Below are 55,255 nucleotides of genomic sequence, written 5' to 3' on the forward strand. Positions count from 1 at the left end.
GGGAGAGGGGAGAACACCGTCGGTGTTTGAAGGTCTGCAAGCACTAAATCACTGCTGCGGCTTCCACGACGGCGCCCGCTTCTCCAAAAACGACCGCACACCTTCGCGCCCCTCGTCCGATGAGCGGATTGCCGCGATCCGGTTGGCGGTGTCGGCCAGCAGGTCGTTGTCGATGCTCCGCCCCGCCACTTCCTGCACCAGCCGCTTGCTTTCGCGCACCGCGTTCGGGCTGTTGGCCGCCAGCGTTGCCGCCAGTTCGGCCACCTTCGCGTCAAGCCCCGCCGCCGGGACCACCGCATGGACAAAGCCGATACGCAGCGCTTCCGCGGCGTCGAACCGCTCGGCGGTGATGAAGTAGCGGCGCGCGGCCTGTTCGCCCATTGCACGGATCACATAGGGGCTGATCGTCGCCGGCAGCAGCCCCAGACGCGCTTCGGACAGGCAGAAGTTCACGCCCCCCGCCGCCACGGCGATGTCGCATGCGGCCACCAGGCCCATGCCGCCCGCATAGGTATCGCCGTGCACGCGCGCAATCACGGGCTTCGGGCAGATCCAGATCGTGTGCAGCATCTGCGCCAGCGTCAGCGCGTCGGCGCGGTTCTCGTCGTTCGAGTAACCGGCCATCTTCTTCATCCAGTTCAGGTCCGCCCCCGCGCAGAAGGCCGGGCCATTGCCCGCCAGCACGATCGCGCGCACATCGGGCGTATCGCCAAGCGCGCGGAACGCGCCAGTCAGTTCGGCGATGACGGTCTCATTGAACGCATTGCGCACGTCGGGCCGATTGAGCGTAACCGTTGCAACGTGGCGTTCGGCCGTAACCGTAAGCGTGGTGAATTGCATGTCTCCTCCGAAAAACGGTTTGTATTGGATTGAGCGGATTCAGGATCTTCTGTGCCTGACGGCGCTGGCCGTGCCTCGCGTGGCCGGCTCGTCCTCTGGCGGCTCCACGTCGAACGGCAGCCCGAGTTCGCGGAAGAACGCCTCCACTTCGGGCAGCCACACGCCGATGCCCGCGAGTTCGCTGAACAGCCGATGCGAGTCGCCGTCGAACTCGCCGATGTCGACGAAGCGCGTGTCGGTTGCCGCACCCGTCACATTGGCCTTGTAGCTGTTGAACATGCGCTCTGGCAGCGGCCATGGCCAGAAACTGTCGTTGTCGCCATAGACCCAGAGCGACGGATAGCGCGCTGCGCGGCCGTAGTCCCCGAATGCATCGACGAGCTTGTTTTCCCAGCCGGCGCAGCTCTCGTTGCGCAGCCCGCCCGCGAAGTTGACGACGCCGACCACGCCCGGATATCCGATCGTCGACAGCGCCATGGTCGACAAGCCACCATGCGACTGGCCGATGACGATGATCCGTGTCGGGTCGACGTAGGGCTGCTGGACGAGGTAGTCGAGCGCGGCGATCACGTCCTCGGCCTGCGCCATGCCGTTCGCGCCCACGTCGCAGCTTCCGCCCACATACTTGCCGCCCGATTTCGAGAAGCCCTGCCGCATCGGCAGCGCCACGACATAGCCGCGCCGCACGAACTCCGCTGTCTGCGCGGCAAAGCGTGCGCGCCGCTGGAACGCGGGCTTGCCGGGCGACTTGCCATGGTTGATCACCACCAGCGGCCTGCGCCCTTCCCCGGGCGGCCGGAAGATCGTCGTCTCGATGTCCACCGTGTCCTCGGGCCCAACCTTCGGCGCCATCACAACCTGCTCGATCGTGCGCGCGGGCAGCGCCACCTGTGCGATGGCCGTAGCGCCCCCTGCCAGGCACACAAGCGCGACAGCGATGACACAGACGGAGGAAACGACGCGAGACTTCACAACCAACCTTCTTCAAAAATCGTTACGGGCGAAATGCGCTCAAATGCGGGCGCCTCCGCTTAATTTTGTTCGCGCAGATCGCCGTCCACGTAGAGCCACCGCGCCGCTTCTCCTGCCGTGCGCGGCTCGAACACAAAGCGGCTCAGCTCGTGCATGCGGTGCGCGCGGCCGCCCAGCTTGTAGCGCGCGACGAACTCCACCGTCGCGTGCAAATCGTCCTGCTGCGCGTGGGACTTCACTGTCAGCCCGAGCCAGTGCGTGTCGCGATCGACCGAAAGGTCGCCCGGGCACGTGGAGGCATGCCACGTCTGACGCAGCCAGTCCTCGTTGCCGAGCACATAGGCGCTGTAGCGTGACCGCATCAGCGCCTCGGCCGTGGGCGGCAGCGCCTCGCCGCGGTGGAAGCGGCCGCAGCACGCGTCGAAGTCACCGTTGCCGCACGGGCACGGTACCGGGCCCGTGCCGGACTGACGCTTCTTCGTCATCCGATCAGCTCCGGCAACTGGCGCATGTCGGTGAAGATCGTCGCGGCACCGGCCTCGCGCAGCGCGTCGGCATCGTTGCGTGCGGCATAGCCGAACACGGTCATGCCGGCCGCCACGCCAGCCGTGGTACCGGTGGGGCTATCCTCGATCACTGCGCAGCGCGACGGCTCGACACCCATCGTGCGCGCGGCCAGCAGGTACACGTCCGGTGCGGGCTTGCTGTGTTCAACCTCGGTCGCCGAGAAAATGTGCTCGCGCGCCGCGTCGTCGGTGAACAGCTCCACCAGGTTCGTATGGTTCAACTGCAGCTTGACCTTGATACGGTCGGCGCCGGACGCCACGCATACCGGCAGGCCACGCGCCTTGATCGCCTCGATTGCCTGCCGCACATGCGGCACGGCTTCGAGTTCTTCGATGAGAGCGGCGTCGCGGCGTACAAACCACTCCGACAGGAAGTTCCTGGGCAGCGGCTTGCCCAGGCGCGCCTCGATATTTTCGAGTTCGTCGCGCACTGCACGGCCGAGGAACCACTGCGTGGATTCCTCGAGCGTGATGTCGATGCCAACCTCGTTCAACACGCGATTGAGCACACGGTGGACGATCGGCTCGCTATCGACGAGTACGCCGTCGCAATCGAAGATCACGCAGTCGAAGCGTGCGGCCTGGTTTGCTGCGGTCATGCGGGTTTCTTTTCCTTGTTGATGCTGTTGATGTCGTTGCCGCCGACGGCGCGCAGTTCGGTCTGCCGCCGGCTCTTCAGAAGGGCCTCCACCTGATCGAAGCGGTCAAAACCCCAGAACGGTTCGCCGTCGACGATCACGAATGGCGAGCCGAACACGCCCTTGGCCATCGCCACGTCGATCTCGGCCTTGAGCTGGTCCTTGATCTGGTAGTTCGTCGCGCCCTCGTTCATGGCGATCGGGTCAACGCCGAGCGTTTCGGCGATCTTCGCCAGTTCGGCCGGCTCGGCGATATTGAGGTCGTCCACAAACAGCGCACGATAGACGGCCTTGGCGAACGCGGCTGCAAGGTCGGCACCGTGGTGGTTCTGCAGCCACAGCATCGCGCGCGCGGCGTGTTGCGTGGGCAGCGGGAAATGCGTGGGGCGCTTGTATTCAATACCGTGGAACTGCGCGGTGCGCTCGAAATCGCGCCAGGAGTACTCGCCCTTCATCGGAATGCTGGGCAGCGGCGAAGAGCCTGTGGTCTTGAACACCACGCCCAGCAGGATCGGATGCCACATCACGCCACGTCCGTACTTCTGCGCGATATCGTCGATGCGGGTGCTGGCGAAGTAGCCGTAAGGCGAGGAGAAATCGAAGTAGAAGTCGATGGGGGCGGTCACAAGCAAATGCTCCGGTTCACGGACAACGGTTGGGGGAAACTGCGAGATACGGCATATTAGCCAAGCGCGCGGGCAATCAAGATCTTTTGGATATCGCTTGTACCCTCGTAGATCTGGCATACGCGCACATCACGATAGATCCGCTCGACAGGGAAATCGTTCACATAGCCGTAGCCGCCGAACACCTGGATCGCATCCGAGCACACGCGCTCGGCCATTTCGCTGGCGAACAGCTTGGCCATTGCGGCTTCCTTCAGGCACGGGCGGCCGGCATCCTTGAGCGATGCGGCGTGCCAGACCATCTGGCGTGCCACGTCGATCTGCGTGGCCATGTCGGCCAGCCGGAACTGCACGGCCTGATGCTGGAACAGCGGCTGGCCGAAACTCTCACGTTCCTTGGCATAGGCCAGCGCCGCCTCGAACGCAGCACGCGCCATGCCGATGCTTTGCGAAGCAATGCCGATGCGGCCGCCTTCAAGCCCCGACAGCGCCATCTTGTAGCCGGCGCCTTCTTCGCCAAGCAGGTTCGCGGCCGGAATCCGGCAATCCTCGAACACGATCTGCGCGGTATCGGACGAATGCTGGCCGAGCTTGTCTTCCAGGCGCGCGACGATGTAGCCCGGCGCAGAAGTCGGCACCAGGAACGCACTGATGCCGCGCTTGCCCGCGGCCTTGTCGGTCACGGCCATGACAATCGCCACGTCGGCATGCTTGCCGCTGGTGATGAACTGCTTCACGCCGTTGAGCACGTAGTGATCGCCATCACGGGTGGCCGTGGTGCGCAGTGCCGCCGCATCCGAGCCGACGTGCGGTTCGGTCAGGCAGAACGCGCCGAGCATCTCGCCGCGCGCCAGCGGCACCAGCCACTGCTGCTTCTGCGCATCGTTGGCAAAGGCCATCAGCATGCTGCACACGGGGCAGTTGTTGACGCTGATGACGGTGGAGGTGCCGCCGTCGCCAGCCGCGATCTCTTCCAGGATCAGTGCCAGCGACAGATAGTCGAGCCCGGCACCGCCGAGTTCTTCGGGCACGGCCACGCCATAGGCACCAAGCCGCGCCAGTTCCTTGTGCACGTCCTTCGGGAACGTCTTGTCACGATCCCACTGCGCGGCCTGCGGCGCGATGACATCCTGTGCGAACTGCCGCACGGCGTCGCGGATCATTTCCTGTTCAGAAGTTAGCAGCATATGTTTGCAAGACCGGGGTTCTCAGGCCAGGCGCGCGACCGAAGGCAGTACAAGCAGTACGGCAAGGTCGCGCAACGACGCCAGAATCGTTTTCAATCGGCTTCTTACCAGGGAATCGGTGTGCCGTCGTAGTTGTGGAAGCTGCCGTTGTCGTGGCGCGTGACGCCGGCCAGCACGCGGCGCATGCCGGCCACGCTCTGGTGCGGCGTGATGTCGGCCTTCGGGCCGCCCATGTCGGTCTGCACCCAGCCCGGATGCAAGGCCACGCAGATCGCATGGCGTGCCTCGAGCGACACAGCCTTCAACGCCGCATTGACCGACGCCTTGCTGACGCGATAGAGCCAACTGCGGTTGCTGTCCATCGTGCCGATGCTGCCCATGCGCGACGACAGCACCGCCAGCACGCCGCCGCGTCCGTGATTGCCGTTCTCGACGAACGGCAGCAGCAGCGGAAACGCCATCATCGGCCCGAGCACGTTCGTGTGCATCACGGCATCGAAGTCCTCGCGCGTTACCGGCTGCGCGGTTTCCGTGCGCGGGCCAATCACACCGGCGTTGTAGATCGCCACGTCGATCGTCTCGCCATCGAGTTTCCAGCCCAGCCCCGCCAGGGCAGCCGCATCGGTCACGTCAAGTTTGTGCGCCTCCGCGCCCAGGGCCTTGAGCGCGGCCACGCCTTCATCGCTGCGCGCGGCGGCGATGACGCGCCAGCCATCGGCGCGATACTGCCTGACAAATTCGAGACCAAGGCCGCGTGAGGCGCCAAGGACGAGGGCGGTGGGCATGGGAAGCCTCCTGTCGATGTTCAGGTGCGAATCAGTAGATTTCGATGCCGACCGCGGTGGCTTCGCCGCCGCCGATGCACAGGCTGGCCACGCCGCGCTTGCCACCAGTCTTGCGCAGCGCGCCGATCAGCGTGGTCATGATGCGCGCGCCGGACGCGCCGATCGGGTGGCCAAGCGCACAGGCGCCGCCGTGGATATTGACCTTGCCGTGCGGGATGTCGAGATCGTGCATCGCGGCCATCGGCACCACGGCAAAGGCCTCGTTGATCTCGAACAGGTCGACGCTGGCGCTGTTCCAGCCGAGCTTGCGGTAAAGCTTGGCGATGGCCTCCACCGGGGCCGTGGTGAACCAGCCCGGCGCCTGCGCGTGCGAGGTATGGCCCAACATCCGCGCAAGCGGCTGCAGGCCAAGCGACTTCGCCGTGGACTCGCGCATCATCACCAGCGCGGCGGCGCCGTCATTGATCGACGACGACGAAGCGGCGGTGATCGTGCCGTCCTTGGCGAAGGCCGGCTTCAGCGACGGGATCTTGTCGACCTTGATGCGGCGCGGGCCTTCGTCGGTATCGACAACCGTATCGCCGCCCTTGCCCGACACCGTCACCGGCGCGATCTCCCAGCGGAAGTCGCCCAGTTCGGTGGCGCGCTGCGCACGGCGCACCGATTCCATCGCAAAGGCATCCTGCTGCTCGCGCGTGAACTGGTACTTGGCGGCGCATTCCTCGCCGAACGTGCCCATCGCGCGGCCCCCGCCTTTTTCGTCACGAATGTAGGCGTCTTCCAGGCCATCGAGCATCATGTGGTCATAGATCATGCCGTGGCCGATGCGATAACCGCCGCGCGCCTTCGGAATCAGGTACGGCGCGTTGGTCATGCTTTCCATGCCGCCGGCCACGGCGATCTCGAACGATCCGGCCAGCAGGCCGTCGTAGACGCTCATCGCCGCGCGCATGCCAGATCCGCACATCTTGTTGACCGTGGTGCATGCCACGTCGAGCGGCAGGCCCGCGCCCAGCGCGGCCTGCCGCGCGGGAGCCTGACCCTGCCCGGCCGGCAGCACGCAACCGAACACCACCTCCTGCACCTGATCCGGCCTGATCCCGGCACGCTCGACAGCGGCGCGGATTGCCGTGGCGCCAAGCTGCGGTGCCGTCACACTGCTCAGCTCACTCTGGAACGCACCCATCGGGGTACGCACTGCAGAAACGATAACGACTGGATCTTGATGCATGTCTGACTCCTGAAGCAGGGGGTAGGCTTCGGTGGTGGGATTCAGCGAATCGACGCTTGTGGCGGATCGCCGTACTGGCGCAGCGCAGCGGCAATCTGCGTCTGCAATTCCTCGTTGCTGCTGGCTGCCATGCCGAGGTCGCGCAGCAGGCCGTCGGACACGCCGTAGACCCAGCCGTGCACGGTCACGGCCTGGCCGCGCGACCATGCGTCCTGGAGCACGGTGGTCTGGCAGACGTTATTGACCTGCTCGATCACGTTCAGCTCGCACAGGCGGGTGTGCGCGTCGTCCTCACGCAGCACGGTACCCAGGTAGCCCGCGTGCTTGTCGGCCACATCCTGCACGTGGCGCAGCCAGTTGTCGGCCAGGCCGACGCGCTCGCGCTTGAGCGCCACCTTCACACCGCCGCAGCCATAGTGGCCCACCACGGTGACGTGGCGCACCTTGAGCACCTCTACGGCAAACTGCAGCACCGACAGCGCGTTCAGGTCGCTGTGCGAGATGACGTTGGCAATATTGCGGTGGACGAAAACCTCGCCCGGGGCCAGGCCCAGGATCTGGTTGGCGGGCACGCGCGAGTCCGAGCAGCCGATCCACAGGTACTCGGGCGCCTGCTGGTTGGCCAGGCGCGTGAAGAATGCCGGGTCTTCCGCGTTGACGCGGTCCACCCATTCGCGGTTGTTTCGAAACAGTTGGGCGATAGCGTCACTCATGCTGCCCTCCTTGGCGCTTCAGTTGCATGGCCGGCTTCGCCGGAACCATAGCGGTGGATGAATCGGTCTTGCACGTGGTAGGCAAAGAAGTCATGTACATGGCCGGCCAGTAGCCGGTCTTTGTGGTGCTGCCACATCGCAGCGTCAAAGAAATCAGGGTGATGCCGCAAGAAGGCGGCGCGCACGCGCGGATCGCCAAGCAGGAAAGTGCCGTAGGTCTCCGGAAAGATGTCGTGCGGATGTACGGTGTACCACACCTCGCCAGACATTTCCTCTTCTTCGTTACGCGGCGTGGGCACGCGGCGGATATTGCAGTCGGTCAGGTACTCGATCTCGTCATAGTCGTAAAAGACCACCCGGCCATGGCGGGTAACGCCGAAGTTCTTGTAGAGCATGTCGCCGGGGAAGATGTTCGCGGCAATCAGCTCCTTGACGGCATTGCCGTATTCGAGGATGCCGTGGTCCACCTGCTCGTCCGTCCCCTCGTGGAGCCAGATGTTCAGCGGCGTCATGCGGCGCTCGATGTAGACATGGCGCACGACGATCTCGTCCTCGCCGTCCTTGCTGCGCTGGTACTCCAGCATCGACGGGGCATGCTGCTCCAGTTCCCGCACCAGCGCCTCGTCGAAGCGCGACAGCGGGAAGGCCACGTCCGAGTATTCAAGCGTGTCGGCCATCCGGCCGACGCGGTCGTGCTGCTTGACGAGCCGGTACTTCGATTCCACCAGCTCGCGCGTGGTTTCCTTGGGCGCCGGGAAGAAATCGCGGATCACCTTGAACACGTACGGGAACGACGGCAGTGTGAACACCAGCATCACCAGGCCCTTGATGCCGGGCGCGCTGATGAACTTGTCCGACGAATGCTGCAGGTGATGCAGGAAGTCGCGATAGAACAGGTTCTTGCCCTGCTTCTGCAAACCCAGCGACGTATAGATCTCCGCGCGCGACTTGCGCGGCAGCAGGTCACGCAGGAATGTCACGTAGGCCGACGGGATCTCCATGTCGACCATGAAATACGCATGCGCAAACGAAAACAGGATCAGCAACTGCTCCTGGCGCAGCAGCACCGTGTCCAGCACGAGCTTGCCGGACGACCCGTGGATGATCGGCACGGCCAGCGGATAGGTCTGGTCGCCGTTGATCACACGGCCGATGATGAAGGCCGTCTTGTTGCGGAAGAACAGCGACGACAGCGTATGCACCTGGAAATTCGGCGCGATGCGGAATTCGCCGAAGTGCTCGGTGATCGCGCGGACCACGTAGCCGATGTCGCGCTTGAGGTCTTCGAACGGATGCTCAAGCTGGAAGTTGTACACGACGCGCTCGAAGCAGGCCGCCATGCCTTCGCGGCTGCCCGGGTAGTAGGCGCGGTAGGTCGGCTTGGTGGGCGATTCCTCGTTCTCGATGTATTCGGTCGAGAGCGCCGGACGCACGAAGATGAAATCGTTGTTGAAGTACGAGCGGTGCTGGATGCGCGTGAACACCGAATTGAAGAACGTCTCGGCCAGTTCAGGCTGGTGGTGATTCGTCAGCAGGCCGATGTAGTGCAGCTTGATCTGCTGCCAGATCTCGTCCTCGATCCGTTCCGCATCGTATTCGTCCTGCAGCGTGACGATCGTTTCATGCACACGTTCGTTGTAGAACGCGATGCGGTCGCGCTGCAACTGCTGCAGGCCATGCCAGTCCCCGGCCTCGAAGCGCGCCTTGGCCTCGATGCTGACTTCGCGGAACAGCCGGTAATGCTTGTCGAAGCCGTCCAGCATGGTCCGCGCCACATCGTAGGCAATCTGCGACGACAGCAGCTTGGGGAAATGGGACATGGCTCGGAGGCTCGGGCGGCGGGCGGAGGCCTAGATTGTAAGGGCGTTCGGCACTTGCCTTGGCGGCACACCGAACGCCTTTTGCATCACTTTTCAGCCTACATGGTTTCGGCGAACAGTTCGCGGCCAATCAGCATGCGGCGGATTTCCGAAGTACCGGCGCCGATTTCATACAGCTTGGCATCGCGCCACAGGCGGCCTACCGGGTATTCGTTGATATATCCGTTGCCGCCAAGGATCTGCACCGACTCGCCGGCCATCCAGGTTGCCTTTTCGGCCGTATAGAGGATGACGGCGGCACAGTCCTTGCGCACCTGACGCACGTGGTCCGTGCCGAGCGAATCCAGGTTCTTGCCCACGGTGTACAGGTAGCTGCGCGCGGCCTGCAGCGTGGTGTACATGTCCGCCACCTTGCCCTGGATAAGCTGGAATTCGCCAATGCTCTGGCCGAACTGCTTGCGATCGTGGATATACGGCGTCACCACGTCCATGCAGGCCTGCATGATGCCGACCGGGCCGCCAGACAGCACGGCGCGCTCGTAGTCCAGGCCGCTCATCAGCACCTTGGCGCCGCCGTTCTCCGCGCCGAGGATGTTCTCCACCGGCACTTCCACATCCTGGAACACCAGTTCGCCGGTGTGCGATCCGCGCATGCCGAGCTTGTCCAGCTTCTGGGCCACAGAGAAGCCCTTCATGCCCTTCTCGACGATGAAGGCGGTCATGCCGCGTGCGCCGAGGTCCGGCTCGGTCTTGGCGTAGACCACCAGCACGTCGCAGTCCGGGCCGTTGGTGATCCACATCTTGGTGCCGTTGAGCACGTAGCGGTCACCCTTGAAGTCCGCGCGCAGCTTCATGCTGACCACGTCGGAGCCGGCGTTCGGCTCGCTCATTGCCAGCGCGCCGATCCACTCGCCGGAAACCAGCTTCGGCAGGTACTTCGCCTTCTGTGCGGCGGTGCCGTTGCGGTGGATCTGGTTCACGCACAGGTTCGAATGAGCGCCGTACGACAGGCCAACCGATGCCGACGCGCGGCTGATTTCCTCCATCGCGATCATGTGGGCCAGGTAGCCCATGTTGGCGCCGCCGTATTCCTCTGCCACCGTGATACCGAGCACGCCGAGGTCGCCCATCTTCTTCCAGGCGTCCATCGGGAACTGGTCGGTCCGGTCGATCTCGCCCGCGCGCGGCGCGAGTTCGGCCTGCGCCCAGCTACGCACGGATTCGCGCAGCATCTCGATGTCTTCGCCAAGGTCGAATTTCAGGCCGGGGAGTTCGGTCATGGTGGTGTCTCCTGTTGTATCGCAATTGGGATTGGGATCGGTGTCAGGTATTGTATTGACGTTTACGTAAACGTCAATCAGAAGTCGTACGGTGTGCCGCCGGGACGGCAATATCAGGCTGCAGGGGTCTTGTCGCCAACATGATGGGCAGCCAGCAGCGCCTTGCACTGACGCTCGTGCTGGTCGATTTCGGCCAACTGGGCCTGCAGGTCTTCAAGCTGGCGCTCAAGCGTGGCGCGATGTCCGCCCAGCAAGTGCAGGAAGCGTTCAAGCTGTGGCGCGGTATCGCGCGGGGACTCATACAAATCCAGAATTTCGCGGATTTCGTTGAGAGTGAGCCCTAACCGCTTGCCTCGCAGCGTAAGCTTCAGGCGGGTGCGCTCGCGGCCGTTGTAGACGCGCTTGCGGCCACCCGGGCCTTCGCGGTCAGGCGCCAGCAGGCCCTGGTCCTCATAGAACCGGATCGCTCTCGGTGTAATGTCGAATTCGCGCGCGAGATCGGTAATCGTGTAGGTGGCGGAGGTTGGCAGTGCCGACATGTTGGCGTCCGGTAAAAGTGAACGGTCGTTCGTTGCGCAATCAACTTTTCGTCTAAGATGACTAGCACGAAACGCGCATTGACGTTAACGTTAGCGTCAAGTCTAGCGCCTGACAACGACCAGAGACAGCCCCATGAACGCACTCGAACACCAGCTCCAATACCCGTTTGGCGAAACCATGCCCGAACCGGGCGCCCGGCAGGAAGTGGCGCCCGGCGTGTACTGGCTGCGCATGCCGCTGCCGTTCGCGCTGGACCACATCAATCTCTGGCTGCTGCGTGACCGCATCGACGGGCGCGATGGCTGGACGATCGTCGATTGCGGCATTACCAACGACACCATCAAGGCCCACTGGGAAACCATCTTCGCCAATGAGCTTGAAGGCCTGCCCGTGCTGCGCGTGCTGGTCACGCACTGCCACCCGGACCACGTAGGCCTGGCGCACTGGCTTTGCAAGCATTGGGATGTGCGGCTCTGGATGAGCCTGGGCGACTACATGTCCGCACGCGTGATGGCTGGCGGCTCCGGCGTCGGGTCCAATGCGGGGGGCGACTTCGCGGCCAGCCACTTTGCGCGCCACGGCCTCACCGACCCCGACAACCTCGAGAAGCTGCGCGCCCGCAAGAGCTACTACCCGTCGCTGGTGCCGGACCTGCCCACGCAGTACCGCCGCCTGATGGACGGCGACACGGTGTCTATCGGCGCCGATCCGGCCACGGCGTCGTGGCGCGTGATCACCGGCTATGGCCACGCACCGGAACACGTGGCCCTGTACAACCCTGCCACCAATGCGCTGATTTCCGGCGACATGGTGCTGCCGCGCATTTCGACCAACGTCAGCGTGTTCGACATGGAGCCGGAAGCCAATCCGCTGCAACTCTACCTGGACTCGCTTGGCAAGTACGAGGGCCTGCCCAAGGACGTGCTGATCCTGCCGTCGCACGGCCGCCCGTTCCGCAACCTTCATACGCGCATTCAGCAACTGCGCGAGCATCACGTCGATCGCCTGGCCGAAACGCTGGCCGCCTGCGCGGAACAGCCATGCAACGCGCACGACATCGTCGGCGTGATCTTCCGCCGTCAGTTCGATATCCACCAGCTCACGTTCGCAATGGGCGAAGCGCTGGCCCACCTGCATCTGCTCTGGCATCGTGGCGAACTAGTACGCGAGTGCGGTGACGACGGGGTGATCCGGTTTAGCAAGGCGGGCTAATGATCTGGCGTTGTTGATTCTGACGCGCCGGCCCTCTCCCCCGCCCCTCTCCCGCATGCGGGAGAGGGGTCGGGGGAGAGGGCGCGGTATATCAAATCCCCGCCGCCGCCAATCCATTCAGATACCGAACTCCAGCCACGGCGCGGCTGCCATACCACGACAGCATTTCCCCATCGACCAGCAGCACCGGCTTGCCGATCTGCCGCTCCAGCGCGTCGGCGTGGTCCTCGGTGAAGCGATACGGTTCGGTCGACAGCAGCACGGCGTCCAGATCACGGACCAGCCCGTCGCTCCAGCGGAAGGTTGGATAGCGCTCGCCCGGCGCGTTCGGGCGGCTGCAGTCGCCATTGACGCAGGCCGCCGGTGCATCGCCTTCATCGGGCCAGGTCGCCCAGTTCACCAGCGCCAGCATGCGGCTGATATAGGTCGCACGCGACACCGTCATCCATGGGTCCTGCCAGATTGCGTAGAGCACCCGCCGCGCGGGCCAGGCCCTGTCCTTGATGTCGTCCAGCGCGATGCGCAACTGACCGGCCAGCGCTTCCGCCTGCGCCTGCCTGTCGAAGATGCCACCGAGCAGGCGATAAAGCGCGAAGTTGTCCTCCGGCGCGCACGGATGAGTCACGATGACATGCGGCACGAACCCCCGGATCTCGTCGACAGTCTCGCGGCGGTTCTCGTCGACGTTGACCACCACATGCGTCGGCGCCAGCGCGCGCAGGCGGTCGAGCTTCACGTCCTTGGTGCCGCCCACCTTCGCCACCGCGCGCACCTCGGGCTCGGGGTGGATGCAGAAGCCGGTGCGCGCCACAAGGCGATCGGCAAGCCCGAGATCGAACAGTAGTTCGGTGATCGACGGCACGAGCGACGCGATGCGTACGTCGCCGCTCGCCGTCTCGTGTACCTGGCCGATCGCATCGGTCCACATCACGCGCTCCGGGGCCGGCGCGGCTTGCGCGGCGCGCGTGCGAACAGCGCATCGTAGAGCCAGCGCGGCATCAGGTGCAGCATCGAAGCCACCACGCCCATCTGCCAGGGAATCACAACAAAGCGCGTGCCTGCGGCAATTCGCCGCAGGGCCTTTTGCGCGAATACGTCGGCATCCATCAGGAATGGCATGCGGTACGGATTGTGCTCGGTCATCGGCGTGCGGATATATCCCGGCGCGATCGTCACCACGCGAATCCGCTCGCGCGCCAGTTCAAGCCGCAGGCTTTCCAGCAGCTTGATCACGGCCGACTTCGACGAACTGTAGGCCCCGCCGCCGGGCAGCCCCCGCACACCTGCCACGCTGGCAATGCCGACCAGCGTGCCACGCCACCCGCTCACGCCGAGCGCCTGCTGGCCCATCGGCGCGAGAAACGGCTGGAACGTCGTCAGCGTGCCGAACCAGTTGGTATCCATGACCGTGCGGAAGGCCTCCAGGTCCTCGCGTTCGCTGGCCACGGTGCCCACCGAGACGCCTGCGTTGGCGATCACGACATCAGGACAACCGAAGTGCGTAAGAAAGTCCTCGGCGGCTGCACGCATCGCATCGGCATCGCGCACGTCAACGGCGTAGACGCGCACGGCGTCGGGATTGGGCAGGGTATTCGCGAAGGTGCGCAGCGCGTCCTCGCGCCGGCCAACGAGCCCGAGCAAGGCGCCCTGCTGCGCGTACGCGCGTGCCAGCGCCTGGCCTATGCCGCTAGAGGCCCCGGTCAGGAAGATTTTCTGTGGTTGCATCGCGCCAATATAGCGAAGTCGGAGGCCCAAGACACCAAACTGCGGCACAAATCCGCGGCGCAAAACAAAAACGGCCCGGTGCACCGCCAAGTGCACCGGGCCGTCGGCAGTCCGCGGACCGCGATCAGAAGCGATCAGAGCTTCTTGTCGCGCACGCCCGTGACCAGGAAGTCCATCGCCTGGACGGCGCCCGGAATGGTCCCGGCGATAGAAGGCGAGGTTTCATACTTGCCCTGCACCACCACGGTCGGCACGCCATCGATCTTGTAGGCGTCGGCGATCTTGTTGGCGCGCTGGGCGTTCGTGGTCACCGAGAACGAGTTGTAGGTATCCAGCCACTGCTTCTTGTCGATGCCGTTCTGCGCCATGAAATCGGCAATCTCGTCGGTGCTCAGCATGCGCTTGCGTTGCTTGTGGATGGCGTCGAACACCTTGCCATGCATGGCATCGAGCTTGCCCAGCGCTTCCAGCGTGTAGAAGATCTTCGTGTGCGGCAGCAGGTCGTCGCGGAACGCCACCGGCACGCGCTTGAACACCACATCCTTGCCCTGCTTCTTGACCCACGCCTCCAGCTCCGGTTCGAAGTCATAGCAGTGCGGGCAGCCGTACCAGAAGAACTCGGTGACTTCGATCTTGCCTGCCGGCACGGGCTGCGGCGCTTTCAGAACCGTGTATTCCTTGCCCTCCGTCGGTGCGGCGGTGGCGGCGGGCGCGGTCATCAGCAGGCCGCTCACGGCGGCTACAGTGGCAAACAGTGCGGCGATTTTCTTCATGTTCGAAGGGCCTTCCGGTTAAACGAGGATGTGCAAGGGTATAGCAAGGCAGTAGAAAAACGACGGTCGGCGTGTTGCCCGACCATCGGCTTCAGGCTATGACCGCGGCGGCGGCGTGCGGTTCACCGCCTGCCGCCACCAGAAGCCGCCATCAGCCATCAAGACGAGACGATTGGCGGCCCTGGCCTTGTTACTGCTTGGAAAAGCGGATCACCGAGGCGTCAAAACCGGCCGATTGCAGGCGGTCTCGCGCCCGGTTCATGTCGTCGATGCGAGCGAACGGCCCCAGACGAACGCGGTACATCTTCACGCCGTTGACATCGCGGTCGGTCACCTTGGCCTCGAAACCCTGCATGGCCAGGTTCGCCTTCTGCCGATCGGCATCATCCTGCGACCGGAACGCCCCCACCTGCAACAGGTATCCGACCTTGTTGGCATCGGCCTGGGCAATTTCTGCGATCGGGTCGGCCACGGGCTTTTCGGCCGGACGGGCGGCAGGCTTCTCGGGCGGCTTGTTGGCGATGGTGGTACTGCCGGCGCTTGCGCCTGTGCCAATGTCGGCCGGGCGGCTGGTCGCCACCGGGGGTTGCTGCGGCGCGGCAGCCTGCTGGCCGGGCTGGGCCTGCTCGGGCTGGCCCACCGGCTTGGCCGGCGTCTTGCTCCACAGCGGCTTGTTCGGATCCGACGGCGGCTCCGCCTCCTGCGCCTGTTGCGCCGGGTTCGGCAGGGTGCTGACCACGTTGCCGGGCTCGCTTGGGCGCGGGGCCGGAGCGCCGTTGCCGCTCTTCTGCTGGAACGGCGCTGGCGACTTGGTGATGTAAAGGGCAACGACCACGGCGATGGCCAGGCCGACAATCAACCCGAGCACGAGGCCCAGGAACGTGCCGCCACGCTGCTTCCTGGTGTGGCGGACGGTGCGCGGGGCGCGCTTGTCAATCTGTTGCATGAAGTCCTCATCAGTGATGCCGGGGATTATAGAGCCAGTCCCGTGACGCACAGCTTCAGATTCGTCGCATATTGATGCATGCAGAACGTCGATGCTGCGCCGAAGGCGGGGTGGCGCGCCCTGGCACGCCACCGGGACGGCCGGTCAGGCCGCGGGCGCTTCGCGGTCCATGCGCTGGGGAGCCGACACGCCAATCACGGCCAGGCCGTTCTTGAGCACCTGGCGCGTGGCGGCCAGCAGCGCAAGGCGGGCGCGCTTGATCGTCTCGTCGTCCACCAGGACGCGGTCGGCGTTGTAGAACGCGTGGAAGTCGCCGGCCAGGTCGCGCAGGTAGAACGCCACCGCGTGCGGGGCCAGTTCACCGGCCGCAGCGGCCAGCATGTCGGGGAACTCGGCTAGGCGGCGGCCCAGCGCGATCGCCTGCGGGCTCACGTCGGCCGCGGTCACCGCGGCAAGGTCGGCGCCAGCCAGATCGCCCAGGCGAGCTTCCCATCCGGCGCCGCCCCATGCCTCGAAGATCGAGCAAATGCGCGCGTGGGCGTACTGCACGTAGTACACCGGGTTCTCGTCGTTCTGCTTCAGCGCCAGGTCCACGTCGAACACGAATTCCGTGTCGGCCTTGCGCGACAGCAGGAAGAAGCGCACCGCGTCGCGGCCGCGCGTGAAGTGCGCGGGCCAGTCGGCGACTCCGGTGTCCAGGCAGCTGCGGATCGTTTCGTCGCCGCCGTTGCTCCATTCGATCAGGTCGCGCACGGTCACGTACGAACCGGCGCGCTTGGAGATCTTCACCTCCTCGCCGTTTTTCATCACGGTGACCATCTTGTGCAGCACGTAGTCGGGATAGCCCTGCGGAATGCCGATGTCCAGGCCCTGCAGGCCAGCGCGCACGCGTGCAATGGTGCCGTGGTGATCGCTGCCCTGGACGTTGATGACCTTGGCGAAGCCGCGCTCCCACTTGGTGGTGTGGTAGGCCACGTCCGGCACGAAGTACGTGTACGTGCCGTCGCTCTTCTTCATGACGCGGTCCTTGTCATCGCCGTCGTCAGTGGTGCGCAGCCACAGCGCGCCCTCGTTCTCGTACGTCTTGCCCTTGGCAATCAGCGACTGCACGGCCGATTCCACGCGGCCGTCGCTGTACAGCGACGACTCCAGGTAGTAGCGGTCGAACTTGACGCCAAACGCCTGCAGGTCGATGTCCTGCTCGTTGCGCAGATAGGTGACGGCGAACTTGCGGATCGACTCCAGGTCCTCGATGTTGCCCGAGGCGGTCACCGGCTCGCCGTCCGAGGCGGAAACGGTCTTGCCAGCCAGGAAGTCGGCGGCGATGTCGGCGATGTAGTCACCGTTGTAGGCGGACTCCGGCCAGCCGGCGTCGCCCGGCTTCAGGCCGCGAGCACGCGCTTGCACGGAGATCGCCAGCGTGTGGATCTGCACGCCGGCGTCGTTGTAGTAGAACTCGCGGTGAACCGCCCAGCCCTGCCAGGCCAGGAGGTTAGCCAGCGCGTCCCCCAGGGCAGCCTGGCGGCCATGGCCCACGTGCAGCGGCCCGGTCGGGTTGGCGGAAACGAATTCCACCAGCACCTGGCCGTGTTCGCCGGCCGGGCGCGCGCCGAAGCGGTCGCCATCGGCCAGCACGGCGCGCAGGACTTCCGCACGCGCTTCGGGGGAGAGGCGCAGGTTGATGAAGCCGGGACCGGCGATCTCCAGCGCGGCCACGAGCGCCGAGGCACGCGGATCGGCCTTGACCGCGTCGACGACCTTCTGCGCCAGTTCGCGCGGGTTGGTCTTGAGAGCCTTGGCCACCTGCATGGCGATGTTGCAGGCCAGGTCGCCGTGGGCGGCCGCCTTGGGGCGCTCGAACGTTACCGCGGGCAGGTTGGCATCAGCGGGAGCGATCGCGCGCACGGCATCAGTGAACGCGGCGGCAAGTTGGGAGGTCTGAACAGGCAGCATGGATATCTGGGCCCTGGGGCAGGAATGCTTCGGCCGTGCGGTGGCGATGTGAACGCCGCGCCGCGTGACCGGCTATGGAAATCGGGAAACGCGGAATTTTATCAGGTGCTATGCTGACATCATGCGCTCCGCCTGTGCGCCCGACGCCAGGCGCCGCAACTCGTGAAAGGAACCATCATGCTGATCACCTTCAAATCCCACGCCTCGCAAGACCTGATCATGATGAAGGATCTTGCCATCACGCTGCTAGGCATCATCGGCAAGCACATGGGCGAACGCGGGGTGATCAAGGCCGAGGAAATGCCCGCGGCAATCCGCAAGCTCGAGGCTGCCGTGCAGGATGCCAAGAAGGTGCACCCGGCCGAAACCACCGTGCACCCTGGCAAGGACGACGAACGCGAAGAGGAACCCCTGCATCTGGGCCAGCGCGCCTATCCGTTCCTCGACATGCTGCGCGCCTCTGTCAAGGAAGGCTCTGATGTGATGTGGGGCGTCTGACGCGCTGACCTAGCCGTCGGGTGCCACTTGCTTCGGCGCCCTGCTTCACTCTCGCCTTTGGTGGCGACGGGCCACAGGCGTCGGTGTGCGCTCCCGCAGAAAGGCTTTTGAAAGGTTTGCCCCATCCACCATCGATCCCACCATCGATCCCACCATCGATCGCGGCGCGCAAAAAAAAGCACCCGGTCACAGTGAAGTGATCGGGTGACCCGGATCAGGGATATATATCCGGAAAAGGGGGGGTTGGTGCGAGACGCGCGCGGCTGTATTGCGCCGCAAGTCGCCTCCCTGTGTTCCGTCCCGCAATCAGTCCCGTTCCTTCAGCCCCCGGTTTCTGCTCGCGAGTTTCTGTCGCGCTATTCGCTGCGCCGGCCGGCCAGCAGCAGGCCGATGAACGCACCGCACAGCGCGGCAATCCCCACAGCCATGAGCGGGGATTCCACCACGCGCTGACGGCCCTGGTCGACGGCCACGTCCATCTGGTCGCGCGCCCAGTCCATACGGTCCCGGCCGCGTGCGCGCCACTGCTGCGTCAGCTCGTGCGCATGTTCGCGCAGGCGGCGGCCGGCGGCCATGCTTTCGACCGAGCCTTCACGCGTCAGCACGTCGATGGTTTGCTGGAGCTGCTCGATCAACGCCTTGACGTCGTCCGATACCGGACCTGCGGCGTCGCGCGCCGTATCGCGGGTATCGCGCGCGGCATGTCGGATCTGCCGCACCGCCGCATTGGCGGTGTCGTGCAGATGGTTGATTTCCTTGCGGATCTTGGGGTTTTGCGTAAGCATGGGATCTCCTGTTTTCGGATCGGCTGAGATCTACCGTCGGCGCACCAGGCCCAGCACGAACGTCACGAGGGCCACTACCAGGAAGATGAAGAACAGGATCTTGGCGATTTCCACGGCGCCGGCAGCAATGCCGCCGAACCCGAAGACCGCCGCGATCAGTGCGACGATAAAGAAGACAAGTGCATATTGCAGCATGGCCAGTCTCCCAAAACTGCACGCACCGGACCCGGTGCGCCCCGCTTGCGCCACAGTGCGCAAGCTCGTAGCCTCATCGTAGGGTTCGCGCTGCGGGCCAGGCACTGAGTCCGGGCCGATTCCGTTGTCAGTGGAGTCCTACAGCGCACTACGTACCGCACCGGATGCGCCGTGGCCTGGCCGCCGATACGATTGACCTGCGCATCCAATGTGATTCCGTAGCCGCCCGCGCGTCCGGCGGCTGCCGTGTATCTAACCGGTAGTTTCAGATGGCCAAGCATTCCCTACTCGTGCGAAATACCCTCCTGCTTGCCAGCGGCATCTTGCTGACGCTGGCCGTGCTCATTGCATCGGAGGCCGGCAACACGCGCCTGCGCGAGGGCTACACCCAGGCAATCCGCGCACAGCAGCTTCAGAACGACCTGGGCGACCTGATTACGGAACTCGTCAACGCCGAGGGCGGCCAGCGCGGTTTCCTGCTGACCGGCAAGGACAGCTACCTCGACCCCTATTACAAGGCGCTGCCACGTATCACCGAACTGATGTCGCGTATCCGCCAGCGCTACGCGGACGATCCCGAAGGGCTGCGCCAGTTCGGCGAGGCGTCGCAGTTCGTCACGCGCAAGCTCAACGAAATGGCGCTGACGCTGGTCTACGGCAAGCGCGACGTCGACGTGGCGCTCGACATGGTCCGCACCGACTTCGGCAAGCAGACGATGGAAAGCGCGCGACGCGGACTGGAGCATCTGCAGGTGCGCGAATCGGGCACGGTCACGCACAACCTCGAAGCGGCCGAGCATGACCTGCAGGTTTCGCGCTATGGCATCGGGATGCTCACCGCGATCAACATCGTGCTGCTGGTGACGCTGGGCATGGGACACGCACGCCGTATGGCGGTGGCCGAAGCCACGCAGGCCGAGCTTGAAGAGGAAAGCGCCCGGCTCGACCGCAAGGTGCGTGCGCGCACACGCCAGTTGTCAGCCCTCGCCGGGCACCTGCAGCGCGTGACCGAAGACGAGAAGACGCGCCTGGCACGCGAGCTGCACGACGAACTTGGCGCCATTCTCACGGCCATCAAGCTCGATCTGCACTGGGTGCGGATGCGCGTGCAGAACACCCATCCGGAAGCGCGCGACAAGCTGACGCGCGTGATGCAGCACGCGGACCAGGCCATCCAGATCAAGCGGCAACTGATCGAGGACCTGCGCCCGACCGTGCTGCTGAACCTGGGCCTGCGCGAAGCCATCGTGCAGCTTGTGGAGGACGTTGGCGCGCGCAACCAGTGGGACACCGCGCTGGACCTGCCGGAGACGCTGCCACGGCTCAACGACGCCGCTGCCATCGCGCTATACCGGATCGTGCAGGAGTCGCTGAACAATGCCAGCAAGTACGCCGGCGCGAAGCAGGTGTCCGTAACCCTGGCGTGCACAACCGAGCAGTTGTCGTTGACGGTGTGTGACGATGGCCGCGGGCTGCCGCCCGATTTCGATGCTGGCAGCATTGCCGGCCATCACGGCCTGTTGGGCATGGAGCAGCGCGTGCTGGCGCTGGGTGGCACGATGCATGTGGATTCCTCGCCGGGGCACGGCGTGGGGATTCGCATCGAAGTGCCGATGACGTCGGCGGTGCTGGCGCAGGAGGAATCGCCCCAGGAGGCCGTTCAAGGCGCAGGCGCAGACGTCGCGTAGTCCTCGATCACGCGGAACACCTGCTCCATTTCTAGCGACTTGTCGAAGAAGTAGTCGGCGCCGGCCTCCGCGCATTGGCGCCGGTACATCGGCACCTGCGCGTGGTTCGTGTAGACGATGCGAATGCCGGAAAGCCTCGACTTCTGCATTTCGCGCAGCACGTTGATGCCATTGCCCTGCCGCAGCTGCAGATCGACGATCACCACGTGATAGTGCCCGGCCCCGGCCAGACTCACCGCCATCCTTTCGGTATCGGCCCAGTCCACGGCCTCTATGAACGGAAACGCGCTCAGGTACTCCATCAGCATGCTCCGAATCACCGCCGAGTCCTCGATCAGGAGGATTCGCAACGGTCGAGTCGGGGAGGCTGTGGGCTGCTCCGGCATGGTGTGATAGTCGATCAGGTCGATGGCAGAGCGATGGACATGTGCTTACTCCACCAATCCATTCTTGATGGCGTAGTAGGTCAGGTCCGCATTGGTCTTCATACCCATTTTCTCGAGAATGCGGGACCGGTATGTACTGACCGTCTTCACGCTCAGGTACAACTCGTCGGCGATCACCGATACCGACTGGCCGCGCGACAGCTTGCAGAAGATCTGGAACTCGCGCTCGGACAGCATCTGGTGCACGGGCTGCTCGGTGGGCTTGTCCAGGCCGCCGATCAGCAGGTCGGCGACGGTCGCGCTCACGTAGCGGCGACCCTGCGCCACGGTGCGGATCGCCTTGACGAGATCATCCGGCGCGGATTCCTTGGTCAGGTAGCCGGACGCCCCCGCGCGGATCAGGTTGATGGCGTATTGGTCTTCGGGATAGGTTGACAGGATCAGCACCGGCAAGCTGGGCAGCCGCTGCCGGATCAGCTTCAGCACGTCTATGCCGTTGCGGTCCGGCATGGAAATATCGAGCACGAGGACTTCGAACTCGCTGTCGCGCAACTGCGCCATCACTTCATCGCCGCTCCCTGCTTCGCCCGTCACCTCGATGTCGGGTTCCTCGGCAATGAACTGGCGCAGACCGGCACGCACGATCTCGTGATCGTCGGCGATCAGGACGCGAATCATCAGTGTCTCCACGGTGGGGGGACGGCCCGTTTCCCGAAGTGGAGAGCCGGACCGGCTGCTTGAATTGTAGTGCCGGCCAACGCGCAAATATGTCGGTGTAAGACTGACATACGCAACCAGAGGCAACCAGAGGCAACCAGAGCCCATTCATCTGAGGCGTCAGGAAAGCAGAACGGGCGCCGAAGCGCCCGTTCTGCCATTCTGTCGAGTTCCGGGGCCGGCGGCGGCCTGGAGGTGTCCGCGCCGGCCCGGGTCAGGTTACTGCATCCTGGTACCGGCGTCGGTGCCGGCGCTGGCGCCAACATCGCCGGTTTCGCCCTTCTTCGACTTGGCCTTGGCATGCGTGCCATGGTGGCTCTTCGACGAATCTGCCTTCGCACCGGCACCAGCATCGGCTGCAGCGCCCGGGGTCACGGCACCACCCGATGCGTTCACGCTGGCACCCGCGCCGGACTGCACGGCAGGTGCGGTAGCGGCGGCGCCGACGCCGCCTTGCGCACCGCCTTGTGCGCCGGTGGTGGCGCCCGGGGCGGTGGTCGCGCCAGTACCTTGCGCCATCGCCAGCGACGAAGCGGCGGCAATCGACAGGGCGGACAGGGAGATCAGCAGCTTGTTCATGGAAGAGACTCCTTTTCTGGAATGCCCCGCAGCGAAACATTCGCCGCGGCATTCACGCGGTGTCACGTGAACTGAGGCTCAGTCTATGGAGTCGCCCGATGCACTTCTGTGAGCACTTGTAATGCCCTGTAAGCAGAGGTGAAGACATTACCGGCAGGAAGCGGCGAGCCCGCGCGCCACCCACGCCACGTCACCAGCACCGGAATCCCCTTGGGCTTCAACGGCCTGCGCCAGAAACGACAAGGCCGGGAAACCGCACGGAGGCGGCGTCCCGGCCAGCATCCAGGCCATTGCACCTGGTTACACGTGCGAGCCGCTTACAGGTTCGGTGCCAGTGCGCGCTCCAGCGTCGCGCGTTCCTCGCCGCGGCGCGCCACCATGTCGTCCAACTGGTCCTGCCCGATCTTGCCGACGCTGAAGTACGTCGAGTCCGGATGCGACAGGTAGAAGCCGCTCACCGATGCGGCCGGCGTCATCGCCAGCCCCTCGGTGATGCCCATGCCAATCTCGGTGGCATCGAGGAATTCGAACATCGGCGCCTTGACCGTGTGCTCGGGGCAGGCCGGATAGCCGGGTGCCGGGCGGATACCACGGTACGCCTCGTCGATCAGCTGGTCATTGTTCAGCGACTCGGCCGCGTCGTAGCCCCACAGGTCGGTACGCACGCGCTGGTGCAGGCATTCGGCAAACGCCTCGGCCAGGCGGTCCGCCAGCGCCTTGAGCATGATCGCGCTGTAGTCGTCGTGGTCGGCCTCGAACTGTGCTTCCTTCTTGTCCACGCCGATACCGGCCGTGACCGCGAACAGGCCGACGTAGTCAGCCACGCCGCTTGACTTCGGTGCAACGAAATCGGCCAGGCAGCGGTTCGGGCGGCGCACGCCATCCACCACCGGACGCTCGCTCTGCTGGCGCAGGTTGTGCCAGGTCAGCGCGACCTTGCTGCGCGACTCGTCGGTGTAGATCTCGATGTCGTCGTCATTGACCGTATTGGCCGGCAGCAGTGCCATCACGCCATTGGCCGTGAGCCAGCGGCCCTGGATCAGCCGCGCCAGCATGCTCTTGCCATCCGAATAGACGCGGCGTGCCGATTCGCCAACGATCGCATCGTTGAGGATGTCCGGGAATTTGCCGGCCAGGTCCCAGGTCTGGAAGAACGGGCCCCAGTCGATGAAGTTGGCCAGTTCGGACAGGTCGTAGTTGCGGAACACGCGGCGCCCGATGAACTTCGGCTTCGGCGGCACGTAGCTGCTCCAGTCGAACGGCGTCTTGTTGGCGCGTGCATCAGCCAGCGACACCATCGGCGTGGCCTTCTTGTTGGCGTGCTGGGCGCGGATGCGGTCGTAGTCGGTCTTGAGGTCGTCCAGGTACTTCGTGGCGCCCTCGTCGGACAGCAGGCTCGACGCCACGCTGACCGAGCGCGAGGCATCGGGCACGTAGACCACGGGGCCTTCGTAGTTCGGCGCGATCTTGACCGCGGTGTGCACGCGCGACGTGGTGGCACCGCCGATCAGCAGCGGGATCTTCTTCACGCGGAAGTAGTCGTCACGCTGCATTTCCGAAGCGACGTAGGCCATCTCCTCGAGCGACGGCGTGATCAGGCCTGACAGGCCGACGATGTCCGCACCCTCGACCTTGGCGCGCGCCAGGATCTCGTTGCACGGGACCATCACGCCCATGTTGACCACTTCGAAGTTGTTGCACTGGAGCACCACCGACACGATGTTCTTGCCGATGTCGTGCACATCGCCCTTCACGGTGGCGATCACGATCTTGCCGCGCGCACGCACGTCACCGCCGGCCTCGGCCAGCAGGCGCTTTTCTTCCTCGATGAACGGCAGCAGATGCGCCACGGCCTGCTTCATCACGCGCGCGCTCTTCACCACCTGCGGCAGGAACATCTTGCCCGCGCCAAACAGGTCGCCGACGATGTTCATGCCATCCATCAGCGGGCCTTCGATCACCTCGATCGGGCGCCCGCCGCGTGCGGCGATCTGCTGGCGCACTTCCTCGGTGTCCTCGACGATGAACGTGGTGATGCCATGCACCAGCGCGTGCGACAGGCGCTCGCCTACCGGCACAGGCTGCTCTGGCGTGCCGCGCCAGGCCAGGTTCTCTTCCTTCTTCTGGCCGCCGCCCTTGAAGCGGTCGGCAATTTCCAGCAGGCGGTCGGTGGCGTCATCGCGGCGGTTCAGCACCACGTCTTCCACGCGTTCGCGCAGTTCGGGGTCAAGCTGGTCGTACACGCCGAGCTGGCCGGCGTTGACGATACCCATGTCCATGCCCGCTTCGATCGCGTGGTACAGGAATACCGTGTGGATCGCCTCGCGCACCACGTCATTGCCGCGGAACGAGAACGATACGTTCGACACACCGCCGCTGACCTTCGCATACGGCAGGTTCTGCTTGATCCAGCGCGTGGCCTCGATGAAGTCCACGGCGTAGTTGTTGTGTTCCTCGATACCGGTGGCCACCGCGAAGATGTTCGGATCGAAGATGATGTCCTCGGGCGGGAAGCCAACCTCGTTCACGAGGAAGTCGTAGCTGCGCTTGCAGATCTCCGTCTTGCGCGCGAACGTGTCGGCCTGGCCCTTTTCATCGAACGCCATCACCACGCTCGCGGCGCCGTAGCGGCGGATCAGCGTGGCATGGTGGCGGAACTGTTCCTCGCCCTCCTTGAGCGAGATCGAGTTGACCACCGGCTTGCCCTGCACGCACTGCAGGCCGGCCTCGATCACGTCCCACTTCGACGAGTCGATCATGATCGGCACGCGCGCGATGTCAGGCTCGGACGCGATCAGATTCAGAAAGCGCACCATCGCGGCCTTCGAATCGAGCATCGCCTCGTCCATGTTGATGTCGATGATCTGCGCGCCGTTCTCCACCTGCTGGCGGGCCACCGCCAGCGCTTCGTCGAACTGGCCGTTCAGGATCATGCGGGCGAACGCCTTGGAACCGGTGACGTTGGTACGCTCGCCAACGTTGACGAACAGCGTGTCGTCATCGATCGTGAACGGCTCCAGGCCGGACAGGCGCATCGGACGCGGGGGCAGGTTTTGCTGGCTCATGATTTCTGTTCTGTTGCGTACGATGATTTCAGGCGGCGGCTTGCGCAGCGTCTTCGCGATACTGGCCCGGCCACGTGCGCGGCGTCTTGCCGGCCACGCGCTTCGCAATGGCGGCGATATGGTCTGGCGTGGTGCCGCAGCATCCGCCCACCAGGTTCACCAGCCCCGACGCCGCGAATTCCTCCACCAGTGCGGACGTGACCTCGGGCGTCTCGTCGAAGCCCGTGTCGCTCATCGGATTCGGCAGGCCCGCATTCGGGTAGCAGGACACGGCGGCATCGCACACCTTGGCCAGTTCGGCCACGTACGGGCGCATCAGCGTCGCGCCAAGCGCGCAGTTCAGGCCGAACGTGATGGGCCTGGCGTGACGCAGGCTGTTCCAGAACGCTTCCACGGTCTGGCCCGACAGGATTCGGCCCGAAGCGTCGGTCACGGTGCCCGAGATCATCACGGGCACGCGCTCGCCGGTGTCTTCAAACAGCTGTTCGATCGCGAACAGCGCGGCCTTGGCGTTGAGCGTGTCGAAGATCGTTTCGACCAGGAACACATCGGCGCCGCCCTCCAGCAGGCCGCGTCCCTGCTCGTAGTAGGACTCGCGCAGTTCCTCGAACGTGACGTTGCGCGCGCCCGGGTCATTGACGTCCGGGCTGATGCTGGCGGTCTTCGGCGTCGGGCCGAACGCGCCGGCCACGAAGCGCGGCTTGTCGGGCGTGCTGTACTTGTCGCACGCGGCGCGCGCCAGGCGGGCGGCCTCGACGTTCATCTCGTACGCAAGGTCGGCCATCTTGTAGTCTTCCTGCGCCACGCGCGTCGCGCCGAACGTGTTCGTTTCGATCAGATCGGCGCCGGCGGCCAGGTACTGCTCGTGGATCTCGGAGATGACCTGCGGGCGCGTCAGCAGCAGCAGTTCATTGTTGCCCTTCACGTCGATGCGATGGTCCGCGAAGCGGGTGCCGCGATAGTCGGCCTCCGTGAGCTTGTAGCGCTGGATCATCGTGCCCATCGCGCCGTCAAGAATCAGGATGCGGTCGCGCAGCAGCTTTGGCAGGCTGGCGGCCCGGGTGTAGGGGCGTGGGGCGAACTGGACGGCGCTCATGGTGGGGCTCGATCTTTATTGCGGCGGCAGCGGCCGCGCAAATTCTGGCAAATGGGAGAACGCGATTTTATCAGGTAGATCAAGGCATTGCGGGCAGCAAGGGCATGTCCGCCCGGGTGCCGGTCCGGGTGGTGGTCCGGGTGGTGGTCCGGTTGTCAGCGGGCAGCGCCGCGCCTACACTGAGAGACGTATTCGCCACGAATCCAACTCCCATGCAACACCTGAGCCCCAATGACGCCCACACGCTGCTCGACGGCGAGCCCGACGCGCTGTTCATCGACTGCCGCAGCGAGATGGAATACCTCTTTGTCGGCCATCCGCGCGGTGCGCACAACGTCCCCTGGAACGACGGCCCCGACTGGGAGGTCAATCCGCACTTCGTGCAGGCAGTGAAGAAGCTGGCCGGCCATGTCTCGGCGCGTCCGGTGGTGCTGATCTGCCGCAGCGGCAACCGGTCGTCCGCGGCAGCGCGTGCGCTGGAGGGCGCGGGCTTCACCACCGTCTACTACATACAGCACGGCTTCGAAGGGGATCTCGACGCACAGCGGCACCGGAACACGATCAATGGCTGGCGCCACGAAGGGCTGCCATGGGAACAATACTGAATTCGAAGTTTCTGAAAAAACAGAAACGCCCGCGTCAGCGGGCGTTTCCGTGTCCAGGTGATCTTGCGCGCCGCAGGTTCAATGCATGACCAGCGGGTTGTTCATCACCGTATCGAATTTGCCGAGAAACTCATCGACTTCTTCCACCGAGGGTTCGCTCTCGATCAGACGCGTCACGTCGGCGCGGAAGGTCTCGGCCAAATGGCCGCCGAGGAAAATCTCGCGTTTCAGGTTCTTGTCGACGATCTCGTAACCGCCCGAGGCAAGGGTCGCATGCTCGACATCTGCTCCAAACTCGACAATGCAGTAATTGTCGCTGTTGTAGATCATTTGCATCGCACTACCTCCTGGCATAGTTGGCGGCAGACCCGCGCATTGCTGCGTTTTTCCGGCGCAAGGCCTGTGGGACTGACGCGATTTCCTCTCCAAGTTGAGGGTAGTCGTCCGTAATTCAAGTTGTACTGCCGGACGAACCTTGCGTGCCGTTGCTGCCCTCTTATCATTGGGCATCGGCGCCGCTCGCAAGTTTCTTGAGCGCCGAGCATTACTGTGTTGCGATCTTTCCTATGGCGTTACGGAATATCACACTGACCGCCACACGCCGCGTGGCCAAGGAACGCATCAAAGATCGCAAGGAAGCGTTCCGGTTGCTCGATGAACGACAGATGCGCAGCGTCAGGCAACACCTCAAGCTTCGCACCGTGAATCTTTTGCGCAATGGATTGGGCCATCGACACCGGCGACCCTTCATCCTTGTCCCCGACCACAACCAGCGCCGGACAGTGGATGCGCGAGATCGCATCTTGCAGGTCGAAGGCCTCGATCGCCTGCACCACGCCAACGTAGCCTTGCACCGGCGTGGTCAATAGCATTTCCCGGATTTTCCCGACCACATCGGCATGCCTTTCACGGAACGGCGCAGTCAGCCACCGCTCCAGTGTAGACGCTACCGTTCCGCCCATGCCATGAGCTTCCACCTGCCCGATCCGGGTAGCCCACATGGCATGGGCGTCCAGCGGCGTGTGGTGATTGGTGTCCACCAGCGTCAGTGACAACAGCCTTTCCGGATACCGCACGCCCAGCGTCTGGGCGACCATGCCGCCCACAGACACCCCACAGAAGTGGGCCTGACCGATTTCCAGCGCGTCCATCAGCGCCACCACGTCATCGGCCAGCCGCGCCATCGTGTAGGCCCCTACCGGCGCATCGCTGCCGCCGTGTCCGCGCAGGTCGAAGCGCAACACGCGATAACGTGCGGCAAGATGCCGCGCGGTGTCGTCCCACAATGTCAGATTCGCACCGAGCGCATGCGCCAGGATCACCCACGGACCATCGTTGCCGTCGACGTGCACCTGCAGGTGCACGTCGCCAGCCTGGACCCGGAGCGTTTGGGATGCAGTCGATGCGGAAGTGTCAGACATATGTCATGTCTCCGTACGGTCATGGCGCCACCCGTCGACTCCCAAGGCGCATTCGTCAATGTTTATCACTACTACGATAGACGAGATCGATCTGAGTGCCATCCGGCTCTGTCTGGCGCAGACGCGCCGGCATCCAGTTCAGTGACGCCGCCAGCCAGATTTCCACGCGGCGCTTGTCGTTCTGGTGGCGCGGCAGCCGCACAAAGTGCTTCGTGCGCACCATGCCCGTGCCGATGTCCACGTCCTCATCGCCGACGTACTGCACCTGCATCGGCTCCACTTCCCGAGTATCCGCGACGTTGAAGGACTCCGTCGCGCCGGGCGTGGTGTAACGCTTGGGGTCGCCACGCGCCCAACCCACAATTTGCAGGAACACGCTGAAGCGGTCCTGGAAGTCCGGCGGCATCGGCACCTGTCCACCGCGCGTTTCAAACACCACCGTGCCGGCTGCGCGGTCGAAACGCGCGACTTCCACCTTGCTGCGCCGGGCTTCCTCGTATCGCGTCGGGCTCAGCCCGCGGTTGCTCATGTCGCCCGTGCTCTGAAACGCAAAGCGGAACCAGAGCACGCGTGTCTCCACGGCCAGCCGATAGTGTTGGCCATCCTGCTCCCAGGTAATCCGGCCGTCGGGGTTCTGTACGCCGTTGACGAAACTGGCGTAGTGCATCACCACCGATGGCGGCGCCGAGTAACTCGGCGCGGGCGGGCCTGGCGGCTCGGCTGGCGGTGCGGGTGGGGCCGGCGTAGCGGCCGTGCCTGCCCCGCCCGCGCCTGCCACGGCCGTGGTGCTGCCACTCTCCGTTGTGGCAAGTGCAGGCGCCGATTCCGGGGGCGCGGGTGCCGGGGGCTCAGGCTTGGGCTGCGGTCGCGGGGTGGGTTTCCGTACCGGCGCCGGTGGAGCCGGTGGAGCCGGTGGCGCCGGAGGCTTGGGCGGCGGAAGCAGGATGGCGCTGATCGTAGGCGTCGGCGGTGCTATGCCGGGCAGGCTCGGCAGCGGTGCCCGCACGAGACCCCGCAGCAGCAGCGCGTGAAAGATCGCCACCAGCAGAATGACGGCGATCCAGCGCCAGCGCCGCCGCCACCACCGCCTGGCCAGCTTGCTGCCTGGCGGCGGACTAGGAGGATTGGCCGGCGTGTCCGGCCCGTTGGTTGCCGTCAAGGTAACCGAGTTCCGAAGAGATCTGTCGGGCAATATCGCGCACGCGGCGATCCACCGCGCCGCCCCATTCTGCATCGAATACGCTCTGCGCGCCGAGCACGATCAGCGCCATCGCCAGGTGCCCGTTCGCATCGAACACAGGCGTGGAGATCGCGTTGATACCCGGCAACACCCCGCCGCGCGTGCGCGCCGCGCCGTGCTCGCGCACGTCGGCGCAGATCGCGTCGTATTCCTCGAGCGAAGCAGGCATGTCAGGCAATGGGACGTCGCCGCGCGACGCCAGTTCCCGCTCGATCAGCGGCAGCGTCTGGCGGCGCGACAGGTACGCGCCATAGAGCCTGCCCGTGGCCGAGTTGAGCATCGGCATGACATCGCCAAGCCGCAGGCTCACGCTGACCGGATGGCTCGATTCTTCCCAATGCACGATGGTCGGCCCGTGATTGCCCCACACGGCGATGCCGGCGGTCTGGTCGATCTCGTCGCGCAGTTGCGACAGGATCGGCCGGGCCTTGCGCACCGGATCGAGCCGGTTCAGGCCCGCCAGGCCGAGCTGCAGCGCGAACGGCCCGAGGTCGTAGCGCTGGCTGACGGCATCCTGCGTCACGGCGCCAAGGCGCTGGAAGCTGACCAGGTAGCGGTGCGCCTTGGCCGGGTTCATGTCGGCGGCGGCCGCCAGGTCGCGCAGCATCATCGCGCGCGGCGATGCGGCCAGCGCCTGCAACAGCCGGAATCCGACCTCGATGGACTGGATGCCCGCGCGTTTCGTGTCGTCGGCAATGTCGTCCCGGGAATCGTCGTCTGTGGCAACCGTCATGCGTTCGTGGCTAGGGGTGAGAGTACTGCCGGCCATTCTATAGTGCGCCCGCGCCGCTCCGGTAGACTACCGCCCATCCGAATCGCCCTATGTTCGACTCCGCATGAAACTCGCCACCCTGAAGGATGGTTCGCGCGACGGCCAGCTCGTCGTCGTCTCGCGCGACCTGAAGACTGCGCACTTCGCCACCGATATCGCCGGCAAGCTGCAGACCGTGCTCGACGACTGGCATTTCTACGCGCCGCAGCTCGAAGACCTGTACGACGCGCTGAACGCCGGCCGCGCCCGCCATCCGTTCCCGTTCCAGCCGAAGGACTGCATGGCGCCGCTGCCGCGCGCCTACCAGTGGGCGGACGGTTCGGCCTACGTGAATCACGTGGAACTCGTGCGCAAGGCGCGCGGCGCCGAGATGCCGCCCGAGTTCTGGACCGACCCGCTGATGTACCAGGGCGGCTCGGACGACTTCATCGGCCCGCAGGACGACATCGTCTGCGCCAGCGAGGCGTTCGGCATCGACTTCGAAGCCGAGGTGGCGGTGATCACCGGCGACGTGCGCATGGGTGCCTCGCCCGACCAGGCCGGCGAGGCCATCCGCCTGGTCTTGCTGGCCAACGACGTGTCGCTGCGCAACCTGATCCCGGGCGAACTCGGCAAGGGATTCGGCTTCTTCCAGAGCAAGCCCGCCACGGCGTTCTCGCCGGTGGCCGTCACGCCGAACGAACTCGGCGATGCCTGGCGCGAGCGCCGCGTCCACCGGCCGATGATCGTGCACTGGAACAGCAAGAAGGTGGGCTCGCCCGACTGCGGCACCGACATGGTGTTCGATTTCGGCCAGCTGATCGCCCATATCTGCAAGACGCGCAACGTGCGCGCGGGCAGCATCGTCGGCTCGGGCACGATCTCGAACGTGGACCGCAGCAAGGGGTACTGCTGCATCGCCGAAAAACGCATGCTGGAGACGATCGACGGCGGCAAGCCCGAGACCGAATTCATGAAGTACGGCGACGCTGTCCGCATCGAGATGTTCGATGGCGACGGCAAGTCGATCTTCGGCGCCATCGACCAGGTGGTGGCCGCGCGGTAGGGTCCAGCGGCGGACTGGCGCCTCCGGACTGGCACCTCGAAGGTCGCCGCCTTGGCGCGGCGCACGATCTTGCGCCTATAATTCCCCGACCGACCGGTCGGGGAATTCAACGGGTCAGAGGCATCGCATGCTTCACCCTCGCGCTCCTCGCCCTCCATTGGCATTGGCATTGGCGACTGGCAGCCAGTTGCCCCGCCCGGCGGCCCGAATTTCCTTCGATGAGCCGCCCCAAATGACTACCTCCGACGCCAACACCCTGTCTCCCCGCCTGGCGCGCTACCGCGCGCTGACCCTGCGCCGCCACGGCCCCGTGCTGGAAGTGATCATGGGCGCAGCGCAATCGGCCAACCAGAAACTGGCCACCGCGGACGCCGGCATGCACCGCGAACTGGCCGAGATCTGGCGCGATATCTCGGCAGACCCCGACATCCGCGTGGCCATCATCAGAGGCGAGGGCAAGGGCTTCTCGGCCGGCGGCGACCTGGCGCTGGTCGAGGACATGGCCAACGATTTCGAGACCCGCACGCGCGTCTGGCATGAGGCACGCGACCTCGTCTACAACGTCATCAACTGCGACAAGCCGATCGTCTCGGCGATGCACGGGCCGGCCGTTGGCGCCGGGCTGGTGGCCGGGCTGCTGGCCGACATCTCGATTGCGGCGAAGACGGCGCGCATCGTGGACGGCCATACCCGCCTGGGTGTGGCCGCGGGCGATCATGCGGCGATCGTTTGGCCGCTGCTGTGCGGAATGGCCAAGGCCAAGTACTATCTGATGCTGTGCGAGTCGGTCAGCGGCGAGGAAGCCGAACGGATCGGCCTGGTGTCGCTGGCAGTGGAGGAAGACGAACTGGTCGCGAAGGCGTTCGAGGTGGCCAACCGGCTCGCAGCCGGGTCACAGACCGCCATCCGCTGGACCAAGTACGCGCTCAACAACTGGCTGCGCATGGCAGGCCCCGCGTTCGATACCTCGCTGGCGCTCGAATTCATGGGCTTTGCCGGCCCCGACGTGCACGAAGGTATGGCGAGCCTGCGTCAGAAGCGGCCGCCCGAATTCCAGTAACCGGCCGGCCCTGCACCTGCGTCAAGGGCGGCCATGTCAGAGACGGAGTTGCGCGACCATGTTCGGACAGTTACCCGATTTCACCAACGGCTTCGAGTTCCTCCGCAAGCTCTGGGCCAGCGGCAGCGGCATGCCCAGCGGCCTGATGCCCGGCCTGGGCTCGATGGCGCCGCCGATGAACCTAGACGACATCGACAAGCGGATTCACGACCTCAAGGCGGTGGAAAGCTGGCTGCAGCTCAACACGAACCTGCTGCGCACCACCATCCAGGGGCTTGAAGTGCAGCGCGCCACGCTGGTGGCGCTGCAAACCTTTGGCAACGCACTGTCCCCCGAGGCCATGCAGAACGCCATGGAGAACGTTGCGCGTGCGGCCAACGCGCCGAGCGCCACGCCGCCTCACCATTACGGTACCGGCCAGACCGTCTCCGAAGCGCAAGCCGACCGGGAAAATGACGAACCGGACGACGAGGGCATCGAGGCGCCCCCGGAAGCCGGGGCAAGCGCCGAGGCCGAAGCTTCTGCTTCCGCAGCTTCCGCCGGCCCCGCGCCAGTGCCGCCCAACGCATCACTGTGGTGGGATCTTCTGCAGCAGCAATTCAGCCAGATCGCCAGCAGCGCCGCGGCGGCGGCCAGCGTTGCGCCGTTCAGCAACCTTGGCAACTTTGGCGCCCAACCGGCACCGGGGAACGCCACGGAGCCAGCCCCGGAACCAGCGCCGAAGCCTGACAAGGCAGCGGCCGGCGCTGCCAATGGCAACGGCAAGGCCAGGCCTGCGGCGAAAAAAGCTGCCACAAAGCCCGCCGCCAAGCCCGCTGCCACAAAGCCCGCAGCCAGGAAGCCCGCCGTCAGGAAGGCCCCGGCAGGGAAGACCGCGGCGGGAGGCAAATCCGCCAAGCGCGCCAAGCCCGCCGACCCTGACGCGCCGCCCACGCCGGGCACGCCTGAGGACACCTTCGAGTGACCGCGCTTTCGGCACACACCGCTGATGCCACGACCCGCGCCCACCATCGCCAGAGCACGGCACTGGTGATGATGGGCGGCGGCGCTCGTGCCGCATACCAGGCGGGTGTGCTGTCGGGCATTGCGAAGATCGCCGCCCGCCATGGGCTGGCGCATTGCCCGCTGCCATTCGGCATCATCGCCGGGACTTCCGCAGGTGCGATCAATGGCGCGGGGCTGGCGGCCGGCGCCGCCGACTTCCGCGCGGCCACCGACAGGCTGGCCGCGCTCTGGCACAGCCTGCATGCCGATGACGTCTACCGCACCGACGTGCTGCGCGTGGGTGTATCGGGCGCACGCTGGCTGACTTCGCTTGCGTTCGGCTGGGTCACACGCAATGCGCCGCGTGCGCTGTTCGACAACGCGCCGCTCGGTAGCTTCCTGTCCGAGCTGTTCGAAGCCGAGCATGTCCAGGCCAGCCTGGACGCGGGCGTGCTGCAGGCCTTTGCCGTAACCGCGCTGTCATACAGCACGGGCCGCCACGTCACGTTCTACCAGTCTCACCGGCGCATCCATGCGTGGCAGCGCAGCCAGCGCATCGCCGTGGAAGCAACCATCGGCGTGGATCATCTGCTGGCATCGGCCTCGATCCCATTCCTGTTCCCGGCGATGCCGCTGGAACTCGAGGGCCATCACGAATGGTTCGGCGACGGAACGATGCGCCAGATGTCACCGCTGTCGCCCGCGATTCACCTGGGCGCGTCGCGCATCCTGGCGATCGGCGCTGCGTCACGCCAGCGGCCCGGCTGGTTCGACACGGTGCCGTCGGGCGGTTATCCGTCGCTGGCGCAGGTCGGCGGCCAGGCGCTTGCAAGCATCTTCCTGGATGGCCTGCAGGCCGACATCGAGCGGCTCATGCACATCAACCGGCTGCTCTCACGGATGCCCGAAATGGCCAACGACGCCGAAGGCTGGCGCCCGGTGCAGGTCATGACCATTTCCCCGAGCGAACCGATCGAGGCCATTGCCGCCGAGCACCTGGGCCGCCTGCCACGCACGGTGCGCGCGCTGCTGGCGCCACTGGGCGGCACCGAGGCACGCGGCGCGGCGTTCGCCAGCTATCTGCTGTTCGAACCCGAGTTCACGCAGGCGCTGCTGGCGCTGGGCGAACATGACGCGGCCGACCAGGCCGACGAGATCGCCGCATTCCTGTACGGCGTGGTGCCAGAAACAACGCCGACCCCGAAAGAAATGACAGAAGTGTCGGAATAGCGCCACTTTTCGCGCAGACGGGCGAGAGCCTGGTTGCAATCGCCGCCATCCGGGCTAAAACGGAGTAGAGAAATGATTCGAGAATGATTCCTGTCTGGTAGAATCCGCCCGTAATTTCAAAGGCTTAGCATGCTCTACCCCGAACTGTTCAAATCGTTGGAGGCGGTCCGCTGGCATATGGACAAGGACATCCCCTGGGATACCTTCGACGCCAGCCTGCTCACTGACGACCAGGCGAAGACCATCCGCATGAATGCCATCACCGAATGGTCGGCCCTGCCCGCCACGGAGATGTTCCTGCGCGACAACCGCCACGACTCCGACTTTTCGGCGTTCATGAGCATCTGGTTCTTCGAGGAACAGAAGCACTCGCTGGTGCTGATGGAGTACCTGCGCCGTTTCCGCCCGGACCTGGTGCCGACCGAGGAAGAACTGCACGCCGTGCGCTTCGAGTTCGACCCGGCCCCGCCGCTGGAAACGCTGATGCTGCATTTCTGCGGCGAGATCCGCCTGAACCACTGGTATCGCCGTGCGGCCGAATGGCACTCGGAACCGGTGATCAAGCATATCTACCGCACGCTGTCGCAGGACGAAGCGCGCCATGGCGGCGCCTACCTGCGCTACATGAAAAAGTACCTTGGCCAGTTCGGCGACACCGCGCGCGCCGCGTTCGCCAAGATCGGCGTGCTGATGGCCTCGGCCCGCCGCACGGAAAAGCCGCTGCACCCGACCAACCTGCACGTGAACAAGGCATTGTTCCCGAACGACACCGTGCAGTCCCGCCTGCCCGATCCGGACTGGCTCGAGCACTGGCTCGACGAGCAGATCCGCTTCGACGAGGTCTGGGAAAAGAAGGTGATCGAGCGGATCCTGCACAACATGTCGCTGCTGTTCGAGCGCACGTTCGACACCGTGCAGGACCTGAACCGCTACCGCAAGGAACTGAACGCCGGGCTGCAGGCCGGTGGCGCCCAGCCGGCCCAGGCCTGAGCGTTCCCGCCCGCCGGACGTCTGAATACCCTGAAACCCCATCGGATACGATGGGGTTTTTCTTTCCCCCGACTCATGAACACACCCGCCTTCGAATCCAAGCTGGCTCCCGCCGACAATGTGGCCGCCCTGCTGGCCGCCGTTGCAAAGCTGCCGCGCCCGCTGGTCTTCACCAACGGTGTGTTCGACATCCTCCATCGCGGCCACGCCACGTACCTGGCGCAGGCACGCGCGATGGGCGCCAGCCTGGCGGTCGGCGTGAACAGCGATGCGTCAGTGAAGATGCTCGGCAAGGGTGACGATCGCCCGCTCAATCACGAGGCCGACCGCATGGCGCTGCTGGCCGCGCTGGCGTCCGTGGACCTGGTGGCGATGTTCCGCGAGAAGACGCCGGTGGAACTGATCCGGCTGATCCGGCCGGACATCTATGTGAAGGGCGGCGACTATGACATCGACACGCTCGAGGAAACGCGGCTGGTGCGTAGCTGGGGCGGGCAGGCCTATGCGATCCAGTTCATGCATGACCGCTCGACCACCAAGCTGCTGACGAAGGTGCGCGGCGGCTGACACGCCGGCCCTCTCAATCACCGACCGCGCGGATCTATCCCTCGGCGCGCGTTGCGGAAGGCTCACCGCGAGCCTGCGTGACCGGCTTGCAGTCCTGCAGCACATCGCCGCCATAACGCAGCCGCACCTCATCCATCCGCGCACGCACGGCGTCGTCGGCATGTGCCACGCGCAGCCACTGGCGTGACACAGCACGCGGTGCATCGCTGATCAGCGCGGTGCGCACGCCCTGCCCGCGCAGCACTTCCAGGAATTTGTCGGCACGCTCGCGGTCGCGGAACAGGCCCAGCGACACCGTGTACGACTCGGGATTCTCACCGGTCACCACCGATACGTCGGTAACCTTGCGTCGACGCAGCTCCGCCAGCTTGCGATCGGCATTCTCGCGTGACGGCTGGGCGGGCAGATGCACCCACCAGCGCACCTGCTCGGCGCGTTCGAACTGCTCCACGGGCAGCGGCGCACCGGCTGCGATCGCCTTCAGGTCCTCGATTGCGCGCTGGATGTTTTGCGCCGGGAAGCCGCCCATTTCCATGCAGCTATTGGCGATGGCCACATCGGCAGGCGCCTTTGCGACGGCCTGCGTAATACCGCCCGGCTTTTCGCTGCGCGGCACGCTCGGGGGCAAGGTAGCGGGAATCGCCGCTTCCGTGGCCTGCGGCCGCTGGATCTGCATCCGTTCCACGCGCACCTGCTGCCCCACCCGCTGCGGCTCACGCGGACTTTCCAGCCAGCCGCCCATTGGCTCAGGGCCGAATTTACCCGCCACGGCGGCAGCAAGCCACAGGTTGGCGATCAGCAGGATCAGCAGCAGGACGTTCAGACCTTTGCGGGGCATGGATGGGGGCGGCAGAAATCAGATGGGAATTGCTAGAGGCGAATCATGGCGCATCAAGGCGCGTCATGGTGCGTCATGGCGCATCAGGCCCGCTGCGCCATCGCATGCAACCCAAGCAGGACGAGATTATCGTGCATCTCGAACGGCATCGCGAGTGCGCCGGCCACGGCGTGTCGCGCGCCGCCCGACAGCAGGCAGCGCACCGGGCCGCGTTCCCCGAGCGCGCGCCATGAGCGCTCGATTGCGCCGGCCTGGGCGGCCAGACAGCCGGCAGCAATGGCATCGCGAGTGTTGTCTGCGCCCAACGCTCTGACGGCACGCGCAGCTCCCGCGCCGGTGTCCAGCACATCGAGTTCGGGCAGTTGCGCGGTGTTGCGCGCCAGCGTGCCGAGCATCAGCGACAGGCCCGGCAGGATCAGCCCGCCTTCGAAGCGCGCGCCGTCTGCGGTGGCCGTGACGATGTCGAGCGTGGTGGCCGTACCCGCCGTCACGATCAGCAACGTCTGACCGGGCAGCCAGCGGTGCGCGCCGATGCTGCCGACCCAGCGGTCCACGCCAAGCTGCGTGGGCTCGTGATAGCCATTAACGAGGTCGCCGTGTGCCGCCGCGGTGCGTACCCAATTCGGCGCCACCGCGGTGCCAAAGGCTTCCACCAGCAAGGTTTCGACGTCCGCTGCGATGGTCGGCCCGGCCACATTGGCGATCCAGACGGCCGGTATCGAACCGGCGGCAAGCTGCTGCCAGGTGCCAACCAGCGACGCACGCTCCGCCGGCGTCGCATGGGCAGCCGCGCCAGCGTGCTGCCATGGCGTAGGCAACGCTCCGTTGCCCACGGCGCTGTCAGCCGCACCGTCAGCCGCACTGCCGGCTGAACTGTCGCACCATGCCCATTTGAGGCGCGTATTGCCGATATCGATCAGCAGGATGCTCATGCCTGCGCTCCGCGCAGCGAGACTTCGCCACTGGCAATGCGCTGCAGCCCTTCCGGCGTTTCCAGCAGCAGGTGGCCATCGCCATCCACGCCGCGCGCCAGGCCCTCGGCCAGCACGGTGCCGTCGTGCAGCAGCCGTACCGGCTCATCGCGAAACGCGTCGCGGGCGGACCAGCGCGCAGCCATCGGGGCGAAGCCGTGCGCCAGGAAATCGTTGCGCATGCGCGCCAGCCGGTTTGCGATCGCGGCCAGGATGCGCGTCGGGTCCTGCTGCGCATCGAACGTCGTCATCGCTTCGGCCACGCCGGCCAGATCGCGTCCCAGCGCGGCCTCCATCTGCGCATCGCGCACCAGGTTCAGGCCGATGCCGATCACCGCCCAGACACGCTGTGGCCCGGCCGGTACCGATTCGATCAGGATGCCAGCAAGCTTGCGGCCGTCGATCTGGAGATCGTTAGGCCACTTCAGGCCAACGCGTGCACCAAGTGCGTGATCGACATCCTCCAGCGCCTCGGCCAGCGCCAGCCCCACCGCAAGGCTCAGCCCGCTCAGACGCGACAGCGGCAACGCCAGCGGCATGGCCACCGAGAACGTCAACCCGGCCTGCCCTTGCCACGGGCGGCCTTGCCGGCCACGGCCAGCGGTCTGGCGATACGCCACCCGCACATGGCAGCCATCGTCGGACCAGGGCGCGGTGCGGCAGGACTGGGTCAGGTCGGCGTTGGTCGAGCCTGTTTCCTCGACCACTTCGACGGTCCATGCGTGCGCGTCCCCAATAGCGAGCGCACGATGCAGGGCATCGGTATCGATGCGCCAGACGGGGACGGATGGGGAACGATCGGGGGATGCAGGCATGTCGAATACAAAGAATTCCGGGATCAACCCGGCGTTGCGCGGTCTGGCGAGATTGTAGCCGTGGCCGTGTCGGATGGCGCCGGATCGCCATGCCCCGGCCGGTAGCATAGAATCGAGACTCACCCATCACATCGCATCGACTTCATTTGGAACGCCAGCCGACGCCCGTCATCGCGATCTCTCGTCAGGACGAAGCCTTCCGCGTGCTGCTGCAGGGGGAATGGACCGCGCTCGCGCTCGCCGGATGCCATGAGGCGCGCGGGCTGCGTGCCCAGCTGCACGAACTGTCCGAAGCGCCACGCCACGCGCAGTGGTCGCTGGAGGGTGTCACGCGCCTCGATCACATCGGCGCGCAACTGATCTGGCAGGCCTGGAACGGCCACATGCCGGACAACGTTTCGATCAACGACGGCCAGCGGCGCGTATTCGACCGCATTGCGGGCTTGCGCACCGAGGGCTGGCACAAGCGCATGGTCGAGCGCTTCAACCCGGTCACGATCATCGGCGCGAGCCTGCTTTCGTTCTTTGCGCAGCTTGCCATCGGCATCACGATGCTCGGACAGTTGACGTTCGATCTGATGCGATTCCTGCGCGCGCCACAACGCGGCCCGTGGCGCGAGATCTCCGCCAATATCTACAGCGTCGGCTACAAGGCACTCGGCATCACGGCGCTGGTGGGCTTCCTGATCGGCATCGTGCTGTCATACCTGTCGGCCAACCAGTTGCGGATATTTGGCGCCAGCACGTTCATCGTCAATATTCTTGGCATGGCGGTGATCCGCGAACTGGGCCCGGTGCTGGCCGCGATCCTTATCGCGGGCCGCTCGGGCTCGGCCATCACCGCGCAGATAGGCGTGATGCGTGTGACCGAGGAACTCGACGCCATGACCGTGATGGGCATTTCGCACGGCTTCCGGCTGATCATGCCACGCGTGATTGCGCTTGCCATCGCCATGCCGCTGCTGGTGGCCTGGACCGACCTGCTGGCACTGGCGGGCGGCATGGTCGCCGCACGGATGCAGCTTGACATCAGCTACACGTTCTTCCTGCGCGAGCTGCCTGATGCGGTGCCCGTGGCCAACCTGTGGCTGGGCCTGGGCAAGGGCGTGGTGTTCGGCGTGCTGATCGCGCTGACGGCCTGCCACTTCGGCCTGCGCATCAAGCCCAATACGCAGAGCCTGGGCCAGGGCACGACTGCCTCCGTGGTGACATCGATCACCGTGGTCATCATCGCCGATGCCTTGTTCGCGATCCTGTTCAAGGATGTCGGATTATGAGCGCAAACATTGGACGCGATACCCCGCGCGAGGCGATCATCGAGGTCCGCAACCTCGTCAAGCGCTTTGGCGACAACGTCGTGCACGACGACCTGTGCCTGGATGTCTACCGCGGCGAGGTGCTGTCGATCGTCGGCGGGTCCGGCGCGGGCAAGACGGTGCTGCTGCGGCAGATCGTTGGCCTGGAGCGGCCGACATCGGGCACGATACGGATCTTTGGCGAAAACCCCGCGGATCTGACGTCGGCCCAACTGCAGGCGCTGCGCAACCGCTGGGGCCTGCAGTTCCAGCGTGGCGCGCTGTTCTCGGCGTTGTCGGTGATCGACAACATCGCGCTGCCGCTGCGCGAAATGCGCTCGCTGCCGGACAACCTGATCTGCCAGGCGTCGCTGCTCAAGCTGCAGCTGGTAGGGCTGTCGGCCAAGGATGCGGACAAGATGCCGGCCGACCTGTCCGGCGGCATGATCAAGCGCGTGGCGCTGGCCCGCGCGCTGGCGCTGGAACCGGAACTCGTGTTCCTGGACGAGCCAACGGCCGGCCTCGACCCGATGGCCTCGGATGACTACGTGGCGCTGATCCGCGAACTGCGCCGCGAGCTCGGCCTGACCGTTGTCATGATCACGCACGACCTGGACTCGCTCGTGGCACTGTCCGATCGCGTGGCCGTGCTGGCAGACCACAAGGTGCTGGCCGCCGCGCCGATCCCCGAGGTGATCAAGATCGATCACCCGTTTATTCGCGAGTATTTCCTGGGCGATCGCGCCCAGCGCGCGCTGCAGGCGCTGCCGGCACCGAGTGGGGCCGGCAGTGCGCACGCGCATCCCGGAGAAGCCTGATGGAAAACAAGTCAAACGCCTTTCTTGCCGGCGTGTTCACCATCGGCCTGGCCATCCTGGTGCTGTTCGCGCTGTTCTGGTTCAGCAGCGATCACGCGATTCGCGTGCCGTACGACCTGATTACGCGGTCGACCGTAAACGGCCTCGGGCCGCAGGCCGACGTGAAGTACCGTGGCCTCGACGTTGGCAAGGTCATATCGATCAAGTTCGATCCGCAGGTGCCGGGCCAGATCATCGTGCGGATCAACGTCAACCATGACACCCCGATCACACGCACCACGTATGCCACGCTGGGCTTCCAGGGCGTGACCGGCATCGCCTACGTGCAGCTTGACGATTCCGCACGCGAGGACGGCGACGGCACCAGTTCGCCGCCGCTGCACACATCGACGCGCGACCCTGCGCGCATCGTGATGCGCCCGGGCTTCTTCGAGGAACTTGAAAAACGCGGCGATTCGCTGCTGACCCAGACCGAAACGCTGATGGCATCGCTCAACAGCATGTTCCAGACCACCAACCGCGACGAACTGATGGCGGCCATCCGTGCCGTGCACAAGACTGCCGACGATTACTCGCAACTGAAGGCAACGTTGCAGCCGGCGGCCGAGAAGCTGCCGAAGGCCGTCGACGGCCTGAACGCGGCGCTGGCGTCGACGAAGCGGCTGACCGATGAGCTTGGCAGCCCGAACGGCACGGTCATGCGCACGGTCAACCGGGTGGGACAGGACATGCAGGTGGCCGCCGATTCGGTGCAAGCCACCACTGCCATCGTGAACCAGGAAACGCTGCCGCAGATCAACGGTCTGGCACGCGATGCCCGCCAGACGGCGCGCAGCATCGACCGCGCCGCAGGCCAGTTCAACGACCGGCCGAGCAGCGTGCTGTTCGGCGGCCCGTCGCCAGCGCCCGGCCCCGGCGAACCGGGCTTTCAGGCTCCCTGATCCAAAGCATCCATCCATCGTCGGAAACGCGCCATGTCCATTGCCCCCGTTCTTCGGCTCACCGCGCTGGGCCTGCTGATCGCACTGTCTGGCTGCAGCCTGCTGTCGCCGCCGCCGTCCACCACCACCTATGACTTTGGCCCGCTGGCCGCGGCGCCGTCGCAACCGCCCGCGAAATTACCGAAGCTGCGCATCACGCAGACTGACGGGCCGGTCTGGATGGACGGCCGCGGCATCTACTACCGGCTGCAATACACGCAGGCGCAGCGACTGCAGGCCTACGCCACGCAACGCTGGATCGACTCCCCGCAGCATCTGTTTGACGATCGCCTGCGCGAAGCCGTGGCCGGGCGCGGTCCGCTGACGTGGACCGGCGATGCGTCCGTGCCTGCGCTGAAGGTGGAACTGCTGGCCTTTGAACAGGTCTTTGACTCTGCAACCAGCAGCCGTGGCGTAGTGCGCGCACGCGCCACCGTCTATCAGAAAGGCATGATCGGGCAAAAAACGTTCGTCGCAGAGCAGCCGGCACCAAGCGCTGATGGCGCGGGCGGCGTGAAAGCATTGTCGGCCAGTGCCGATGCCGTGATTGCGGCAATCCTGGACTGGGCCGCGACGCTACCGCTCGATACCAGCCAGCCCCCGAACCAGGTCCGCCAATGAGCGTAAAGTACCAATCAGGCAGTCCGCTGTCTTACCGTATTCATGGCACAGGCAACGCCCCTGCTCTCTCCTGATCCGCAACAGGACCCGCACACGCCCGAGATCGACGACGGGCTGCTGCCGCGTCACTCGCCGGTGGCGCGCGTGGGCCTGCTCTGCTTCACGTTGCTCGTGGTGTACGCGAGCCTCTATCCGTTCTCTGGCTGGGTCGACAACGGCATCTCGCCGTTTGCGTTCCTGACAGCGCCCAAGCCCCGCTACATCACCGAGTTCGACCTGCTGACCAACGTGCTTGGCTATTGCCCGTTTGGCGGGCTCGTTGTGCTGTCGCTGCATCCACGCGTCTCGGGCGCGCGCGCGACGCTGATCGCACTGGTGGCCGGCGCGCTGCTGTCCGGCACGATGGAGGCGCTGCAGACCTGGCTGCCCACGCGCATCTCGTCGAATATCGACCTGATCACCAATGCATTGGGCTCACTGCTGGGCGCCGCCGTGGTGGCGCCGTTCACGAGCGCGCTGGTCGACCGCGGCACGCTGACGCGGCTGCGTGTCGCGTGGTTCGAACCGCACGCGAGCTTCGCGATCATCCTGATCCTGCTGTGGCCGTTCGCGCAGATCTTCCCGCAGGAACACCTGTTCGGCATGGGTGGCATCGTGCGTGAATGGCTGACGGACCCGGATTCGTGGCCAATGGCGCTGCTGCAGACCTACTTCCCGGCCGTGGTGGCGTTGCAGGACGACATCGGGCTGCGTCCCGACGACATGCAGAGCCAGTTGATGCTGGAGACGCTGGTGACGGCGTCGAGCTGGATCGGCACCGGGCTGTTTGCCTCGATCGCCATGCGCCGTACCGCGCCGATGCTGCGCATCCTGGCGGGCCTGCTGACCGCCGCGCTGATCATCAAGGCTGCAGTGGCCGAACTGCAGTTTCCCGACGACAACGCCTTCAACTGGCTGTCCGAAGGCGGCCGCTTCGCACTGCTGACAAGTTCGCTGGTATTGGTGCTGCTGTTGCGCCTGCCACGCTGGCTGCGCGCCATCCTGGCCACCCTCGCGCTGGCAGCGCTGATTGTGCTGACCAACGTCCTGCCGTCGAACCCCTACGCGTGGATCTCCGAACAGGGCTGGCGCATGGGCCGCTTCGTTCATTTCAACAGCCTTGCACAATGGCTTGGCTGGGTGTGGCCGTTCCTGGCGTTCTGCTACATCGTCTGGCGCTTCGAGCAGGTCGGCGCACGCCGGCGACTGGTACGCCGCGCACGACGCCGCGCCACGGAGCGCGCAGTGGCTGCTGCCACAGAGGGGCATCAGGAGACGAAGCGGCCGCCGGCCTAATGAAGCTGCCCGCCCTGCTCGCGAATATCCGCGTCGGTCGATAGCGCAGTGGCCACCGCCACACGCAGGCCCGTGATCAGCGTGTCGAGTGCCAGGCTTGGTGCGCCCGGATGCCGCGCGGCCTGTTCCGGCAGGTAGGGGATATGGATGAACCCGCCGCGCACGCCAGCAGCACCACGCTGCGCCAGCGCGTGCATCAGTCCATAGAACACGTGATTGCAGACAAAGGTGCCTGCGGTTTGCGAGACCATTGCGGGCACGCCGGCCGCGCGCAGGTCGCGCACGATGGCCTTGATCGGCAGCGTCGAGAAATAGGCCACCGGGCCGTCTTCGGCGATGGCCATGTCGATCGGCTGCGCGCCCGCGTTGTCGGCGATGCGTGCATCGTCGACGTTGATCGCCACGCGCTCGATCGACATCTCGGTGCGGCCGCCTGCCTGCCCCACGGCGATCACCACATCGGGCCGTAGTGACTCCACCAGCGCCGCCATCGCGTCGATGGCATCGCCGAACACGCAGGGCAACTGCCGGGCGACGATCACGGCGTCGCCCACGCGCTGGCCGTCGAGCGCCCGTACCGCCTCCCAGGACGGATTCACCGGTTCGCTCTCGAACGGCTCGAAGCCGGTCAGCAGGACAGTACGGGTAGTCATGACGGATGCCTCCGGTTACATCAGGAAGTACAACAGGATGATGTTGGCCACCAGGATGCACAGCGCGGTGGGGACCTGCGCGCGGATCACGGCGTTCTTGTCTTCCAGCTCCAGCAGTGCGGCCGGCACAATGTTGAAGTTCGCGGCCATTGGCGTCATCAGCGTGCCGCAGTAGCCCGAGAACATGCCGATGGCTGCCATCACAGCCGGATTCGCGTTGAACATGCCTACCAGGATAGGCACGCCCACGCCGCCGGTCATGACCGGGAACGCGGCGAAGCCGTTACCCATGATGACCGTGAACAGCGCCATGCCCACGCAATACACCGCCACGGCTACAAGCTTGTAGTCCATGTTGATGTACGCGGTGGTCAGGTGCGCCACGGCCTTGCCCACGCCTGCATCGGCAAACACCAGGCCCAGCATCGCCAGCATCTGCGGCAGCACCAGTGCCCAGCCCAGCGATTCGGTCAGGCGGCGTGATTCGCGCACGCCCTGCGCCACGGTGTCACGCGTGAGCCAGCAGACCACGGCCAGCGAGATCAGGCAGCCAATACCGAGCGAGACGAACGTGACGTTCTTCGGGTCCAGCAGCGCCAGTCCGGCGATCTTCACGTCCTTGAACAGCACTGTACCAATCACGGTGACCAGCGGGATCAGCAACGCAGGGATGAACAGCTTGTTGCCAAGGCGCTTTGCGCTGTCGCGGCGCTCTTCCTCGGACAAGGTGCCATGCTTGCCATGGCCCACGCCGCCAAACCCGGCGATCAGCGCCATCAGCACCGCGCCCACGCCGACGATCGCCGGAGGAATCTTGTCGCCGACCAGGAAGATGATCGCGTACAGCAGCCAGAACAGCCCCGTGGACAGGCGGCGCGGATGCGTCTTGTCCGCGAACGTCATCAGCGCCGTAATCAGCAGGACGAAGCCTGCCAGCCAGTAGAGATAGTCGATCGAGACAATCATGGCTTACTCCCCTTTCGCTGCGGCAGTGGCCGGCGCGCCGGCGGGCTGCTTGCCGCCCAGTTCGCGCGCGAGCCATCCGTCCAGACGCTTCAGGCGTACGGCATGGATCAGGAACGCGCAGATCGCGGTGGGGATACCCCAGACAGCAATATGCAGCGGTTCGATGTCGATGTTCGACGACAGCAGGAACGTGTGCATCAGGGCAATCGCACCGAACGCCACGAAGATGTCCTCGCCAAAGAACAGGCCGACGTTGTCCGTGGCGGCGCAGAACGCCAGGATGCGCTGGCGCACCGGCTCGGGCAGGTGCCCGAACTTGTTCTCGGCGGCGCCTTCGGCCATCGGGGCCAGCAGCGGACGCACCATCTGCGGATGACCGCCCAGGCTTGTCAGCCCCACCGCCGCGGTGAGTTCGCGCACGGCCAGGTAGACGATCAGCAGGCGGCCCACCGTGGCCGATGCAATGCGCGAGATCCACGCCTGCGCATGCTCACGCAACCCGTGGCGCTCGAGCAGGCCGATCACGGTCAGCGGCAACAGGATGATCAGCGGCAGGCTGCGCGCCTTGACGAACGCCGTGCCGATCGCCGTGAAGATCTGCATGACCGGCATCGATGCTGTCAGCCCTGTGACGATGGCGGCTGCCGCCACCACCATCATGGGATTGAACCGCAGAACAAAGCCAAGGATGATGACGCCGACCCCGAGCAGGGGCCAAAGATTGACAGCCGTTTCCATAGAGAGCACCCGAAAGGATAGGTGGGGGGGCAAAAAGCCGGTGCGTGCGGGCAATGCCCGTCAGTTGCCGGCCCGGACCGCTATGCCTTCCGCGCCGAGCCGTTCCCGGATGCGGCGCGCGAAGGCAAGCGCGTGTGCGCCATCGCCGTGCAGGCACACGGTTTCGGCGCGAATCGGTACCCAGGTACCGTCGATCGCGCGCACCTTCTTGTCGCGGACCATCGACAGCGTCTGGTTCAGGGCCACTTCCTCGTCCTCGTGCAGCGCCCCCGGCGTGCCACGCTTGACCAGCGTGCCGTCAGGGTTGTAGCCGCGGTCGGCGAACACTTCCTCTTTCACGCGCAGGCCCACGTCGCGCGCCATCGAGATCATCCGGCTGTTGGCCAGGCCGAAGAAGACAAGATCCGAGTCATAGTCGCGCACGGCGCGGATGATCGCGTCGCACAGCTGCGCGTCGCGCACGGCCATGTTGTAGAGCGCGCCATGCGGCTTCACGTGCGCGAGCTGTCCGCCCTGCGAGCGCACCATGGCATCCAGCGCGCCGATCTGGTACAGCACGTCGGCGTAGACGGCCTCGGGGTCGCGCTGCATTTCCGTACGGCCAAAGTTCTCGCGATCGGGAAAGCTCGGATGCGCGCCGATGGCTACGTTGTTGTCCAGGGCCCATTTCACGGTCTGCAGCATCGTGGCGGCGTCGCCGGCATGCCAGCCGCAGGCGATATTGGCGGAACTGATCAGCGCGAGCAGCGCTTCGTCGTTGCCGCAGCCTTCGCCGAGGTCGGCGTTCAGATCGATATGCATGGACGTTCTCCGAAGGTATATGGGGCGATGTGGATTCGTTCAGGCCACAAAGCGTGTGTTGGTGCGGCGCCGCGCGGCAATCTGCATGCCGTCGTGCTGCCAGCGCAGCGCCTGGTCGATCTGGCGCAGGTAGCGGTCCACTTCGGCCTGTGCCGCGGTGGCCTGTTCCAGCGTGACCTGCTGGAAGCGCACGCTTGCGCCGAGCGGGACCTGGGCAAGGCGCCAGAGATCGGCGCCAATCACCGTGCCGATCTTCGGGTAGCCGCCCGTGGTCTGCGCATCGCTCATCAGCGCGATCGGCTGGCCGGACGGCGGCACCTGCATCACACCCGGCACCACGCCGTGCGACAGCAGATCGCCCGAGCGCTCCGCACGGCGCGCCAGCACCGGACCCTGCAGGCGCAGGCCCATGCGGTTGCTCTGCGGCGTGATAGTCCATTCGGACTGCCACAGCGCGGCCTGCGACGCGGGTTCGAAATCGGGATACTCGGGGCCGGGCAGCATGCGGATGGTGATCGTGTGGCCCGCATCGTGCGCGGGCAGCGCCCAGTCGGGCGCGGCCACGCCAACCCAGTCCTGTTCTTCGGCGATACCGGGACGGCCCACGGGAAGGAGGTCGCCTTCGCGCAGCACGCGGCCCTCGAAGCCGCCATAGCCCGACTTGAGATCGGTGCTGCGGGAATTCATGACCAGCGGCACGTCGATACCGCCCGCCACGCAGAGGTAGGTGCGCGTGCCGCCGCGCGGTGACGGCAGCGTGAGCGTCTCGCCACGGCGCACGTTGAACGCATGCCACGACCAGACCGGCACGCCGTCCAGGTTCGCGCTGCATTCGGCGCCGGTCAGCGCCACGCGCATATCGGCGTCGAAGCGCAGCGCGGCACGGCCCAGCGTGAATTCGATCGCCGCGGCACCGAGGTCATTGCCAAGCAGGCGATTGCCCACGCGCAGCGCCAGATCATCTGCCGCGCCCGAACGGCCCACGCCGAAGCGGCGGAACCCAACGCGGCCCAGATCCTGTACCGATGCCTGTGCTCCAGGACGAATGATCTCGATCACAGCAGGATCTCCTCGGCGACAAAACGCACGGTATCGCCCGGCGCGAACAGCGACGGCGGGTCGCGATCGGCCACGAACAACTGGGCTTCGGTGCGCCCGATCAGTTGCCATCCGCCCGGCAGCACCGCCGGATAGATCCCAGTCTGCTCGCCGCCAATACCCACAGCACCGGCCGGCACTGAAAGGCGCGGCTCGCGGCGGCGCGGCGTGGCCAACTCTGGCGCCAGTCCGCCCATATAGGCAAAGCCGGGCTGGAAGCCAAGGAAATAGACCACGTACTCACCGGCCACGTGCCGACGCACCACCTCCTCGGGTGTCAGGCCCGTGTGGGCGGCCACGTCTGCCAGGTCAGGCCCGAACTCGCCGCCATAGCGCACAGGAATCTCCACCAGCTTGCCCGTGGCGTTGCGCGTCTCGCCCGATGCCCATGCGAGCTTCAGGTTGCGCTCGAGCGCAACCACGTCGGCCGTGCCGTCGAAGATCACGGTGAGGTTGTTCATGCCCGGCACCACGTCCACCACGCCGCGCCAGTCGGCGGCACGCGCGGCCATCGCCCAGATACGGCGCTGGACATCCAGCGACGCCGGTGGCTCGACGCTATAGAGCAGCGCCTGTTCTGCCAGACGATGGACGGTGCATTGGGGCATGGTGGAGCTCGCGAGGTAAATGCAGCCCGTGGTCCCAAGCAGTGTAGGCGCCACAGGACCACGGTGCGAACTCGCCGATGAAGCCGACGCGACTCAATCGAATTTCATCGACGATTTATCGATAAATTCATGTTATCGAAACTTGGCCGTGCTCGGCACTCGGTGTTGACCCTAGGTGTTTGGGGGCTATTTGGGGATGGGATGGGGGCAGCGATGCGCAAAAAGGCGCGTCCGCCGCCGTCATCAGACAGCCACGCCGCCTTTTGACTGTAGGCAAGTACTCGCGAGCTTGGGACAGCATGGCAGTTTTGCGGTGCTAGATTGAGCGCCTCTTACAGCACAGGAGGTGCCACATGATCCGATGCAATTTGGTAAAGGGTGACAAGTCAGCTACGGGCGGCCAAGCGCTGGAAGGGATTGCGCTGTGCACCATCAAGGGCAAGGAGATGGCCTTCCTGGGAGCAGAGGTCTATTGCCCCGCCTGCAAGACAACTGGAGAAATCGTCGGCGTCGGCCCGCGACATCCCAACAACTTGATGGGCAAGCAGCAAGCATTGGAAGATGACATTTGCGTCTGCCGGTGCAACCCACCGCCAGTCATGATCGCGTCCCAGCGAGAGGTATTTCACAGCTTCACGGCGGCGGAACTCGCAGCCATGGGGTTCGATGCAACTGGCAAGCCTCTTGAGCGTTTGGCGAAGACCCGCAATGACGGCCAGTATCAGTTCCACGAGCAGGTGCAATTGTCAGCGCCGCCGGGGTACGACCTCGCAGGCATGCGCTATCTGATCAAAGGCTCGGACGGTTCAGTCCAGCAGGGCACCGTGCCGGAGGACGGCCAGCTTCCGCGAATCTTTACGTCGCACGAAGCCACCTACACGGTGCTCTGGGGCGATCAAGCTGCTGCGGAGGACGAGTGATGACAGTCGCTGCCCGCCACAAAGTCCCTGCAACCGGCAAGTTCAAGGTCAAGACGAGTCGGACGCCGGATTCCGTTGTTTGCCTCGATGTCGAGCCAGTCACGTTCGCCCAGCTTTGGGCAAGTTATCCGAAAGAGGGGAAGCCCCATAAGAACCCAAATTACAAAAACCAATGCGCAATTCGGGTCAGCATTGCTTTGCACGGAGCAGGGGTCACCATGGAGTCCTTCTCCGAAAGGAAGGTGCCAAAGATGCCGGGAAAGAAAACTCTGGGGCGCGATTTATACGGCGAGCCCAAGAGGCCTGTCGCCCTGCGTGCCTATGAGATGGCGACATGGCTAAAGCAGCAGCGGCAGTTTTGTGGAATGCCAGCTAAGCCACAGGACATCACAGGCGAAGATTGGGAGATGAAGGTACGAGGCCGCACCGGCATCATTTATTTCTTTGGCTATTGGCGACAGGAAGGTGATGCCCACGGCGGCGAGCTTACCGGTGGACATATCGATCTTTGGAATGGCCAGAGATTGACGGTCAGTAGCCTGCCAAGCGTCTTTTCCACATTCGGCCGATGGGCGGGTTTCAGCTCTGCGCTACCTCGGTGGTCATGGGGGTATGCCGATTTGGGACTTTCAAGGGAAATCCTGTTTTGGGAGATCAAGTGAAAACTCCAGTTCTCGTCCGGCGACTGATCGCGGTCTGCCTGTTTGCCGTGCTGATGATCGTGCCCCTGTATCTCGCATCGAGCAGCTTCACTTGGAATCTGCGTTACCCCACGCCATTGCCAGCATTGTTTCTGCTTGCGCTGGCTGGCTGCGTGGGTCTGGTCCTGACCTGTATGGCGTTGAATTGGCAAAGCCTGGCCAGCAGCCGGTCGTACTTGATGTTGTCCTGCACCGTTTGCCTGGCACTCACTGTCGCGCTGGGCGCCTTCTACTTCATGGAAGCGTTTCGGGACATTGCCACCATGCACAGGACAAGTCTGATTCGAGCGGACGAACGCCATCCTCACATGGCCATTGCGACCAAGGACGTGGAAGGGATCTACTACGAGGGAGATTATTCGAAAGCAGTCCCCATTCGCCAATGGGAACGTTGTGTGCTGAGCGGCACGATGACGTGCTCAGAAAAACCCAGGACTGCCTATATGGACTGCCAATCCAAGGGACGTTTGCACGTGACGGAGCGCTATTGGAAAGACTTTGCGCTCATTCCAAGAGAAAACGCGCCGGGAGTCGCCCCGATCAAGACCATCAACCAGTGCGACGAGGACTGAGGCCTCCGTCATCACACATTGTGGCAGTACAACGCCACAGATCTCCGGTCAGCCCAACGGGCCGACCGGGGAACGCATCAAGCAAACCCAGCCTGATGCGCCTGCTGATCCGCGTGGTACGAGCTACGCACCATCGCGCCAACCGCTGCATGCGTGAAGCCCATCTTGTAGGCCTCTTCCTCGAACATCTTGAAGGTGTCCGGGTGGACGTAGCGCGTGACCGGCAGGTGGTGGTTCGACGGCGCGAGGTATTGGCCGATCGTCAGCATGTCGATGTCGTGGGCGCGCATGTCGCGCATGACTTCGAGGATTTCCTTGTCGGTCTCGCCCAGGCCCACCATCAGGCCCGACTTGGTCGGCACGTTCGGATTGCGGCGCTTGAATTCCTGCAGCAGTTTCAGCGAGTGCGCGTAGTCGGCGCCGGGGCGTGCCTGCTTGTACAGGCGCGGCACGGTTTCCATGTTGTGGTTCATCACGTCGGGCGGGCATGCCTGCAGGATGTCCAGTGCCTTGTCCAGGCGGCCACGGAAGTCCGGCACCAGCACTTCGATGCGCGTGTTCGGCGACAGCTCGCGCGTCTGCGAGATGCAATCGACGTAGTGCTGGGCACCGCCGTCGCGCAGGTCGTCACGGTCGACGCTGGTGATCACCACGTAGTTGAGCTTGAGCTGGGCGATCGTGCGCGCCAGGTTGCCGGGCTCGTCGACGTCGAGCGGGTCCGGGCGGCCGTGGCCCACGTCGCAGAACGGGCAGCGGCGCGTGCACTTGTCGCCCATGATCATGAACGTGGCCGTGCCCTTGCCGAAGCATTCGCCGATGTTCGGGCAGCTTGCTTCCTCGCACACGGTCACAAGCTTGTTGGCGCGCAGGATGTCCTTGATCTCGTAGAAGCGGGAATTGCCCGTGGCGGCCTTGACGCGAATCCAGTCCGGCTTCTTGAGCTTCTCGGCCGGCACGATCTTGATGGGGATGCGGGCGGTCTTCTCGGCCGACTTCTGCTTCTTGGTCGGATCGTAGTCGGCGGGGGATTGCGGGGCTTCGCTGGACGTGGCGATCGGTGCGTCGCTCATACTGTTCTCCGCACGCGGGTTAGCGTGCAATGTAGGCTGTCAATGTAGCCGGGCAAGCCATGTTCAGGCGGCCTCGGCAGCGGCTTGTCCCTGCGCCGGCGCACGCGCTTCGCGTACGGCCAGCACCTCGCACAGGGCCGCCGCCAGGCGTTGTGCGATTTCGGGTTGTTGGGTCGCAGTGACGGGCAGGGGCGCGGCGCCATCGGCATCGTCCGCCGCCGTGAAGGTGGCGCCCGCGATGGCCATGTCGACTGTCTCCAGTCCGGCATAGCCGCAGGGGTTGATGCGCAGGAACGGTGACAGGTCCATCTGCACGTTTAGGCTGACGCCGTGATAGCTGCAGCCGTTGCGGATCTTGAGACCGAGCGCGGCGATCTTCGCGCCCCGGTGCGTACCTTCGGACAGGTAGATGCCTGGGGCGCCGGCCTTGCGTTCGGCTGCGAGATTATACGCCGCGAGCGTGTCCAGCACCGCCTGCTCGATATCGTGCACAAGCTCGCGCACCATCAGGTGGCGACGGCGCAAATCCAGCAGCAGATAGGCCACAACCTGACCCGGTCCGTGATATGTGATTTGTCCGCCCCTGTCGATCTTTACGACGGGGATCGCTTCGTCAGGAGCCAGAAGGTGTGCGGGATCGCCAGCCTGGCCGAGCGTGTAGACCGGCGGGTGCTCGACCAGCCAGATCTGGTCGGGCGTATCTGGCGTGCGGGCGGCGGTGAAGTCCCGCATGGCGTCGAAACAGGGCTCATATGGCTGGCGGCCCTGATCGATGACTTGAATCGGATGCATGCCCGAGAGTGTAACGAAAAGGGCCGACCTACGCAGAACGCAGGCCGGCCCAGTTACCGGTGATGATCGTGTGGCGGCCGGGCGACTTCAGGACGCGGCGACCTTGTCTTCAGAAGGCGTCCATTCCGTGCCTCGAACCAGACGCCGCAAGGCGCGGTATGCAAGATGCGGTACATCGGCCAGTGTCAGCGCCGGGCGGCGGGCTTCGGCAATCAGCGCCAGCCGCACCGGGCCCGAGGCACGTGGGTCGATGCTGAGCACGATCTCGTCACCGCGCCGCAGCAGCAGGCTGGACCCGCAGCGCAGCCAGTAATCCTCGGAATCTTTCTCGCGGGTTACCCATACGTCCACGCCATTCGCATCTTCCACAAACAGACGTTGAGCCGCGTGCAGGGACAGCGCGGTGACTTCGCCGGGGGCAAGCGTGAAGACGGTCGTTGTGAGCAAGGCTTTCATGGTGGCTTCTCCGTGAGTCCGGATGGCTCTGTGTGGTCAGCATTCCCGAAACTGGCTTGGTAATTGGACCGGGCCAGTTATTCAATGCATCCAGAGGGATCCGGTGAACTGAATTCTAGTGATTGCCCTGCCACTATCAAAACGATATATATTCCTGTGTCTTGTTAGACAAACTCACATAGACGAGGTCATCATGGTCTGGAGCGGAGCCTGGAATCCTGACGAGCCGCGAAGCTGGAAGCGCGAGTTTCCGCGACTCCCCGCGCTGGCGGCGCTACGGACGTTCGAAGCCGCCGCGCGCCACGAGAGCTTCTCGCGCGCCGCCGCCGAACTGTTCGTCACGCACGGTGCGGTCAGCCATCAGATCCGCGCGCTGGAGGAAGAACTCGGCCAGCAGTTGTTCGAACGCCGCGGCAAGCGCGTGATGCTGACGACCAACGGCCGCCTCTACGCCGAACGCGTGCGCGACGCGCTACTGCAGATTGCCGACGCCACGCGCGCGCTGCAGGCAGGCAATCGCGACAAGCGCCTGACCATCAGCACCATGCCGTCATTCGCCGCGCGCTGGCTCACACCGCGCATCGGCAGCTTTATCGAGCAGCACCCGGAGCTGGAGGTGGAACTGCTGTCGTCGAACTCGCTCGTCGACTTCACGGCCGAAGAGGTCGACATCGCGCTGCGCATGGGCAGCGGCATCTATCCGGGCCTGTATGTGGAGCGGCTGCTCGACGATGTGTTCTTCCCGGTCTGCAGCCCGCGCTTCAACGGCGGGCGCCTGCCCGAACAGCCGGCGCACATGGCTGGCATGCCGCTGCTGCGCGGCGAAGGCGATCCGTGGAAGCCGTGGTTCGAAGCCGCCGGGCTGGACTGGCCCGAGCCTACCCGCGGCCTGATGCTGCAGGATTCCTCCCTGCTGCTGCAGGCCGCCGCCGAGGGACAAGGCGTGGCGCTGATCCGTTCGTCGCTGGCCTACAACGACCTGCTGTCCGGGCGCGTGGTGCGCTTGTTCGACGTCAGCATCCCGTGCCCCTGGCTGCTTCATTTCGTCTGCACGCACGCCAGCCTTGAGACGCCCAAGGTCCAGGCGTTCCGGCACTGGCTGCTGCCCGAGATGGAACGCTTCCGCAACATCCTTTCGCAGTGGACCTGAGCCCACGGACCTAGTCCTTGCTGGACTCGTCTGGCGGGGATTCGGGCGCTTCGGGTGGCAGTTCGGCAGCCGCCTTGTCCTTGTGGGCGCGGCCGGCACGCGGGTGGGCCTGGTCGTAGACCTTGGCCAGATGCTGGAAATCGAGCGAGGTGTAGATCTGCGTTGTGGCGATGCTCGCGTGCCCGAGCATTTCCTGCACCGCTCGCAGGTCGCCCGAGGACTGCAGCATGTGCGTGGCAAACGAGTGGCGCAGCATGTGCGGATGGACGTCGCTGGGCACGCCTGCAGCCAGCGCCTGCCGCTTGATACGCTGCTGCACCGTGCTGA

At 65.1% G+C, this 55,255-nt stretch carries 60 protein-coding genes (1 of these 60 cut by a window edge); 19 read left to right on the top strand and 41 right to left on the bottom strand.

The window, feature by feature from the left end; all coding sequences use genetic code 11:
* Nucleotides 1–48: 48 nt before the first annotated feature.
* The 12 genes from B552_RS0117165 to B552_RS0117220 form a co-directional block, all read right to left on the bottom strand.
* On the bottom strand, nt 49–840 hold the full coding sequence (locus B552_RS0117165; protein ID WP_019450280.1) for an enoyl-CoA hydratase/isomerase family protein: 792 nt from the start codon (nt 838–840) through the stop codon (nt 49–51).
* A 39-nt stretch (nt 841–879) separates the two neighbouring features.
* Entirely contained in the window at nt 880–1,812 is a 933-nt protein-coding gene (locus B552_RS0117170; RefSeq protein ID WP_026035762.1) for a prolyl oligopeptidase family serine peptidase, read from the bottom strand.
* A 59-nt stretch (nt 1,813–1,871) separates the two neighbouring features.
* Nucleotides 1,872–2,297: a YchJ family protein gene (locus tag B552_RS0117175; protein WP_019450282.1), complete on the bottom strand. Its 426-nt coding sequence runs from the start codon at nt 2,295–2,297 to the stop codon at nt 1,872–1,874.
* Entirely contained in the window at nt 2,294–2,977 is a 684-nt protein-coding gene (locus tag B552_RS0117180; protein ID WP_019450283.1) for an HAD family phosphatase, read from the bottom strand. The genes B552_RS0117175 and B552_RS0117180 overlap by 4 nt, the downstream gene beginning before the upstream one ends.
* On the bottom strand, nt 2,974–3,642 hold the full coding sequence (locus tag B552_RS0117185) for a 2-hydroxychromene-2-carboxylate isomerase (protein WP_026035763.1): 669 nt from the start codon (nt 3,640–3,642) through the stop codon (nt 2,974–2,976). Before B552_RS0117185 ends, B552_RS0117180 begins: the two co-directional genes overlap by 4 nt.
* A gap of 56 nt (nt 3,643–3,698) precedes the next feature.
* Nucleotides 3,699–4,829, bottom strand: a complete 1,131-nt coding sequence (locus tag B552_RS0117190) for an acyl-CoA dehydrogenase family protein (protein ID WP_026035764.1) — start codon at nt 4,827–4,829, stop codon at nt 3,699–3,701.
* A 104-nt stretch (nt 4,830–4,933) separates the two neighbouring features.
* Nucleotides 4,934–5,614, bottom strand: coding sequence for an SDR family oxidoreductase (locus B552_RS0117195; RefSeq protein WP_019450286.1), 681 nt, complete (start codon nt 5,612–5,614; stop codon nt 4,934–4,936).
* A 31-nt stretch (nt 5,615–5,645) separates the two neighbouring features.
* Nucleotides 5,646–6,845, bottom strand: a complete 1,200-nt coding sequence (locus B552_RS0117200; protein ID WP_026035765.1) for an acetyl-CoA C-acetyltransferase — start codon at nt 6,843–6,845, stop codon at nt 5,646–5,648.
* A 41-nt stretch (nt 6,846–6,886) separates the two neighbouring features.
* Nucleotides 6,887–7,558 (bottom strand): carbonate dehydratase, encoded by a 672-nt coding sequence (gene can / locus B552_RS0117205; RefSeq protein WP_019450288.1) that lies wholly within the window; start codon nt 7,556–7,558, stop codon nt 6,887–6,889.
* A complete protein-coding gene (gene aceK / locus B552_RS0117210; protein WP_019450289.1) occupies nt 7,555–9,378 on the bottom strand; it encodes a bifunctional isocitrate dehydrogenase kinase/phosphatase in 1,824 nt (607 codons plus the stop codon). The genes can and aceK overlap by 4 nt, the downstream gene beginning before the upstream one ends.
* 98 nt (nt 9,379–9,476) lie before the next feature.
* On the bottom strand, nt 9,477–10,658 hold the full coding sequence (locus B552_RS0117215) for an isovaleryl-CoA dehydrogenase (RefSeq protein WP_019450290.1): 1,182 nt from the start codon (nt 10,656–10,658) through the stop codon (nt 9,477–9,479).
* 113 nt (nt 10,659–10,771) lie between these two features.
* The gene (locus tag B552_RS0117220) at nt 10,772–11,197 is read right to left on the bottom strand and encodes a MerR family DNA-binding transcriptional regulator (RefSeq protein ID WP_019450291.1); all 426 of its coding nucleotides are present in this window, start codon (nt 11,195–11,197) and stop codon (nt 10,772–10,774) included.
* Nucleotides 11,198–11,330: 133 nt separating this feature from the next.
* Between B552_RS0117220 and B552_RS0117225 the strand changes: the two genes are divergently transcribed.
* The gene (locus B552_RS0117225) at nt 11,331–12,410 is read left to right on the top strand and encodes an MBL fold metallo-hydrolase (RefSeq protein WP_019450292.1); all 1,080 of its coding nucleotides are present in this window, start codon (nt 11,331–11,333) and stop codon (nt 12,408–12,410) included.
* A gap of 91 nt (nt 12,411–12,501) precedes the next feature.
* On the opposite strand, the gene B552_RS0117230 is transcribed toward B552_RS0117225, so the two are convergent.
* From B552_RS0117230 to argS, 5 genes are all read right to left on the bottom strand, one after another.
* The gene (locus tag B552_RS0117230; protein ID WP_019450293.1) at nt 12,502–13,338 is read right to left on the bottom strand and encodes a helical backbone metal receptor; all 837 of its coding nucleotides are present in this window, start codon (nt 13,336–13,338) and stop codon (nt 12,502–12,504) included.
* Entirely contained in the window at nt 13,338–14,135 is a 798-nt protein-coding gene (locus B552_RS0117235) for an SDR family oxidoreductase (protein WP_026035766.1), read from the bottom strand. The genes B552_RS0117230 and B552_RS0117235 overlap by 1 nt, the downstream gene beginning before the upstream one ends.
* Before the next feature lie 134 nt (nt 14,136–14,269).
* Nucleotides 14,270–14,908, bottom strand: a complete 639-nt coding sequence (locus tag B552_RS0117240) for a thiol:disulfide interchange protein DsbA/DsbL (protein ID WP_019450295.1) — start codon at nt 14,906–14,908, stop codon at nt 14,270–14,272.
* Nucleotides 14,909–15,098: 190 nt separating this feature from the next.
* Nucleotides 15,099–15,854, bottom strand: a complete 756-nt coding sequence (locus B552_RS0117245; protein WP_019450296.1) for an SPOR domain-containing protein — start codon at nt 15,852–15,854, stop codon at nt 15,099–15,101.
* 144 nt (nt 15,855–15,998) lie between these two features.
* Nucleotides 15,999–17,807, bottom strand: a complete 1,809-nt coding sequence (gene argS / locus B552_RS0117250; protein WP_019450297.1) for an arginine--tRNA ligase — start codon at nt 17,805–17,807, stop codon at nt 15,999–16,001.
* Between the two features lie 177 nt (nt 17,808–17,984).
* On the opposite strand from argS, the gene B552_RS0117255 reads away from it, so the two are divergent.
* Nucleotides 17,985–18,305 carry a DUF1840 domain-containing protein gene (locus tag B552_RS0117255; RefSeq protein ID WP_019450298.1) on the top strand — a complete coding sequence of 107 codons (321 nt, stop codon included), beginning with the start codon at nt 17,985–17,987 and terminating at the stop codon, nt 18,303–18,305.
* A 356-nt stretch (nt 18,306–18,661) separates the two neighbouring features.
* Here B552_RS0117255 and B552_RS0117260 read toward each other — a convergent pair whose 3' ends face one another.
* Together B552_RS0117260 and B552_RS28530 are read right to left on the bottom strand one after the other, a co-directional pair.
* Complete coding sequence (locus tag B552_RS0117260) at nt 18,662–19,090, bottom strand: DUF883 family protein (RefSeq protein WP_019450299.1); 429 nt, start codon at nt 19,088–19,090, stop codon at nt 18,662–18,664.
* Nucleotides 19,091–19,120: 30 nt separating this feature from the next.
* On the bottom strand, nt 19,121–19,285 hold the full coding sequence (locus B552_RS28530; RefSeq protein WP_019450300.1) for a DUF1328 domain-containing protein: 165 nt from the start codon (nt 19,283–19,285) through the stop codon (nt 19,121–19,123).
* Between the two features lie 269 nt (nt 19,286–19,554).
* Here B552_RS28530 and B552_RS0117270 point away from each other — a divergent pair, with 269 nt between their 5' ends.
* Entirely contained in the window at nt 19,555–20,973 is a 1,419-nt protein-coding gene (locus tag B552_RS0117270) for a CHASE3 domain-containing protein (RefSeq protein WP_019450301.1), read from the top strand.
* On the opposite strand, the gene B552_RS27630 is transcribed toward B552_RS0117270, so the two are convergent.
* The 5 genes from B552_RS27630 to B552_RS0117295 all read right to left on the bottom strand — a co-directional run bounded on the left by B552_RS27630 (nt 20,946) and on the right by B552_RS0117295 (nt 26,816).
* Complete coding sequence (locus B552_RS27630; protein WP_026035767.1) at nt 20,946–21,359, bottom strand: response regulator; 414 nt, start codon at nt 21,357–21,359, stop codon at nt 20,946–20,948. The genes B552_RS0117270 and B552_RS27630 overlap by 28 nt on opposite strands.
* Nucleotides 21,360–21,404: 45 nt before the next feature.
* On the bottom strand, nt 21,405–22,037 hold the full coding sequence (locus B552_RS0117280) for a response regulator transcription factor (RefSeq protein WP_019450303.1): 633 nt from the start codon (nt 22,035–22,037) through the stop codon (nt 21,405–21,407).
* 258 nt (nt 22,038–22,295) lie between these two features.
* The gene (locus B552_RS0117285) at nt 22,296–22,655 is read right to left on the bottom strand and encodes a hypothetical protein (protein ID WP_019450304.1); all 360 of its coding nucleotides are present in this window, start codon (nt 22,653–22,655) and stop codon (nt 22,296–22,298) included.
* A 317-nt stretch (nt 22,656–22,972) separates the two neighbouring features.
* Nucleotides 22,973–25,720 carry a methionine synthase gene (gene metH / locus B552_RS0117290; RefSeq protein WP_019450305.1) on the bottom strand — a complete coding sequence of 916 codons (2,748 nt, stop codon included), beginning with the start codon at nt 25,718–25,720 and terminating at the stop codon, nt 22,973–22,975.
* A 28-nt stretch (nt 25,721–25,748) separates the two neighbouring features.
* Complete coding sequence (locus tag B552_RS0117295) at nt 25,749–26,816, bottom strand: homocysteine S-methyltransferase family protein (RefSeq protein WP_019450306.1); 1,068 nt, start codon at nt 26,814–26,816, stop codon at nt 25,749–25,751.
* A gap of 212 nt (nt 26,817–27,028) precedes the next feature.
* Between B552_RS0117295 and B552_RS0117300 the strand changes: the two genes are divergently transcribed.
* Entirely contained in the window at nt 27,029–27,421 is a 393-nt protein-coding gene (locus B552_RS0117300; RefSeq protein ID WP_019450307.1) for a rhodanese-like domain-containing protein, read from the top strand.
* A gap of 78 nt (nt 27,422–27,499) precedes the next feature.
* Here B552_RS0117300 and B552_RS0117305 read toward each other — a convergent pair whose 3' ends face one another.
* From B552_RS0117305 to B552_RS0117320, 4 genes are all read right to left on the bottom strand, one after another.
* Nucleotides 27,500–27,757: a DUF3567 domain-containing protein gene (locus B552_RS0117305; RefSeq protein WP_019450308.1), complete on the bottom strand. Its 258-nt coding sequence runs from the start codon at nt 27,755–27,757 to the stop codon at nt 27,500–27,502.
* A gap of 236 nt (nt 27,758–27,993) precedes the next feature.
* Nucleotides 27,994–28,842, bottom strand: a complete 849-nt coding sequence (gene pcaD, locus B552_RS0117310; protein ID WP_019450309.1) for a 3-oxoadipate enol-lactonase — start codon at nt 28,840–28,842, stop codon at nt 27,994–27,996.
* A 55-nt stretch (nt 28,843–28,897) separates the two neighbouring features.
* Nucleotides 28,898–30,001 carry a DUF3108 domain-containing protein gene (locus B552_RS0117315; RefSeq protein ID WP_237718237.1) on the bottom strand — a complete coding sequence of 368 codons (1,104 nt, stop codon included), beginning with the start codon at nt 29,999–30,001 and terminating at the stop codon, nt 28,898–28,900.
* On the bottom strand, nt 29,958–30,815 hold the full coding sequence (locus B552_RS0117320; RefSeq protein WP_019450311.1) for an IclR family transcriptional regulator: 858 nt from the start codon (nt 30,813–30,815) through the stop codon (nt 29,958–29,960). Before B552_RS0117320 ends, B552_RS0117315 begins: the two co-directional genes overlap by 44 nt.
* Nucleotides 30,816–30,918: 103 nt before the next feature.
* Between B552_RS0117320 and B552_RS0117325 the strand changes: the two genes are divergently transcribed.
* The 6 genes from B552_RS0117325 to rfaE2 all read left to right on the top strand — a co-directional run bounded on the left by B552_RS0117325 (nt 30,919) and on the right by rfaE2 (nt 36,730).
* Complete coding sequence (locus B552_RS0117325) at nt 30,919–31,899, top strand: fumarylacetoacetate hydrolase family protein (protein ID WP_019450312.1); 981 nt, start codon at nt 30,919–30,921, stop codon at nt 31,897–31,899.
* Nucleotides 31,900–32,131: 232 nt separating this feature from the next.
* Nucleotides 32,132–32,959 (top strand): enoyl-CoA hydratase/isomerase family protein, encoded by an 828-nt coding sequence (locus B552_RS0117330; protein WP_019450313.1) that lies wholly within the window; start codon nt 32,132–32,134, stop codon nt 32,957–32,959.
* A 58-nt stretch (nt 32,960–33,017) separates the two neighbouring features.
* On the top strand, nt 33,018–33,923 hold the full coding sequence (locus B552_RS0117335) for a PhaM family polyhydroxyalkanoate granule multifunctional regulatory protein (protein ID WP_019450314.1): 906 nt from the start codon (nt 33,018–33,020) through the stop codon (nt 33,921–33,923).
* A 68-nt stretch (nt 33,924–33,991) separates the two neighbouring features.
* A complete protein-coding gene (locus B552_RS0117340; RefSeq protein WP_193352201.1) occupies nt 33,992–35,173 on the top strand; it encodes a patatin-like phospholipase family protein in 1,182 nt (393 codons plus the stop codon).
* A 129-nt stretch (nt 35,174–35,302) separates the two neighbouring features.
* Complete coding sequence (locus B552_RS0117345) at nt 35,303–36,163, top strand: ferritin (protein WP_019450316.1); 861 nt, start codon at nt 35,303–35,305, stop codon at nt 36,161–36,163.
* A 75-nt stretch (nt 36,164–36,238) separates the two neighbouring features.
* A complete protein-coding gene (gene rfaE2, locus B552_RS0117350; protein WP_019450317.1) occupies nt 36,239–36,730 on the top strand; it encodes a D-glycero-beta-D-manno-heptose 1-phosphate adenylyltransferase in 492 nt (163 codons plus the stop codon).
* 34 nt (nt 36,731–36,764) lie between these two features.
* On the opposite strand, the gene B552_RS0117355 is transcribed toward rfaE2, so the two are convergent.
* From B552_RS0117355 to B552_RS0117365, 3 genes are all read right to left on the bottom strand, one after another.
* The gene (locus B552_RS0117355; RefSeq protein ID WP_019450318.1) at nt 36,765–37,568 is read right to left on the bottom strand and encodes an SPOR domain-containing protein; all 804 of its coding nucleotides are present in this window, start codon (nt 37,566–37,568) and stop codon (nt 36,765–36,767) included.
* An 83-nt stretch (nt 37,569–37,651) separates the two neighbouring features.
* Nucleotides 37,652–38,500 carry a type III pantothenate kinase gene (locus tag B552_RS0117360; RefSeq protein WP_019450319.1) on the bottom strand — a complete coding sequence of 283 codons (849 nt, stop codon included), beginning with the start codon at nt 38,498–38,500 and terminating at the stop codon, nt 37,652–37,654.
* Nucleotides 38,497–39,354 carry a biotin--[acetyl-CoA-carboxylase] ligase gene (locus B552_RS0117365; protein ID WP_026035769.1) on the bottom strand — a complete coding sequence of 286 codons (858 nt, stop codon included), beginning with the start codon at nt 39,352–39,354 and terminating at the stop codon, nt 38,497–38,499. Before B552_RS0117365 ends, B552_RS0117360 begins: the two co-directional genes overlap by 4 nt.
* Nucleotides 39,355–39,524: 170 nt before the next feature.
* Here B552_RS0117365 and B552_RS0117370 point away from each other — a divergent pair, with 170 nt between their 5' ends.
* Genes B552_RS0117370 through B552_RS0117390 form a run of 5 tightly spaced genes read left to right on the top strand, consistent with a single transcriptional unit; the run spans nt 39,525 to nt 44,403 of the window.
* Nucleotides 39,525–40,631 (top strand): ABC transporter permease, encoded by a 1,107-nt coding sequence (locus B552_RS0117370; RefSeq protein ID WP_051003583.1) that lies wholly within the window; start codon nt 39,525–39,527, stop codon nt 40,629–40,631.
* Nucleotides 40,628–41,467 carry an ABC transporter ATP-binding protein gene (locus tag B552_RS0117375; RefSeq protein ID WP_019450322.1) on the top strand — a complete coding sequence of 280 codons (840 nt, stop codon included), beginning with the start codon at nt 40,628–40,630 and terminating at the stop codon, nt 41,465–41,467. The genes B552_RS0117370 and B552_RS0117375 overlap by 4 nt, the downstream gene beginning before the upstream one ends.
* The gene (locus tag B552_RS0117380) at nt 41,467–42,408 is read left to right on the top strand and encodes an MlaD family protein (RefSeq protein ID WP_019450323.1); all 942 of its coding nucleotides are present in this window, start codon (nt 41,467–41,469) and stop codon (nt 42,406–42,408) included. Before B552_RS0117375 ends, B552_RS0117380 begins: the two co-directional genes overlap by 1 nt.
* 33 nt (nt 42,409–42,441) lie before the next feature.
* Nucleotides 42,442–43,068, top strand: a complete 627-nt coding sequence (locus B552_RS0117385; protein WP_019450324.1) for an ABC-type transport auxiliary lipoprotein family protein — start codon at nt 42,442–42,444, stop codon at nt 43,066–43,068.
* A 42-nt stretch (nt 43,069–43,110) separates the two neighbouring features.
* Complete coding sequence (locus tag B552_RS0117390) at nt 43,111–44,403, top strand: VanZ family protein (protein ID WP_019450325.1); 1,293 nt, start codon at nt 43,111–43,113, stop codon at nt 44,401–44,403.
* Here B552_RS0117390 and pcp read toward each other — a convergent pair.
* Genes pcp through pxpB form a run of 6 tightly spaced genes read right to left on the bottom strand, consistent with a single transcriptional unit; the run spans nt 44,400 to nt 49,267 of the window.
* Entirely contained in the window at nt 44,400–45,056 is a 657-nt protein-coding gene (gene pcp / locus B552_RS0117395; RefSeq protein WP_019450326.1) for a pyroglutamyl-peptidase I, read from the bottom strand. The genes B552_RS0117390 and pcp overlap by 4 nt on opposite strands.
* A gap of 15 nt (nt 45,057–45,071) precedes the next feature.
* Nucleotides 45,072–46,022 (bottom strand): DUF979 domain-containing protein, encoded by a 951-nt coding sequence (locus tag B552_RS0117400; RefSeq protein ID WP_019450327.1) that lies wholly within the window; start codon nt 46,020–46,022, stop codon nt 45,072–45,074.
* A gap of 3 nt (nt 46,023–46,025) precedes the next feature.
* On the bottom strand, nt 46,026–46,760 hold the full coding sequence (locus tag B552_RS0117405; RefSeq protein ID WP_019450328.1) for a DUF969 domain-containing protein: 735 nt from the start codon (nt 46,758–46,760) through the stop codon (nt 46,026–46,028).
* A gap of 60 nt (nt 46,761–46,820) precedes the next feature.
* Entirely contained in the window at nt 46,821–47,561 is a 741-nt protein-coding gene (gene pxpA / locus B552_RS0117410; protein WP_019450329.1) for a 5-oxoprolinase subunit PxpA, read from the bottom strand.
* A 39-nt stretch (nt 47,562–47,600) separates the two neighbouring features.
* Nucleotides 47,601–48,620, bottom strand: a complete 1,020-nt coding sequence (locus B552_RS0117415) for a biotin-dependent carboxyltransferase family protein (RefSeq protein ID WP_019450330.1) — start codon at nt 48,618–48,620, stop codon at nt 47,601–47,603.
* A complete protein-coding gene (gene pxpB, locus B552_RS0117420) occupies nt 48,617–49,267 on the bottom strand; it encodes a 5-oxoprolinase subunit PxpB (protein WP_019450331.1) in 651 nt (216 codons plus the stop codon). The genes B552_RS0117415 and pxpB overlap by 4 nt, the downstream gene beginning before the upstream one ends.
* 353 nt (nt 49,268–49,620) lie before the next feature.
* Between pxpB and B552_RS0117425 the strand changes: the two genes are divergently transcribed.
* The 3 genes from B552_RS0117425 to B552_RS28130 are packed head-to-tail and all read left to right on the top strand — an operon-like array spanning nt 49,621 to nt 51,460.
* Entirely contained in the window at nt 49,621–50,187 is a 567-nt protein-coding gene (locus tag B552_RS0117425; protein ID WP_019450332.1) for a PAAR domain-containing protein, read from the top strand.
* Nucleotides 50,187–50,849 carry a type VI secretion system amidase effector protein Tae4 gene (locus B552_RS0117430; protein WP_019450333.1) on the top strand — a complete coding sequence of 221 codons (663 nt, stop codon included), beginning with the start codon at nt 50,187–50,189 and terminating at the stop codon, nt 50,847–50,849. The genes B552_RS0117425 and B552_RS0117430 overlap by 1 nt, the downstream gene beginning before the upstream one ends.
* Nucleotides 50,846–51,460 (top strand): hypothetical protein, encoded by a 615-nt coding sequence (locus B552_RS28130; protein WP_019450334.1) that lies wholly within the window; start codon nt 50,846–50,848, stop codon nt 51,458–51,460. Before B552_RS0117430 ends, B552_RS28130 begins: the two co-directional genes overlap by 4 nt.
* A gap of 77 nt (nt 51,461–51,537) precedes the next feature.
* On the opposite strand, the gene lipA is transcribed toward B552_RS28130, so the two are convergent.
* From lipA to B552_RS0117450, 3 genes are all read right to left on the bottom strand, one after another.
* A complete protein-coding gene (lipA, locus tag B552_RS0117440; protein WP_019450335.1) occupies nt 51,538–52,530 on the bottom strand; it encodes a lipoyl synthase in 993 nt (330 codons plus the stop codon).
* Nucleotides 52,531–52,593: 63 nt separating this feature from the next.
* The gene (gene lipB / locus B552_RS0117445; RefSeq protein WP_348600069.1) at nt 52,594–53,358 is read right to left on the bottom strand and encodes a lipoyl(octanoyl) transferase LipB; all 765 of its coding nucleotides are present in this window, start codon (nt 53,356–53,358) and stop codon (nt 52,594–52,596) included.
* A 51-nt stretch (nt 53,359–53,409) separates the two neighbouring features.
* Nucleotides 53,410–53,778, bottom strand: a complete 369-nt coding sequence (locus B552_RS0117450) for a DUF2917 domain-containing protein (protein WP_019450337.1) — start codon at nt 53,776–53,778, stop codon at nt 53,410–53,412.
* A gap of 193 nt (nt 53,779–53,971) precedes the next feature.
* Here B552_RS0117450 and B552_RS0117455 point away from each other — a divergent pair, with 193 nt between their 5' ends.
* Nucleotides 53,972–54,928, top strand: coding sequence for a transcriptional regulator GcvA (locus B552_RS0117455; RefSeq protein WP_019450338.1), 957 nt, complete (start codon nt 53,972–53,974; stop codon nt 54,926–54,928).
* 10 nt (nt 54,929–54,938) lie between these two features.
* Here the strand turns inward: B552_RS0117455 and xerC are convergent, their stop codons facing one another.
* A protein-coding gene (gene xerC, locus B552_RS0117460; RefSeq protein WP_019450339.1) for a tyrosine recombinase XerC crosses the window boundary here: on the bottom strand, nt 54,939–55,255 show its 3' end. The gene runs 760 nt beyond the window's last position; only the last 317 of its 1,077 coding nucleotides appear in the window; its start codon lies beyond the right edge, outside the window; the stop codon is at nt 54,939–54,941.

The sequence above is a fragment of the Cupriavidus sp. BIS7 genome, assembly GCF_000292345.1.
In the GTDB taxonomy this organism is placed as follows: Bacteria; Pseudomonadota; Gammaproteobacteria; order Burkholderiales; family Burkholderiaceae; genus Cupriavidus.

Coding starts and splice junctions, on each gene's coding strand:
- B552_RS0117235 (WP_026035766.1), bottom strand. CDS start 14,135: ATGCAACCACAGAAAATCTTCCTGACCGGGGCCTCTAGCGGCATAGGC.
- B552_RS0117215 (WP_019450290.1), bottom strand. CDS start 10,658: ATGACCGAACTCCCCGGCCTGAAATTCGACCTTGGCGAAGACATCGAG.
- B552_RS0117285 (WP_019450304.1), bottom strand. CDS start 22,655: ATGAACAAGCTGCTGATCTCCCTGTCCGCCCTGTCGATTGCCGCCGCT.
- B552_RS0117260 (WP_019450299.1), bottom strand. CDS start 19,090: ATGCTTACGCAAAACCCCAAGATCCGCAAGGAAATCAACCATCTGCAC.
- B552_RS0117255 (WP_019450298.1), top strand. CDS start 17,985: ATGCTGATCACCTTCAAATCCCACGCCTCGCAAGACCTGATCATGATG.
- B552_RS0117335 (WP_019450314.1), top strand. CDS start 33,018: ATGTTCGGACAGTTACCCGATTTCACCAACGGCTTCGAGTTCCTCCGC.
- B552_RS0117400 (WP_019450327.1), bottom strand. CDS start 46,022: ATGATTGTCTCGATCGACTATCTCTACTGGCTGGCAGGCTTCGTCCTG.
- B552_RS0117430 (WP_019450333.1), top strand. CDS start 50,187: ATGACAGTCGCTGCCCGCCACAAAGTCCCTGCAACCGGCAAGTTCAAG.
- B552_RS0117295 (WP_019450306.1), bottom strand. CDS start 26,816: ATGAGCGCCGTCCAGTTCGCCCCACGCCCCTACACCCGGGCCGCCAGC.
- argS (WP_019450297.1), bottom strand. CDS start 17,807: ATGCTGCCTGTTCAGACCTCCCAACTTGCCGCCGCGTTCACTGATGCC.
- B552_RS0117425 (WP_019450332.1), top strand. CDS start 49,621: ATGATCCGATGCAATTTGGTAAAGGGTGACAAGTCAGCTACGGGCGGC.
- B552_RS0117390 (WP_019450325.1), top strand. CDS start 43,111: ATGGCACAGGCAACGCCCCTGCTCTCTCCTGATCCGCAACAGGACCCG.
- B552_RS0117220 (WP_019450291.1), bottom strand. CDS start 11,197: ATGTCGGCACTGCCAACCTCCGCCACCTACACGATTACCGATCTCGCG.
- B552_RS0117175 (WP_019450282.1), bottom strand. CDS start 2,297: ATGACGAAGAAGCGTCAGTCCGGCACGGGCCCGGTACCGTGCCCGTGC.
- B552_RS0117325 (WP_019450312.1), top strand. CDS start 30,919: ATGAAACTCGCCACCCTGAAGGATGGTTCGCGCGACGGCCAGCTCGTC.
- B552_RS0117240 (WP_019450295.1), bottom strand. CDS start 14,908: ATGAAGAAAATCGCCGCACTGTTTGCCACTGTAGCCGCCGTGAGCGGC.
- B552_RS27630 (WP_026035767.1), bottom strand. CDS start 21,359: ATGCCGGAGCAGCCCACAGCCTCCCCGACTCGACCGTTGCGAATCCTC.
- B552_RS0117280 (WP_019450303.1), bottom strand. CDS start 22,037: ATGATTCGCGTCCTGATCGCCGACGATCACGAGATCGTGCGTGCCGGT.
- B552_RS0117340 (WP_193352201.1), top strand. CDS start 33,992: ATGATGGGCGGCGGCGCTCGTGCCGCATACCAGGCGGGTGTGCTGTCG.
- B552_RS0117200 (WP_026035765.1), bottom strand. CDS start 6,845: ATGCATCAAGATCCAGTCGTTATCGTTTCTGCAGTGCGTACCCCGATG.
- pcaD (WP_019450309.1), bottom strand. CDS start 28,842: ATGTCTGACACTTCCGCATCGACTGCATCCCAAACGCTCCGGGTCCAG.
- B552_RS0117455 (WP_019450338.1), top strand. CDS start 53,972: ATGGTCTGGAGCGGAGCCTGGAATCCTGACGAGCCGCGAAGCTGGAAG.
- rfaE2 (WP_019450317.1), top strand. CDS start 36,239: ATGAACACACCCGCCTTCGAATCCAAGCTGGCTCCCGCCGACAATGTG.
- B552_RS0117360 (WP_019450319.1), bottom strand. CDS start 38,500: ATGAGCATCCTGCTGATCGATATCGGCAATACGCGCCTCAAATGGGCA.
- B552_RS0117230 (WP_019450293.1), bottom strand. CDS start 13,338: ATGTGGACCGATGCGATCGGCCAGGTACACGAGACGGCGAGCGGCGAC.
- metH (WP_019450305.1), bottom strand. CDS start 25,720: ATGAGCCAGCAAAACCTGCCCCCGCGTCCGATGCGCCTGTCCGGCCTG.
- B552_RS0117270 (WP_019450301.1), top strand. CDS start 19,555: ATGGCCAAGCATTCCCTACTCGTGCGAAATACCCTCCTGCTTGCCAGC.
- B552_RS28530 (WP_019450300.1), bottom strand. CDS start 19,285: ATGCTGCAATATGCACTTGTCTTCTTTATCGTCGCACTGATCGCGGCG.
- B552_RS0117380 (WP_019450323.1), top strand. CDS start 41,467: ATGGAAAACAAGTCAAACGCCTTTCTTGCCGGCGTGTTCACCATCGGC.
- B552_RS0117195 (WP_019450286.1), bottom strand. CDS start 5,614: ATGCCCACCGCCCTCGTCCTTGGCGCCTCACGCGGCCTTGGTCTCGAA.
- B552_RS0117385 (WP_019450324.1), top strand. CDS start 42,442: ATGTCCATTGCCCCCGTTCTTCGGCTCACCGCGCTGGGCCTGCTGATC.
- B552_RS0117330 (WP_019450313.1), top strand. CDS start 32,132: ATGACTACCTCCGACGCCAACACCCTGTCTCCCCGCCTGGCGCGCTAC.
- pxpA (WP_019450329.1), bottom strand. CDS start 47,561: ATGCATATCGATCTGAACGCCGACCTCGGCGAAGGCTGCGGCAACGAC.
- B552_RS0117225 (WP_019450292.1), top strand. CDS start 11,331: ATGAACGCACTCGAACACCAGCTCCAATACCCGTTTGGCGAAACCATG.
- lipA (WP_019450335.1), bottom strand. CDS start 52,530: ATGAGCGACGCACCGATCGCCACGTCCAGCGAAGCCCCGCAATCCCCC.
- pcp (WP_019450326.1), bottom strand. CDS start 45,056: ATGACTACCCGTACTGTCCTGCTGACCGGCTTCGAGCCGTTCGAGAGC.
- can (WP_019450288.1), bottom strand. CDS start 7,558: ATGAGTGACGCTATCGCCCAACTGTTTCGAAACAACCGCGAATGGGTG.
- B552_RS0117355 (WP_019450318.1), bottom strand. CDS start 37,568: ATGCCCCGCAAAGGTCTGAACGTCCTGCTGCTGATCCTGCTGATCGCC.
- B552_RS0117165 (WP_019450280.1), bottom strand. CDS start 840: ATGCAATTCACCACGCTTACGGTTACGGCCGAACGCCACGTTGCAACG.
- B552_RS0117345 (WP_019450316.1), top strand. CDS start 35,303: ATGCTCTACCCCGAACTGTTCAAATCGTTGGAGGCGGTCCGCTGGCAT.
- B552_RS0117375 (WP_019450322.1), top strand. CDS start 40,628: ATGAGCGCAAACATTGGACGCGATACCCCGCGCGAGGCGATCATCGAG.
- B552_RS0117320 (WP_019450311.1), bottom strand. CDS start 30,815: ATGACGGTTGCCACAGACGACGATTCCCGGGACGACATTGCCGACGAC.
- B552_RS0117405 (WP_019450328.1), bottom strand. CDS start 46,760: ATGGAAACGGCTGTCAATCTTTGGCCCCTGCTCGGGGTCGGCGTCATC.
- B552_RS0117300 (WP_019450307.1), top strand. CDS start 27,029: ATGCAACACCTGAGCCCCAATGACGCCCACACGCTGCTCGACGGCGAG.
- B552_RS0117450 (WP_019450337.1), bottom strand. CDS start 53,778: ATGAAAGCCTTGCTCACAACGACCGTCTTCACGCTTGCCCCCGGCGAA.
- B552_RS0117245 (WP_019450296.1), bottom strand. CDS start 15,854: ATGCAACAGATTGACAAGCGCGCCCCGCGCACCGTCCGCCACACCAGG.
- pxpB (WP_019450331.1), bottom strand. CDS start 49,267: ATGCCCCAATGCACCGTCCATCGTCTGGCAGAACAGGCGCTGCTCTAT.
- B552_RS0117190 (WP_026035764.1), bottom strand. CDS start 4,829: ATGCTGCTAACTTCTGAACAGGAAATGATCCGCGACGCCGTGCGGCAG.
- B552_RS0117365 (WP_026035769.1), bottom strand. CDS start 39,354: ATGCCTGCATCCCCCGATCGTTCCCCATCCGTCCCCGTCTGGCGCATC.
- B552_RS0117305 (WP_019450308.1), bottom strand. CDS start 27,757: ATGCAAATGATCTACAACAGCGACAATTACTGCATTGTCGAGTTTGGA.
- aceK (WP_019450289.1), bottom strand. CDS start 9,378: ATGTCCCATTTCCCCAAGCTGCTGTCGTCGCAGATTGCCTACGATGTG.
- B552_RS0117180 (WP_019450283.1), bottom strand. CDS start 2,977: ATGACCGCAGCAAACCAGGCCGCACGCTTCGACTGCGTGATCTTCGAT.